Origin of the sequence: Nocardiopsis sp. LOL_012 (assembly GCF_048060475.1) — a bacterium.
Lineage (GTDB): Bacteria > Actinomycetota > Actinomycetes > Streptosporangiales > Streptosporangiaceae > Nocardiopsis.
Genome location: NZ_JBHMIV010000003.1, coordinates 113,628 through 171,298 on the forward strand (window position 1 = coordinate 113,628; position 57,671 = coordinate 171,298).

The 57,671-nt window shown below is 68.8% G+C and carries 45 protein-coding genes and 1 tRNA gene (1 of these 46 only partly in view); 17 read left to right on the forward strand and 29 right to left on the reverse strand.

Annotation, left to right across the window (positions count from 1 at the left end):
* From ACFHWE_RS03130 to ACFHWE_RS03155, 6 genes are all read left to right on the forward strand, one after another.
* Positions 1-357: the final stretch of an ABC transporter ATP-binding protein gene (locus ACFHWE_RS03130; RefSeq protein WP_416599018.1), read on the forward strand. It extends 438 nt beyond the left edge of the window; only the last 357 of its 795 coding nucleotides appear in the window; the start codon falls outside the window, past its left edge; it ends in the stop codon at positions 355-357.
* 23 nt (positions 358-380) lie between these two features.
* Positions 381-1,214, forward strand: coding sequence for an ABC transporter permease (locus tag ACFHWE_RS03135; RefSeq protein WP_416599116.1), 834 nt, complete (start codon positions 381-383; stop codon positions 1,212-1,214).
* Between the two features lie 37 nt (positions 1,215-1,251).
* The gene (locus ACFHWE_RS03140; RefSeq protein WP_416599019.1) at positions 1,252-2,400 is read left to right on the forward strand and encodes an ABC transporter substrate-binding protein; all 1,149 of its coding nucleotides are present in this window, start codon (positions 1,252-1,254) and stop codon (positions 2,398-2,400) included.
* Between the two features lie 31 nt (positions 2,401-2,431).
* Positions 2,432-3,499, forward strand: coding sequence for an LLM class flavin-dependent oxidoreductase (locus ACFHWE_RS03145; protein ID WP_416599020.1), 1,068 nt, complete (start codon positions 2,432-2,434; stop codon positions 3,497-3,499).
* A 273-nt stretch (positions 3,500-3,772) separates the two neighbouring features.
* Positions 3,773-4,888, forward strand: a complete 1,116-nt coding sequence (locus ACFHWE_RS03150; protein WP_416599022.1) for an ABC transporter substrate-binding protein — start codon at positions 3,773-3,775, stop codon at positions 4,886-4,888.
* 412 nt (positions 4,889-5,300) lie between these two features.
* A complete protein-coding gene (locus ACFHWE_RS03155) occupies positions 5,301-6,431 on the forward strand; it encodes an ABC transporter substrate-binding protein (RefSeq protein ID WP_416599024.1) in 1,131 nt (376 codons plus the stop codon).
* 106 nt (positions 6,432-6,537) lie between these two features.
* Here ACFHWE_RS03155 and ACFHWE_RS03160 read toward each other — a convergent pair whose 3' ends face one another.
* A complete protein-coding gene (locus ACFHWE_RS03160; RefSeq protein WP_416599026.1) occupies positions 6,538-7,413 on the reverse strand; it encodes an alpha/beta fold hydrolase in 876 nt (291 codons plus the stop codon).
* 556 nt (positions 7,414-7,969) lie between these two features.
* On the opposite strand from ACFHWE_RS03160, the gene nhaA reads away from it, so the two are divergent.
* Positions 7,970-9,247, forward strand: coding sequence for a Na+/H+ antiporter NhaA (gene nhaA / locus ACFHWE_RS03165; protein ID WP_416599028.1), 1,278 nt, complete (start codon positions 7,970-7,972; stop codon positions 9,245-9,247).
* 49 nt (positions 9,248-9,296) lie between these two features.
* Here nhaA and ACFHWE_RS03170 read toward each other — a convergent pair whose 3' ends face one another.
* From ACFHWE_RS03170 to ACFHWE_RS03195, 6 genes are all read right to left on the reverse strand, one after another.
* A complete protein-coding gene (locus ACFHWE_RS03170) occupies positions 9,297-9,902 on the reverse strand; it encodes a DNA-3-methyladenine glycosylase I (RefSeq protein ID WP_416599029.1) in 606 nt (201 codons plus the stop codon).
* A gap of 47 nt (positions 9,903-9,949) precedes the next feature.
* Positions 9,950-10,117 carry a hypothetical protein gene (locus ACFHWE_RS03175; protein WP_416599031.1) on the reverse strand — a complete coding sequence of 56 codons (168 nt, stop codon included), beginning with the start codon at positions 10,115-10,117 and terminating at the stop codon, positions 9,950-9,952.
* Between the two features lie 49 nt (positions 10,118-10,166).
* Entirely contained in the window at positions 10,167-11,864 is a 1,698-nt protein-coding gene (gene atzF / locus ACFHWE_RS03180; RefSeq protein WP_416599033.1) for an allophanate hydrolase, read from the reverse strand.
* Positions 11,864-15,484 (reverse strand): urea carboxylase, encoded by a 3,621-nt coding sequence (uca, locus tag ACFHWE_RS03185; protein WP_416599034.1) that lies wholly within the window; start codon positions 15,482-15,484, stop codon positions 11,864-11,866. Before uca ends, atzF begins: the two co-directional genes overlap by 1 nt.
* 50 nt (positions 15,485-15,534) lie before the next feature.
* Entirely contained in the window at positions 15,535-16,245 is a 711-nt protein-coding gene (locus tag ACFHWE_RS03190) for a GntR family transcriptional regulator (protein WP_416599035.1), read from the reverse strand.
* Positions 16,246-16,338: 93 nt separating this feature from the next.
* On the reverse strand, positions 16,339-16,719 hold the full coding sequence (locus ACFHWE_RS03195) for a CU044_2847 family protein (RefSeq protein ID WP_416599037.1): 381 nt from the start codon (positions 16,717-16,719) through the stop codon (positions 16,339-16,341).
* Positions 16,720-16,973: 254 nt separating this feature from the next.
* Here ACFHWE_RS03195 and ACFHWE_RS03200 point away from each other — a divergent pair, with 254 nt between their 5' ends.
* The gene (locus ACFHWE_RS03200) at positions 16,974-17,228 is read left to right on the forward strand and encodes a DUF397 domain-containing protein (protein WP_416599117.1); all 255 of its coding nucleotides are present in this window, start codon (positions 16,974-16,976) and stop codon (positions 17,226-17,228) included.
* Here ACFHWE_RS03200 and fxsT (ACFHWE_RS03205) read toward each other — a convergent pair.
* Positions 17,210-21,310 (reverse strand): FxSxx-COOH system tetratricopeptide repeat protein, encoded by a 4,101-nt coding sequence (gene fxsT, locus ACFHWE_RS03205; protein WP_416599038.1) that lies wholly within the window; start codon positions 21,308-21,310, stop codon positions 17,210-17,212. The genes ACFHWE_RS03200 and fxsT (ACFHWE_RS03205) overlap by 19 nt on opposite strands.
* A gap of 49 nt (positions 21,311-21,359) precedes the next feature.
* Positions 21,360-23,549: a trypsin-like serine peptidase gene (locus tag ACFHWE_RS03210; RefSeq protein ID WP_416599039.1), complete on the reverse strand. Its 2,190-nt coding sequence runs from the start codon at positions 23,547-23,549 to the stop codon at positions 21,360-21,362.
* A 575-nt stretch (positions 23,550-24,124) separates the two neighbouring features.
* Between ACFHWE_RS03210 and ACFHWE_RS03215 the strand changes: the two genes are divergently transcribed.
* The gene (locus ACFHWE_RS03215) at positions 24,125-24,328 is read left to right on the forward strand and encodes a DUF397 domain-containing protein (protein ID WP_416599040.1); all 204 of its coding nucleotides are present in this window, start codon (positions 24,125-24,127) and stop codon (positions 24,326-24,328) included.
* 33 nt (positions 24,329-24,361) lie between these two features.
* Here the strand turns inward: ACFHWE_RS03215 and fxsT (ACFHWE_RS03220) are convergent, their stop codons facing one another.
* The 6 genes from fxsT (ACFHWE_RS03220) to ACFHWE_RS03245 form a co-directional block, all read right to left on the reverse strand.
* Positions 24,362-28,963, reverse strand: coding sequence for an FxSxx-COOH system tetratricopeptide repeat protein (gene fxsT, locus ACFHWE_RS03220; RefSeq protein WP_416599042.1), 4,602 nt, complete (start codon positions 28,961-28,963; stop codon positions 24,362-24,364).
* 77 nt (positions 28,964-29,040) lie between these two features.
* A complete protein-coding gene (locus tag ACFHWE_RS03225; RefSeq protein ID WP_416599044.1) occupies positions 29,041-30,018 on the reverse strand; it encodes an AAA family ATPase in 978 nt (325 codons plus the stop codon).
* Between the two features lie 152 nt (positions 30,019-30,170).
* A complete protein-coding gene (locus tag ACFHWE_RS03230) occupies positions 30,171-31,727 on the reverse strand; it encodes a hypothetical protein (RefSeq protein ID WP_416599046.1) in 1,557 nt (518 codons plus the stop codon).
* Positions 31,724-32,677, reverse strand: a complete 954-nt coding sequence (locus tag ACFHWE_RS03235) for a trypsin-like serine peptidase (RefSeq protein WP_416599048.1) — start codon at positions 32,675-32,677, stop codon at positions 31,724-31,726. Before ACFHWE_RS03235 ends, ACFHWE_RS03230 begins: the two co-directional genes overlap by 4 nt.
* Positions 32,678-32,927: 250 nt before the next feature.
* Positions 32,928-33,341 (reverse strand): DoxX family protein, encoded by a 414-nt coding sequence (locus ACFHWE_RS03240; protein ID WP_416599049.1) that lies wholly within the window; start codon positions 33,339-33,341, stop codon positions 32,928-32,930.
* Between the two features lie 138 nt (positions 33,342-33,479).
* Positions 33,480-33,965, reverse strand: coding sequence for a MarR family winged helix-turn-helix transcriptional regulator (locus ACFHWE_RS03245; protein ID WP_416599051.1), 486 nt, complete (start codon positions 33,963-33,965; stop codon positions 33,480-33,482).
* Between the two features lie 65 nt (positions 33,966-34,030).
* Here ACFHWE_RS03245 and ACFHWE_RS03250 point away from each other — a divergent pair, with 65 nt between their 5' ends.
* The 3 genes from ACFHWE_RS03250 to ACFHWE_RS03260 all read left to right on the forward strand — a co-directional run bounded on the left by ACFHWE_RS03250 (position 34,031) and on the right by ACFHWE_RS03260 (position 35,957).
* Positions 34,031-34,810 carry a dioxygenase gene (locus ACFHWE_RS03250; RefSeq protein WP_416599053.1) on the forward strand — a complete coding sequence of 260 codons (780 nt, stop codon included), beginning with the start codon at positions 34,031-34,033 and terminating at the stop codon, positions 34,808-34,810.
* A 50-nt stretch (positions 34,811-34,860) separates the two neighbouring features.
* Positions 34,861-35,463, forward strand: coding sequence for an NADAR family protein (locus tag ACFHWE_RS03255; RefSeq protein ID WP_416599118.1), 603 nt, complete (start codon positions 34,861-34,863; stop codon positions 35,461-35,463).
* Between the two features lie 251 nt (positions 35,464-35,714).
* Positions 35,715-35,957: a hypothetical protein gene (locus tag ACFHWE_RS03260; protein WP_416599055.1), complete on the forward strand. Its 243-nt coding sequence runs from the start codon at positions 35,715-35,717 to the stop codon at positions 35,955-35,957.
* A 92-nt stretch (positions 35,958-36,049) separates the two neighbouring features.
* Here the strand turns inward: ACFHWE_RS03260 and ACFHWE_RS03265 are convergent, their stop codons facing one another.
* Together ACFHWE_RS03265 and ACFHWE_RS03270 are read right to left on the reverse strand one after the other, a co-directional pair.
* Positions 36,050-37,336: an Ig-like domain-containing protein gene (locus ACFHWE_RS03265; RefSeq protein WP_416599056.1), complete on the reverse strand. Its 1,287-nt coding sequence runs from the start codon at positions 37,334-37,336 to the stop codon at positions 36,050-36,052.
* A gap of 313 nt (positions 37,337-37,649) precedes the next feature.
* Complete coding sequence (locus tag ACFHWE_RS03270; RefSeq protein ID WP_416599058.1) at positions 37,650-38,438, reverse strand: AraC family transcriptional regulator; 789 nt, start codon at positions 38,436-38,438, stop codon at positions 37,650-37,652.
* Positions 38,439-38,547: 109 nt separating this feature from the next.
* Between ACFHWE_RS03270 and ACFHWE_RS03275 the strand changes: the two genes are divergently transcribed.
* A complete protein-coding gene (locus ACFHWE_RS03275; protein WP_416599060.1) occupies positions 38,548-39,099 on the forward strand; it encodes a TIGR03086 family metal-binding protein in 552 nt (183 codons plus the stop codon).
* 77 nt (positions 39,100-39,176) lie between these two features.
* Here the strand turns inward: ACFHWE_RS03275 and dacB are convergent, their stop codons facing one another.
* From dacB to ACFHWE_RS03300, 5 genes are all read right to left on the reverse strand, one after another.
* Positions 39,177-40,802, reverse strand: coding sequence for a D-alanyl-D-alanine carboxypeptidase/D-alanyl-D-alanine-endopeptidase (gene dacB / locus ACFHWE_RS03280; protein ID WP_416599061.1), 1,626 nt, complete (start codon positions 40,800-40,802; stop codon positions 39,177-39,179).
* A 270-nt stretch (positions 40,803-41,072) separates the two neighbouring features.
* Positions 41,073-43,178: a dipeptide ABC transporter ATP-binding protein gene (locus ACFHWE_RS03285; protein WP_416599062.1), complete on the reverse strand. Its 2,106-nt coding sequence runs from the start codon at positions 43,176-43,178 to the stop codon at positions 41,073-41,075.
* Positions 43,175-44,095: an ABC transporter permease gene (locus tag ACFHWE_RS03290; RefSeq protein WP_416599063.1), complete on the reverse strand. Its 921-nt coding sequence runs from the start codon at positions 44,093-44,095 to the stop codon at positions 43,175-43,177. The genes ACFHWE_RS03285 and ACFHWE_RS03290 overlap by 4 nt, the downstream gene beginning before the upstream one ends.
* Positions 44,088-45,098 carry an ABC transporter permease gene (locus ACFHWE_RS03295; RefSeq protein WP_416599064.1) on the reverse strand — a complete coding sequence of 337 codons (1,011 nt, stop codon included), beginning with the start codon at positions 45,096-45,098 and terminating at the stop codon, positions 44,088-44,090. Before ACFHWE_RS03295 ends, ACFHWE_RS03290 begins: the two co-directional genes overlap by 8 nt.
* Positions 45,099-45,206: 108 nt before the next feature.
* Positions 45,207-46,904, reverse strand: coding sequence for an ABC transporter family substrate-binding protein (locus tag ACFHWE_RS03300; RefSeq protein ID WP_416599066.1), 1,698 nt, complete (start codon positions 46,902-46,904; stop codon positions 45,207-45,209).
* A 622-nt stretch (positions 46,905-47,526) separates the two neighbouring features.
* On the opposite strand from ACFHWE_RS03300, the gene ACFHWE_RS03305 reads away from it, so the two are divergent.
* Together ACFHWE_RS03305 and ACFHWE_RS03310 are read left to right on the forward strand one after the other, a co-directional pair.
* Entirely contained in the window at positions 47,527-48,000 is a 474-nt protein-coding gene (locus tag ACFHWE_RS03305) for a hypothetical protein (RefSeq protein WP_416599067.1), read from the forward strand.
* A gap of 97 nt (positions 48,001-48,097) precedes the next feature.
* Positions 48,098-48,709, forward strand: a complete 612-nt coding sequence (locus ACFHWE_RS03310; protein ID WP_416599069.1) for a rhomboid family intramembrane serine protease — start codon at positions 48,098-48,100, stop codon at positions 48,707-48,709.
* Positions 48,710-48,782: 73 nt separating this feature from the next.
* Here ACFHWE_RS03310 and ACFHWE_RS03315 read toward each other — a convergent pair whose 3' ends face one another.
* The 4 genes from ACFHWE_RS03315 to dcd all read right to left on the reverse strand — a co-directional run bounded on the left by ACFHWE_RS03315 (position 48,783) and on the right by dcd (position 53,095).
* Entirely contained in the window at positions 48,783-49,793 is a 1,011-nt protein-coding gene (locus ACFHWE_RS03315) for a glycine betaine ABC transporter substrate-binding protein (protein WP_416599071.1), read from the reverse strand.
* A 46-nt stretch (positions 49,794-49,839) separates the two neighbouring features.
* Positions 49,840-51,075: an ABC transporter permease gene (locus ACFHWE_RS03320; protein ID WP_416599073.1), complete on the reverse strand. Its 1,236-nt coding sequence runs from the start codon at positions 51,073-51,075 to the stop codon at positions 49,840-49,842.
* Positions 51,072-52,073, reverse strand: coding sequence for a quaternary amine ABC transporter ATP-binding protein (locus ACFHWE_RS03325; protein ID WP_416599119.1), 1,002 nt, complete (start codon positions 52,071-52,073; stop codon positions 51,072-51,074). Before ACFHWE_RS03325 ends, ACFHWE_RS03320 begins: the two co-directional genes overlap by 4 nt.
* Positions 52,074-52,501: 428 nt before the next feature.
* Positions 52,502-53,095, reverse strand: coding sequence for a dCTP deaminase (gene dcd / locus ACFHWE_RS03330; RefSeq protein WP_416599075.1), 594 nt, complete (start codon positions 53,093-53,095; stop codon positions 52,502-52,504).
* 140 nt (positions 53,096-53,235) lie between these two features.
* Here dcd and ACFHWE_RS03335 point away from each other — a divergent pair.
* Together ACFHWE_RS03335 and ACFHWE_RS03340 are read left to right on the forward strand one after the other, a co-directional pair.
* A tRNA-Gly gene (locus ACFHWE_RS03335) sits at positions 53,236-53,306 on the forward strand.
* 327 nt (positions 53,307-53,633) lie between these two features.
* Positions 53,634-54,404 carry a hypothetical protein gene (locus ACFHWE_RS03340; protein ID WP_416599077.1) on the forward strand — a complete coding sequence of 257 codons (771 nt, stop codon included), beginning with the start codon at positions 53,634-53,636 and terminating at the stop codon, positions 54,402-54,404.
* A gap of 10 nt (positions 54,405-54,414) precedes the next feature.
* Here the strand turns inward: ACFHWE_RS03340 and ACFHWE_RS03345 are convergent, their stop codons facing one another.
* The 3 genes from ACFHWE_RS03345 to ACFHWE_RS03355 all read right to left on the reverse strand — a co-directional run bounded on the left by ACFHWE_RS03345 (position 54,415) and on the right by ACFHWE_RS03355 (position 57,617).
* Positions 54,415-55,149 (reverse strand): spermidine synthase, encoded by a 735-nt coding sequence (locus ACFHWE_RS03345; protein ID WP_416599120.1) that lies wholly within the window; start codon positions 55,147-55,149, stop codon positions 54,415-54,417.
* Between the two features lie 47 nt (positions 55,150-55,196).
* Positions 55,197-56,297, reverse strand: coding sequence for a PQQ-dependent sugar dehydrogenase (locus ACFHWE_RS03350; RefSeq protein WP_416599078.1), 1,101 nt, complete (start codon positions 56,295-56,297; stop codon positions 55,197-55,199).
* Positions 56,298-56,474: 177 nt separating this feature from the next.
* Positions 56,475-57,617, reverse strand: coding sequence for an FUSC family protein (locus ACFHWE_RS03355; protein WP_416599080.1), 1,143 nt, complete (start codon positions 57,615-57,617; stop codon positions 56,475-56,477).
* Positions 57,618-57,671: the final 54 nt, after the last annotated feature.

Below are 57,671 nucleotides of genomic sequence, written 5' to 3' on the forward strand. Positions count from 1 at the left end.
CGCGCGTTCGGTATGCGCCCGGACCTGCTGCTCATGGACGAGCCCTTCTCCGCGCTGGACGAGTTCACCCGTGAGGCCCTCCAGTGGCACCTGCTGAGCCTGTGGGAGCGCATGTCCACAACTGTGGTGTTCGTCACCCACTCGGTGCGCGAGGCGATCACCCTCTCGGACGAGATCGTGGTGATGTCGGCCCGCCCCGGGCGTGTGCACGAGGTCCTGCCCGTCGACCTCCCCCGCCCGCGCGACGGCGGCGAGGTGGCCGGGCCGCGCGCGCGTGCACTGGAGGAGCGGGTACGCGCCTCCCTCCAGGACGCCTGGCAGGCCGGCGCCGCCCCCGACGACCTGATTCCCCAGTGACGGGAGGAGAGAACGTGGCCACCATCAGTACCTCCGAGGGCGCGAACAGAGCCCCCTCGCCCACGGGTCCCGTACCCGGCAAGCGCCGCCGGCTTCGCGACTCCCCCCTCCGGCCCGGAATGTGGCTGCCCACGGTCGTCGCCGTGGCCCTGGTCGCCGCCGGGTGGACCTACATCGCCGAGACGCAGCCCTATGTCCTGCCGAGGCTGCCCGACGTGGGCGCGACACTCGCCGACGACCCCCTGGCGTTCCTGGGCAACGCCTGGTCGACGCTGAGCATCGCGCTCATGGGCGTTGCCTGGGGCGCCGGGCTGGCGTTCGGCCTGTCCCTGCTCATGTCCGAGATCCCGGTGCTGCGGCGGGCGATCATGCCGCTCGCCGTGGTCCTGAACGTCACCCCGGTGATCGCCGTCGCCCCCGCCCTGGTGGTGGCGTTCGGCTTCGGCCTGGCCCCGAAGGTGATCGTCACGGCGATCATCACGTTCTTCCCGGTCCTGATCAACGTCACGACGGGGCTACGCTCGGTCCCCGTACCGGTGATGCACGTGTTCAGCACACTGCACGCCTCCCGGATGGAGATCCTGTTCAGACTCCGCGTCCCCAGTTCCCTCCCCTACGCCATGGCCGCCCTGCGCGTGGTCCTGCCCCTGTCCATCGTGGGCGCCGTCGTCGCCGAGTTCGTCGCCGCCGGCTCCTCCCAGGGGCTGGGCACCATGATCCGCAACTCGGCGGCGATGGGCCAACTGTCCTACGTCTACGCGGCCGTCATCTGCCTGGCGGCGATGGGCGTACTGATGCTTGCGTTCACCACCCTCCTCGAACGCAGGCTGCTGTTCTGGCACGAGTCACAGCGGTAACCCCTCACTCCTCCACCATGATCGGAGCAACACCGGCATGCCCTCCTCCACCCCCACCTCCCCCCGCCGTTCCCGGTACATACGCGGCGCGGCCGGCGCGGCCGCGGCCCTCCTCCTGACCTCGGCGTGCGGCGGGGCCCAGGACGAACCGGAGGCGGCGGAGGCCGCTTCCGTCATCGACGACGAGCGCTGCGCGACCAACGAGGCCGCGGGGACCATCACCTACCTCACCGGCTTCCAGTACCAGTCCTCGGTGAGCATCCTGGAGCCCATCGCCGCGCAGGCCCTGGGCTACTTCGACGCCCTGTGCCTGGACGTGGAGATCCAGCCCGGCGACGGCAACACCATCGGCAACGCCCAGACCGTCGCCGCCGGCACCTCCCAGTTCACCTCGCTGGGCAACGAGGCCGAGATCCTCCAGGCCAACAACGCCGGCAGCGACGTCATCGGGGTGGCCACCTACGGCCACGTGCCCATCGCCACCCTGCTGACCGGCCCCGACATCGAGGACCTCACCGACCTCGAAGGCACCACCCTGGGCCACAAGGGCATGCTCCCCGCACCCGTCGAGGCCATGCTCAACGCCGCCGGGGTCGACATGAGCCAGATCGAGCAGGTGGAGGTGGGCTACGACCCCTCCGTCCTGCCCCGCGGCCAGGTGCAGTCCCTGACCGCCTTCCGCTCCAACGAGCCCTTCCAGTTGGAGGCCATGGGCGAGGACTACACCGCCTGGATGCCGGAGGACTACCAGGTGGTGGGCTCCTTCGGCGTGATGGCCACCAGCCCCGACTTCGCCGAGGCCAACCCGACGGTCGTGGAGGACTTCCTGCGCGCCATGTCGCGGGCCTTCGACTACTGCGTCGAGAACGGCCGCGAGTGCGTCGAGTACGCCGCCGAGCTCGGCGGCGCCGAGTACGACGTCGACCACAACCTCCGGGTCTGGGAGGCGGAGAGCCAGTTGGCCATCGCCTCCACGTCCGAGAACACCCCGGTCGGCTACATCGACCTGGCCCTGACCGAGGCCGAGGGCAGGACCCTCGTGGAGTACGAGCAGTTGGAGAAGCTGCCCGACCTGGAGCTGCTCTTCGAGCCCAAGTACCTGGTGTCGGTGCACACGCTGGGCACCGTGACCTGGCCCGGCGGGACCGAGATCGAGGACATGGCCGAGGAGCAGGCCCAACAGTAATGACCGAACACGGAAGCGACTGAGGAACGACATGTCAGAACCAGGTGTGCCGGAGCCGACCGAGTACGGCCTCTTCCTGCCGATCGGCAACGGAGGCTGGATCCTCTCCGAGACCGCCCCCCACCCCGAGGCGGACTACGAGGAGAACAAGAGGGCCGCCGTCACCGCGGAGAGGCACGGCTTCGACTTCGTCATGTCCATGGGCAAGTGGCGCGGCTACGACGGGTCCACGGACCACTGGGGCCGCACGCTGGAGTCCATGACCATGATGTCGGGGCTCGCCGAGGCCACGGAGCGGGTCAAGGTGTGGTCGACGGTCCACACCAACCTGTTCCATCCGGCTCTGACCGCGAAGATGTTCACCACCCTCCAGCAGATCAGCGGCGGCAGGGCCGGGATGAACATCGTCGTCGGCTCCTACGTGGACGAGTTCGCGCAGATGGGCCTGTGGCGGGAGGACATCGACCACGCCGCCCGCTACCGGTACACGGACGAGTGGACGCACGTCCTCAAGCGCCTGTGGACCGAGGACTCGGTGACCCACGACGGTGAGTTCTTCCACCTGGACGACTGCCGGTCGCGACCGCACCCCGACCCGATGCCGACGCTGATCAGCGCGGGCCGTTCCGACACCGGCCTGAACTTCCAGTCCAGGCACTGTGACGGCTCCTTCCTGACGGCGCAGACCCTGGACGGCCTGCGCGACGCCAGCCGCGACGTCCGCGGTCGGGCCCGGAAGGAGGGGCGCAGCATCAAGACCTACTCGATGCTGACCGTGGTCATGGACGAGACCGACGCCGCCGCCGAGGCGCGGCGCCAGGAGTTCGGCCGCGGTATCGACACCGACGCCGCCGTCAACATGAAGCGCTCCTGGGGCCTGCCCCTCGACAAGGCACTGTCCCTGACCGCGGAGAACCCCGCGGACGAGGTTTTCCAGGCCCCGTTCGTCACCGGCTCTCCCGACACGGTGACCAAGCGTGTCCAGGAACTCGTGGCCGCCGCCGAACTGGACGGCCTCATGCTGATCTTCCCGGACTACAAAGCCGATCTGGAGGCGTTCGGCGAACAGGTCATGCCGCGTCTGCGCCCGGACGCGTGAACCGGCCGACCCGCGACGCGGTTTCCTCCCGTGCCAGCGGAGGCCCGGTCCGCCACGTGAGCGTGCGGTGGACCGGGCCCTCTCCGCATCACGATACGGGAGGGACTTTTGTGGATTAAGGTCTCATTTTATGCGGTGATCACCGCCGATTAGATATAAGCAACTTCGAGCACGTTGATAGAACTCAACACGCTTGTGTCGAAATGTCACCGTTTGCAGCTCAACCGGCCAGCAACGGTGGCCTCTTCCCCCGAAAAAGGAGCAGCCGGAAACATGTCCACCCCCTCTCAACTCTCCCCCCGCCACCGGACGCGCCTCGCCTCCGCGGCCGCCCTGTCGGCCCTGCTGTTGGCCACGGCGTGCGGTTCGGGCGACGACGGCTCCGAAACGGACGCCGAAGGCGCGAACACGGCGGCGGTCATCGACGACGAGCGCTGCCAGGCCAACGAGGCCGCGGGGACCATCACCTACCTCACCGGCTTCCAGTACCAGTCCTCGGTGAGCATCCTGGAGCCCATCGCCGCGCAGGCCCTGGGCTACTTCGACGCCCTGTGCCTGGACGTGGAGATCCAGCCCGGCGACGGCAACACCATCGGCAACGCCCAGACCGTCGCCGCCGGCACCTCCCAGTTCACCTCGCTGGGCAACGAGGCCGAGATCCTCCAGGCCAACAACGCCGGCAGCGACGTCATCGGGGTGGCCACCTACGGCCACGTGCCCATCGCCACCCTGCTGACCGGCCCCGACATCGAGGACCTCACCGACCTCGAAGGCACCACCCTGGGCCACAAGGGCATGCTCCCCGCACCCGTCGAGGCCATGCTCAACGCCGCCGGGGTCGACATGAGCCAGATCGAGCAGGTGGAGGTGGGCTACGACCCCTCCGTCCTGCCCCGCGGCCAGGTGCAGTCCCTGACCGCCTTCCGCTCCAACGAGCCCTTCCAGTTGGAGGCCATGGGCGAGGACTACACCGCCTGGATGCCCGAGGAGTACGACGTCAAGGGCTCCTTCGGCGTGATGGCCACCAGCCCCGACTTCGCCGAGGCCAACCCCACCGCCGTCGAGGACTTCCTGCGCGCCATGTCGCGGGCCTTCGACTACTGCGTCGAGAACGGCCAGGAGTGCGTCGAGTACGCCGCCGAACTCGCCGGGGCCGAGTACGACGTCGACCACAACCTCAAGGTGTGGGAGGCCGAGAGCGCACTGGTCATGGAGTCCACCCCGGACGGCAGCCCGTACGGCTACATCGACCTGGCCCTGACCGAGGCCGAGGGCAGCACCATCGTGGAGTACGGCCAGTTGGAGGAGCTGCCGGAGCTGGAGCCCCTCTTCGCCCCCGAGTACCTGGAGGCCGTCCACTCCGACGGTGAGCTCGTCTGGGAGGAGTGAGCCCGCCCGTTCCGTGAGCCGGGTCCGTCCGCCGGACGGGAACAGGGGCACCGGGGCCCGAGGACCGCATCGCACGCGGCTTCTCGGGCCCCTTTCCCGTTTCGGCGCACCCATCCCGTTGGAAATACGTGACACAACTGATGCCAAGGTGGCACCCGGGGGCTAGGGTGCCTGCTGTGTGAGCCCACGGGCCGGCCACGGGCATCCGCGTGCGGCCTCTGGCGGCGGCATCCCCCACCGTCCTTCACGCCGCCCCGTATCCGACCGCCACCACGCCACCATATACAGTGACCGGTCGGACACTCTGAGCCACTCAGCGGCCACGCCCAAACCAGCCACAGGGCACACCAGCGCTCCGCGAACCGTCCGATTCCGCGGAGCCGTCCCTCCCCCTGCGAAGGAGCAGACCCACATGTCCACCCCCGCCCCCCGATCTCCGAGACGGCATCCGCGCACCGCCTGCGCGGCAGCCGTCTCGGCCGTCCTCCTGGCCACCGCCTGCGGTACGAACGGTGCCGCCGAGACCCCGCAGGAGCCCGAGCGAGCCACCGTGGTCGACGAGGAGCGGTGCGCCACCAACCGTGCCATCGGCACGGTCACCTACCTCACCGGCTACCAGTACCAGTCCTCGGTGAGCATCCTGGAGGCCGTCGCCGCCGACGCCCTCGGCTACTTCGACCGCGTCTGTCTCGACGTCGAGATCGTGCCGGGCAGCGGGGACACGATCGGCAACGCCCGCTCCGTGGCCGACGCCAGCGTGCAGTTCACATCCCTGGGCAACGAGGGCGAGGTCATCCAGGCCAACGAGCAGGGGATCGGCATCGTCGGCATCGCCACCTACGGCCACGTGGGCATCGCGAACCTGATGACCCCGAAGGGGGTCGAAGAGCTCACCGACCTGGAGGGCACCGTCCTCGGCCACAAGGGCATGCTGCCGCCCCCGGTGGCGGCCATGCTGGTGAGCGAGGGGGTGGACCTCGACGAGATCGAACAGGAGCTGGTCGGCTACGACCCCTCCATCCTCCCGGCGGGCGAGGTCGACTCGCTGACCGGCTACCGCTCCAACGAGCCCTTCCTGCTCGACGCCATGGACGCCCAGTTCATCGAGTGGCTGCCCGAGCAGTTCGGGGTGGCGGGCTCCTTCGGCGTGATGGCCACCAGCCCCGACTTCGCCGACGCCCACCCCACTGCCGTCGAGGACTTCCTGCGCGCCATGGCCCAGGCCTTCGAGTACTGCCAGGAGAACGGCAGGGAGTGCGTCGAGTACGCCGCCGCGCTGGACGCGGAGAACCCCGAGAGCTACGGGTACGACGTCGACCACAACCTCCGCATCTGGGACGCCGAGCAGGAACTGGTCAGCAGCTACACCATGGAGGGCAAGCCGCTCGGCTACATCGACCTGAACAAGACCGAGGAGGAGGCCGCCATCCTGGAGGAGTACGGCCAGTTGGAGGAGATCCCCAATCTGGAGCCGTTCTTCCGCCCGGCCTTCATCGAGGCCGTGCACATCGCCGGAGAGGTGAGCTGGCCCGAGGGCGGGTGAGCCCGGTCCGGGGCGGCTCGCGCAGGGCGCGGGCCGCCCCTCGCCGAGTTCCTGCCGGACCTTTGCCCGCCCCCTGAAGTACGGCGCCGCGGGCGGAGAACAGGGCTCAGTCGAGGTCCCTGAGGAGTTCGGCGACCCGCTCGGGCCGCTCGAAGAGGGACAGGTGCCCGGCCCCCTCCAGCACGTGCACGTCGGTGTCGAGGAGGCGGCGGGCCGGGCCGTGCAGCCGCGCCGGGGAGAAGAAGGTGTCGTCGGAGCCCGTGGCGACGAGGACCGGGGTGTCCGACCACGGGCGCAGGCACTCCATGGTGAGGGGGCCCGGGGCCAGGGCGGTCCGGCAGTGCTTGCCGACGAGGGTCATCCACGGCGCGAGCGGGTGTGTGCCGCCGACGGCGCCCGGACCGCTCATCACGTTGAGCAGCCGGGTGCTCTTGCTGTCACGGGGGCCGATCATCCACGGCAGGACCGCCCGCATCACCTCGGGCGCCATCCCGGCCGCGGTGAGGCCCGCGGGGGAGACCAGGACCAGGGCCCTGACCAGGGGCGAGGGCGTTGCGGAGAGGGCGATCGCCGCCCCGAGCGAGTGGCCGACCACGATCACCGGCGTGTCGGTGACCGCAGGCAGGACCTCGTCCAGCCAGGCCCCGTAGGCGGCCGACCGCGGAGCCCTGGGGCGGACCCCGCAACTGAGTCCGGGCTGGCCGGGGACGTCCACCGAGATCACCGTCCGGTCCCGTGACAGGGTCCGGATGGGTCCGACTGCGGTGGCGGTGTTGAAGTTGGTGCCGTTGAGCAGGACGACCGGGGTACCCGTTCCCCCCTCCGCACGGAACGCCCGCGTGCCGCCGAGCCCCGTAGGGATCTCGGGCAGCGACACGGGCCCGGGGGATCGGGCGATCTGGGCCTCACACCAGGAGCGCACACTCTGCGCTCCGGATTCGGTTCGGTAGACGTGCGCCCCGCGCACGTGGGAATCGAGCATCAGACGCCTGGTTTCCGATAGGAGTGTTCAACGCCGACCAGTCTTTCCGGCACTCCTCTTCGGACTGTACGCGGGTGAGGTGTGTCACGCCATACCCGCTCGCGGGTGGCCGCGCGGCAAGGAAAGGGACACCCCTGCGACCCGAGTCACATTTCACTCAGGGAGAACAGGAACATCAAGCACCCACTTCTCGGGTAGGAGTCTCCTGCCGTCGGCCGTTCCACCCCACACACCGGGGGAAGGCACTCGCCGGTGGGCCACATCACGCGAACCGTGCTGGACAGTAGGCCCGATTCGTTAGCATATGATGGCCTTTGCCTGTTATCACAGGGCCGGATGTTCGCTGCCCGAATGCCAGATTCGGTTAGGGTTCGGCGAAGAACCAACCAACCCGTTGGTTCTCATCTCCGGAGCGCGGTCCACCCGACCGTCTCCGGAAGACCGACGGACATCCGCGAAAGACCTGTGAACGTGGCGGGGCGAGGAGCGCCCCGAGAGGTGAGCCGGGAAGACTGGTCGGCGTGTCCCTGACGAGTCACGCCTTGGAGAACCGCACATGAGCATCGACCCGGACGTAAGCCCCACCCCAGAGACCTCGCCGCTCGCCCGTTTCGCCAACGTACTGCGCAGCGACAGCGTCGGGGGCTTCATCCTCATCGGCGCGGCGCTCCTGGCCCTCATCTGGATCAACTCTCCCTTCGGGGAGGTCTACGAGCACCTGCGCGAGATCACGATCGGCCCCCACGCCCTCCACCTCGACCTGAGCCTGGAGACCTGGGCCGCTGACGGACTGCTCGCGGTGTTCTTCTTCGTCGTCGGCAACGAACTCAAGGAGGAGTTCGTCCACGGCGAACTGCGCAACCCGCGGCGCGCCATGCTGCCGATCGTCGCCGCCGTCTGCGGCATGGTCATCCCCGCCGGCATCTACGTGGCGATCAACCTCTCCTCCCCGGAGACCATCGGCGGCTGGGGCATCCCGATGGCCACCGACATCGCCTTCGCCGTGGCGATCCTCGCCGTCGTCGGCCGCAACCTGCCGACCCCGCTGCGCACCTTCCTGCTGACCCTGGCGATCGTGGACGACCTCGGCGCCGTCATCGTCATCGCCGTCTTCTACACCAGCGGCATCAACTTCGTCGCCCTCGGCGCGTCCGCCGTCCTCCTCGCCGTCTTCGCCTACCTCCAGCGCGGCAAGGGGCTGGCCGCCAAGCTCAACGCGTCCGCGCTGCCCAACTGGATCGTCTACGTCCCGCTGGCCGCCGTCATCTGGTTCCTCGTCCACGAGAGCGGTGTCCACGCCACCATCGCCGGTGTGGCCATGGGTCTGCTCATGCGCACCACGACCCTGCCCGGAGAGATCCAGGACCCCAGCCACCGCGTCGAGCACATGCTGCGCCCCTGGTCCGCTGGCCTGGCACTGCCGATCTTCGCCTTCTTCTCCGCGGGCGTGGTCTTCGACAGCATGGGCGCGGTGTTCACCGACCCGGCCGGGCTCGGCATCATTCTCGGCCTGGTGGTCGGCAAGGTTCTCGGGATCGTCGGCGGAGCCTGGGTGACCACCAAGGTGACCGCGGCCGAACTCAACCCCAGCCTGAAGTGGGTCGACCTCGTCGGGATGTCGCTGCTCGCGGGGATCGGCTTCACCGTCTCCCTGCTCATCGCCGAACTCTCCTTCGCCGGGTCGGCCGAGCACCTCACCCACGCCAAGTCGGGTGTGCTGATCGCGTCGCTGATCGCCACCGTGCTGGGCGCGGCCATCCTGAGCATCCGCAACCGGCACTACCGCAAGGTCCCGGCCCCCGCCCCGGCGGGAGGGTCCGGCACCCAGGGCTGACACCGTGCGACGCGGCCCCGCCCACCGGCGCGTGTGGGCGGGGCCGCCGTCACGTCGGCGGTGTGAACCCCTTGCGGGCCTCCGCCACGGCGGGACGCAGGGCGCATCCGGCGGCGTGGTCGTTTACCAGCCCCATTGCCTGCATGAACGCGAACGCGGTCGTCGGCCCGACGAACCTCCAGCCGCGCTTCTTCAGGTCCTTGGACAGCGCCACCGACGCCGGGGAGAGGGTCGCGCTCTGCGGCGGGTCCACCTCGTCGGCCGGGGGCTCGTGGCGCCAGAAGAACGCCGCCAGCGACCCCGCCTCTCTCTGGAGGTCCACCGCCCCGCCGGCGTTGGCGATCACGGCCGCGATCTTGCCCCGGTGCCGGACGATCCCGGCGTCGCCGAGCAGGCGCTCGACGTCCGCCTCATCGAAGCGCGCCACGGCGTGGAAGTCGAACCCGGCGAAGGCCCGGCGGAAGTTCTCCCGCTTGTCCAGGATGGTGCGCCAGCTCAGCCCGGACTGGAAGCCCTCCAGGCTGACCTTCTCGAAGAGCCTCCGGTCGTCGGTGACCGGGAAGCCCCACTCGGTGTCGTGGTAGGCGAGCATCTCCGGCGTGGAGCCGGCCCAGGCGCAGCGGGGACGGCCGTCCGGGGCGGTGAAGAGGTCCATGGTCTCCTCGGTCCTCCAGGCGGAGAGGAAGGCGAGCCGCGAGCCGGTCAGGCTCGGGGCGGATCGGCGTCCTCCTCGGCCTCGCCCTCCGCCATCTGACGAATCACGGCATTGACGAAATAGGAGGACACGTCCATCCCGGCACGGTCCGCGTGCGACCTCACGCGGTCGGCCAGGTCCGGGTCGACACTGATACGGATACGCGCCCTCGCCATACCCACGACGTTATACGTGCGTGAGGACATGTCCGGCGGTCACCCGCACTCACCCCTCCTGGGAGGCCAGGTAGGCGAGCCACCCGCCGTGGCCGGTGATGTCCTCGGCCCCGGCCACGGCGGCGGCCTCGCACCCGAAGCCCACCACCGAACTGCCGTCGGCCAGGGTGACCGAGCCCAGCGCCATCGGCGCGGGCAGCGCGGCCAGGAACGCGCCCAGACCCGCCGGGGAGATCCGCCAGACCTCGCAGCGGATCGCCGCCCCGCCCTCGTCCGCCCGCTGCAAACCGGGTTTGGGCGGTGTGGTGGCCAGCGCGTACATCCGATAGTCCGCGCTGGTCTCCGTCTCCCGTACGAACCGCGCCCCCAGGTCGGTGAGCTGGTGGTTGAGCGACTGCCCGCGCAGGTGCGCCCCGAACACGGCCAGCTCCACGCCCGGTTCCGGGTACACCTCCCCCGCAGTGAGGCCCGTCAGGGCGGCGGCCAGGTCCAGGGCCACCTGGTCCTCGAAGGCCCGGCCGATGAGGGTCACCCCGAAATCGTGCCCGTCCGCCTCCCCCGCGGGAACCGCCACCGCCGACAGGTCCAGCAGGTTCACGAAGTTGGTGTAGGTGCCCATCCGCGAGTTCACCCCCACCGGGTCGGCCGCCACCTCCTCCAGGGTGGGATGGCCGACGGTGGTGGGCAGCATCAGCGCGTCGAACCCGGCCAGCAGTTCGCGCGCGGCCGACCGGTAGGCGGCCAGCCGCTGTTGGTCGGCGGCGAGCGCGGGCGCGGACAGGTCCGCCGCGGCCAGGATGATCCCCGACACCGTGGGGTCGGCCGAATCGGGCTTGCCCTCCAGGAACCCACCCACGGCGGCGTAGCGCTCGGCGACCAGCGCTCCGTCGTAGAGCAGCCGGGCCGCCTCCAGCAGCGGCGCCACGTCCACCTCCTCGATCTCCGCCCCGGTCTCCCGCAGGCGGTCGGCGGCGGCGCGGAAGGACGCGCGTTCGGCGTCGCTGAGCACCGCCAGCCCGTCACCGGTCGGGACGGCCACCCTTCCGGCGCCGCGCGGGGCCAGCCTGGTGTCGGCGGGCCAGGTGCGGCTGTAGGGGTCCTCGGGGTCGGGGCCGGTCATCACCTTGAGCACGGCCGTCGCCGACGCCAGGTCGCGGCCGAACACGGTGACGCAGTCGTAGGGCCTGGCCGCCGGGACCACCCCGGTGGCGGGGACGAGCCCCACCGAGGGCTTGAGCCCCACGATCCCGTGCAGCGCGGCGGGCACCCGGCCCGACCCGGCCGTGTCGGTGCCCAGGGCCGCGTCGGCGATGCCCAGGGCGACGGCGACCGCCGACCCCGAACTGGAGCCGCCGGAGATCCGCTCGGGGCGGTGCGCGTGGCGGACCGCCCCGTAGGGGCTGCGCGTGCCGACCAGACCGGTGGCGAACTGGTCCAGGTTGGTCTTGCCGAGCACCAGGGCTCCGGCCGCCGCCAGCCGCCGCACCGCCGTGGCGCTGCGCACGGGTGTGTAGGCGTACTCCTCGCACGCCGCCGTGGTGGGCAGACCGGCCACGTCGATGTTGTCCTTGACGGCGACGAGCACGCCCGCCAGCGGCAGGTCCTCCCCCGCCGCGAGGCGCTCCTCCACCGCCTCGGCCTCCAGGACCACGTCCGCCTCGGGACGCAGGGTGACCCAGACCTCGGGGCGGTCGGCCGCCGCGATCCTGCGGTAGGCCTCGTGGACGCGGTCGGTCGGGGTGGGCATCAGGCGTCTCCTCCTCGCGTAATGACGGCCATGGCACGCCCGGGATCGAGGTGCTGGCCCGGTGCGACCAGGATGTCGGAGACCGTTCCCGCGCAGGGGGCCCGGACCACCACTTCCAGTTTCATGGCCTCCAGGACGACGACGGGCTGCCCCTCCTCGACGGTGTCGCCGGGGCGGACGTCCACCTTCCACACCGAGGCGGACAGGGGCGACTCCACCAGGCCCGCGCCGGGCGGCAGGTCCAGTGCCCCGGTGTCCGCCACGGGTTCGGGCTCGGGGCGGTCCTCGAACTCGCCCGCCGCCTCCCACCGCTGCCGCTCGGCCTCGAAGGCGGCGTCCTGGCGCTGGCGGAAGGCCCGGATGGAGTCGGCGTTCTCGGCGAGGAAGCGCTCGTGGTCGGCGAGGACGAACTCGCCGTCGCTGATCTCCAGCTCGTGGCGTCCGGCAAGGAGGTCGGCGCGGATGTCCAACAGCTCCTCCTTCTCCACCGGATACCAGGTGAGCCGGTCGAAGAACCGCAGCAGCCAGGGGGTTCCCGGTTCGAAGGGCCCGTACTGGCGCAGGCCCGACCAGATGGGCACGGTGCGGCCGATGAGCTGGTAGCCGCCGGGGCTCTCCATGCCGTACACGCACAGGTAGGCGCCGCCGATCCCCACCCCGGCCTCCGGCGTCCAGGTGCGCGCCGGGCTGTACTTGGTGGTCACCAGCCGGTGGCGCGGGTCGAGCGGGGTGGCGGCGGGCGCGCCCAGGTACACGTCGCCCAGGCCCAGCACCAGGTAGGAGGCGTCAAAGACGGTGTCGCGCACCTGCTCCACCGTGTCGAGGCCGTTGATGCGGCGGATGAACTCGATGTTGTCGGGGTTCCAGGGGGCGTCGTCGCGCACGCTCGTCTCGTAGCGGCTGATCGCCTCGTGGATGGACGGGTCGTCGAAGGACAGCGGCAGGTGCAGGGTGCGGCTGGGCACCCGCAGGCGGGAGGTGGGCGGCAGTCCCTCCTCGATCTCCTGGAGGAGGCCGAGCAGCGAGCGCAGCGGCAGCACCTCGGGGTCGGTGTGCAAGTGCAGGGAGCGCACACCCGGGGTGACGTCGACGATGCCCTTCGGGGCGGCCTCGGCCAGCGCGGCCATGAGCGCGTGGACGCGCATGCGCATCCCCAGGTCCAGCACCATGGGTCCGTACTCGACGAGCAGGTTGTCGTGGCCGCTGCGGCGGTAGGTGACCTCGGGGGTGCCCTCGCCGGGCAGGGTCCGCGCGAGGACCCCGTCGTCGCCGTCGGCGCCGCTGGAGCGCAGCAGCGGCGCGGCCGTCGGGGTGGTGTGCAGCTTCTCCGCGGCGGCCTCGGTCACCGGGTGGAACCGGACGGTGTCGCCGGGGCGCAGTTGGCCGACCTTCCACCGGGATCCGGTGACCACGGTGACGGGGCAGACGAACCCGCCGAGGCTGGGGCCGTCGGGGCCCATGAGGACCGGGGTGTCACCGGACAGGTTGACCGCGCCGACGGAGTAGGCGTTGTCGTGAATGTTGGAGGGGTGCAGCCCGGCCTGGCCGCCGTCGGGACGGGCCCAGCTCTGCTTGGGGCCGGAGAGGCGGACGCCGTTGCGGGCGGACTGGGGGTGCACCTTCCAGGAGGCGGCGTAGAAGTCGGCCAGGCCCTGGCGGGTGAGGAACTCGGGGGCGGCGTGCGGGCCCTCGGAGACCTCGACGTCCCAGTGCGCGCCGGTGCCCTCCCCCGCCTCGACGGGGGCAGGGAAGTCGGGGCGGTCGGCTTCGGGGACCGGGCGCGGGTCCGGAGCTCCGGTGCCGGGGGCGGCGGGGCGGAGCACGTCGCCGAGCCGGAGGGCACGCCCGCTGTGGCCGCCGTACTCACCGGCGGTGAACGTGGCGGCGCTGCCGAGGTAGGCGGGCACGTCCAGGCCGCCGCGGACGAGCACGTAGGTGCGCATGCCGGGGCCGTCGGCAAACCCGACGTCGAGCACACCGCCGCCCGGTACCTCCACCGGCTCCCACTGCGGCACCGGCTCCCCGTTGAGGGTGACGCGGGCGGGCGCGCCGGTGACGCACACCGTCGTCGGTGCGCTGAACCGCAGTGCGGGCCCTTCGACGGTGCACTCCAGGCCAGGGGCGCCCTCGGGGTTGCCCAGCGCGCTGTTGCCCAGCCGGAAGGACAGGTCGTCCATGGGCCCCGACGGTGGGATGCCCACCTGCCAGTAGCCGGTGCGGGCGGGCCAGTCCTGCACGGTGGTGAGGGTTCCGGCGCGCTCGGCCTCGATCCGCGGCTCCGGATCGCCGACACCGGAACAGGTGGCGGTGGTGTGGGCGGCCGCTCGGACCTCCGGATGCGCGGTCAGGGCACGCAGCAGGCCCAGGTTGGTCTGGACGCCGTCGATCCGCGTCTCGGCCAGGGCCGCGCCGAGCCGGTCCAGGGCCTGGGCCCGGTCCGCTCCAGTGGCGATGACCTTGGCGAGCATGGGGTCGTAGTCGCTGGTGACGCGCTGGCCGGTCTCCACCCAGCCGTCGACGCGCACCCCGGCGGGCGCCTCCACCCGGGTGAGCAGGCCGGAGCTGGGCCGGAAGTCGTGTGCGGGGTCCTCGGCGTACACGCGGGCCTCGACGGCGTGGCCGGTCGGCGCCGGCCCCTCCGGGGGGACGCCGTCGAGGACGTCCTCACCGCGCGCCAGCCGCAGCATCCACGCGACCAGGTCGACCCCGGTCACCTCCTCGGTCACCGGGTGCTCCACCTGGAGCCGGGTGTTGACCTCCAGGAAGGACGCCTCACCGCGGTCGACGTCGTAGACGAACTCCACCGTTCCGGCGCTGCGGTAGGCGGCCTCGGCGCACAGCGCGCGGGCGGTGCGGTGGAGTTCGGCGCGCAGGTCCCCGGGCAGGTCGGGGGCGGGCGCCTCCTCCACCACCTTCTGGTTGCGGCGCTGGAGGGAGCAGTCGCGGTCCCCGAGGGTGACGACGCGGCCGGCACCGTCGCCGAAGACCTGCACCTCGACGTGGCGGGCGCGGGGGACGAAGCGTTCGAGGAACACGCCGCCCCCGCCGAAGTGGGTCTTCGCCAGTCGGCTCACCCGGTCGAAGGCGGAGCGCAGCGCGGCCTCGTCGTCGCAGGGCAGCAGGCCGATCCCGCCGCCCCCGGCGGTCGATTTGAGGATGACCGGATATCCGATGTCCTCCGCCGCGGCGACGGCGGCACCGGCGTCGGAGAGGATTCCGCTGCCCGCCACCATGGGCAGCCCGGCAGCGGCGGCAGCCGCGCGGGCGGTGTGCTTGTCGCCGAACTCCTCTAGGTGGCGGGGCTGGGGGCCGACGAACACCAGGCCCGCAGCCTCGACCGCGCGGGCGAAGGCGGCGTTCTCGGACAGGAAGCCGTAGCCGGGGTGGACGGCGCCGGCCCCGGTGGCGGCGGCCGCGCCGAGCACGCGCGCGGTGTTCAGGTAGCTCTCGGCGGCCGGTGCGGGGCCGAGTCGGACGGCCTCGTCGGCGAGCCGGGTGTGCGGCGCGCCCGCGTCGGCGTCGGAGTAGACGGCGACGGTGCGCAGGCCCAGGTCCCGGGCGGAGCGGATGACGCGGCAGGCGATCTCACCGCGGTTGGCGACGAGCACGGAGTCGAACATGGTGGCTCTCCTTACCCCCCGGTTCCGGGGTGCCGGGAAGCGGGCTGGTGTCACAGGGTGTCGGCGTGGAGCGCCATCTGGGTCAGGGCGCGTTGGGCGCGTTCGAGGACCACCTCCATGGAGGCGCCCACGTGTTCGTGCAGGGCGCGGTAGGCGGCGTCGAGCGCACCGTCGAGGAGGAGTTCGACGATGTCGATGTGCTCGGTGATGGTGGAGGTGATCCGGTCCTCGGTCAGGAAGTCGTACATGCGCACGCGGCGGATGCGGTGGTTGACGGAGACGAGGGACTCGGTGAGGGCGCGGTTGCCGGAGGCGCGGGAGAGGGCGGCGTGGAACTCCTCGTCCAGGAGGACGAACGAGGGGTCGGGGACGGGAGGGTCGGCACGCAGTTTCTCCCAGCGTTCGAGCTCGGCGGTGAGGACGGCGCGGTCGTGGGTGAGGCCAGGGTCCTCGATGACGCGGGCGATGCCCCGCAGTTCGAGGGTGACCCGGAGTTCGTAGAGGTCGCGGAGCTCGGGGAGGTTGGGGACGGTGACGTAGAAGCCGTTCTCGCGGCGCTCGACGAGGCCGTCGGAATGCAGGCGGGCGAGGGCCTCGCGCACGGGGGTGCGGGAGACGCCGAAGTGCTCGGCCAGGCGGACCTCGCCCAGGCGGGTGCGGGGGGTGACCCGCCCGCTCAGGACCTCCTCGCGCAACTGCACATAGACCCGGTCACGGCGCGAGGCCGCGGGTTCCAGGCGTGTATACAGCGGTGTGTCCATGGGTTCGACGGTAGAAAGAGCGTGTTTCGGTGGTTCTGTCCGCGCGTGAACCCTGTGTTTCGCGTGACCGCGAGTGGCGGCCAAGCCCTCCGGTCAGGTGTCTGTGGCCTCCTGACCGTTCTGCCCGTCGTCGTTGTCGTCGTCCCCGTCATCCCGGACGGCCCGGTCCCGGTCCGCCCCCGGCCGCCATTCCATCTCCACCTGGAAGTTGCCCTCGACGGCGGACTTGGCGATCACCGCGCCGGTCTCGGCCTTGAGTTTCACCCCGACGGTCACCTTGACGGTCTCCGGTTTCAGGGTTCTCCCCAGTTCTTCCAGGGTCACGGAGATCGCCTTGCTCACCGAGGAGAGTTTCTCCGTCAGGGCCTCGGCCGCCTCACCGATCCGGTCACCGCCGCCGACCGGTATGGACCCCTCACCGTCGTCGACCTCGACGAGGACGGTGTCCTCTCCGTCGACCTTGAAACGAACCAAACGCGACACTTTACGGTTCCTTGCTATCGGGTATGTGTGTACGTGGAGTAGGTCCCAAGTATCAGCGCCGATCTCGTGGGGGGCCACCGGAACTCGGACTCAGCGACTGCCGTCATGTCCGAGAGACATGATCGACACGGAAGACCGCGCTTCCGTGGCCAAAGTGAAGAGGAGCGGCCAGTGTGGGGACCGAAAGAGTCGAAACCGCCCCTGAAATTCGAGGATCAGGCGGGGCTCTTCTCGGGAGAGTTCCGGTGAGGGGACTGGGGAGAAATCTAGGGCAGTGGAGAAAGTCAAGTTACAGCCCAACGGCCAGTCAGTGCATCGAAGCGATTCTAGATGCGACCAGCCGTGTCGGAATTCGTGATTCGATGTACCCCCAAGGTACCGAATTCATGCTCACCCCCCTGGCCTGGGTTGCCTTCATACACGAGGTCCGTGTGAGCGGATCTCGTCTCCCCCCGTCAGGAGAGACAGAACCTCGCATTGCTCACAGGGCACCGATGTAGATGTCGGAGTCACCCCTGGCGAGATCACGAATGGTGCGGGTGACCGGATGGTCCGTACCCATGATCTCCTGGTAGTCGGTCTCCAGCGCATCGATCTCGGCCGGGTCCACACTCCCCATCGCGTTCCTCCCCATCACGAGGTTGCGGCGGGCCAGCAGAGTGAGCGGGTGCTTCTCGCCGAGTGCTTCACGACAGGCCTCGACGGCGCTCTCGTCGCGTTCCAGCGCACCGGCCGTGTCCCCCAACCGGAACAGGTCGTTGCCGAGATTGATCGAGCAGGACAGTGTGCTGGGGTGGTCGGCGCCCAGACGGTCCATGAACAGTGCCATCGCCCGTTCGTCCAGTGCACGGGCCTCCTGTAGGCGGTCCAGCCGACGCAGCATGATCGCTTGGTTGACCCAGGCTGCGGCAACGTGCGTGTGCTCCCCGCCCCAGAGCTTCTCCAGCCCTGCCGCCGCGCTCTCCGCCAGTTCCAGTGCCTCCCCAAACCGCTGTACCCCATACAGGGCCAGGGAGTGGCGCAGGGCGGCGTGGATGGTGTCGTCGATGTCCTCGCCCCGCCGGTCCCGGAGCTGCCGCAGGACCTGCTCGGACAGTTCGTAGGCCTCCTGGCGCCACCCGGACCGCCGCAGCATGGTGGACAGCGTGCTCTGCAAGCTCAGAATGGCGACGTCGTCCGGGCCGAAGATGTCCAGGGCTCGGTCGACCAGGTCCCTCTGGAGGTTGGCGGCGTCCCGGTAGCGTCCGGACTCCATCAGAGCGTCGGTGTAGCCGTCCACGCTCATGATCGTCACGCTGTCGTCCGGCCCCAGCACCGCCTCTTTGCGTTCCCAGGTGTCGGCGTAGCGTTCCAGGGCCTCCGTTACCCGGCCGACGAGCATGAGGTCGAAGGCGAGGAAGTGAGCTGCGTTCAGGGTCTCCGGGTCCTCCTGGCCAAAGAGCCGGACCCTGCGTTCATAGTTCTCCGACGTGAAGTCGAGGGCCTCCTGGAAACGCCCGGCCTGGCGGAGGTTGCGGGCGTGCTGAAGGTCCGCCTCCATGTACTCCGCCGAATTCTCCCCAGAGACGGAGCCAATCGTGTGCATGGTGGACTCGCACAGCTCCCTTGCCCGTTCCAGCTCTCCCACTCCGCGGTGTGCCTGGGAGATCCGCAGCGCCATCCGGAGGGTGTCGCGGTTCTCCGCGCCGAACCGCTCGGCCCACGCCTCGTGAGCCGTGGTTCCGAGGGCACGAACTTCGTCGTACTCCCTCCGGCGGATAGCGACGTCACACAGTTTGACGACGAGTTCGCGCGACCACGGGTCCCGGCAGTCCCATGCCTGGGCCTCCCACACGTGCGGAAGCAGCACCGTGTACTGACGGAGCGCCTCCGGAGTGGTGCCCTGCGGATCGTTGCGGGAGAGCAACTGGTGCGCGCAGTGCCGGAACGTGCGCTGCTCCTCCTCGGGCAGCGAGGCCCGGACGGCGAGGCGCACCAGGCGGTGCAGGGAGAGGGTGTTGCGCTGGTGGTCGAGCTGGGCCAGGCTGTAGCGGCCCACGTCCCGGATCGCCATACCCGTCCGCACCGGGTCGGACAGGGCCCGGCGAAGTTCCTCGGGGCCCTCCATGTCCCTCGCGAACCGGAAGAGCGTCCGGGGAATGGGGGCAGTGGACATGAACGCGCACATCTGGAGCAGTTGCAGTGCCGCCGGGTTGTCCTCCGCGAGCTGGTCGAGGGAGACGTTCCAGGCGGCGGCGACCGGAATGGGATAGTCCGGGTCCACCGGCTGGAGCAGCCGGATCATCTCCGGGGTCTTCTCCGAGAGCCGGTCGAGGTAGTCGGAGACGTCCATGCCGACCTCGGTGAGCCACACCGCGGCCTGGTTCAGTGCCAACGGCAGGTCGCCGAGTTCGTCGGCCAACCGGTCCGCCTCGGGCTCGGTCAGGCTCTTGGGCCCCCTGAGCTTGAGGAGCTCGACGCTCTCCTGCCGAGTGAACACCTCCACTTGGAGGAAGGTGTCGCTGCCTCCGCGCTCCCAACTGCTATCACGCGAGGTGATGATCACGTGCCCGCCCCCCGCGCGGGGCAGGAACTGATTGAGTTCTTCCCGGTCCCCCGCATTATCGAATACCAGCAGCCAGCGACCGAACTGTCTGCCCTGGCGCAACGCCTCCAGGACACCACGGACGACATGGTCGCTACCAGCACCGACATAGCCCAGGCCGAGTTCTTCGGCGAGAACCGCGAAGGACCTTCTGAGCAGGTTGTCCTGGTGGGACGGGATCCAACAGATCAGATCGTATTCTTCCGCGTAGCGGTAGACGTACTCTTTCGCCAGTTCCGTCTTGCCGACACCAGACGTTCCGTTGAGTGCGGTGATGACCTGCTGGCTCCCGCTCAGAACCTTCTCCCGCAGAGTGGAGAGGATCCTCCGCCTGCCCACGAAGGAGGGGTTGCGCCGGGGAACCTGGATCCATACGGCACTCGGAGGACGGCCCTGTGTGTGGGCCCCTCCGTGAACACCGGACTTCTCCACCGTCGACCTGTCGTCGAACCGGGCCATCGAGACTCCACCCTCAGAAGTGTTGAAAACGTCAATGATCTCGGGGGTCGGCTGTGTTCCGGGCACAGTACGGGAAAATTCTATATCAGAAAGAGGAGCTCCGGGAGATACGTCCGTTCCCTCTTCCGCACCCAAAATCTGAAACAGGTCCGAATCTTCTCGGATGATCGACGCCGCTTCCAAAGCCGCCCTCATCGGCGCCATCCACATAGCGGATCCCGTGCCCCGACCGGGCTCGGGCTCCGCACCGTCGAGCATCATCCGAAGGGTCGGGAACCACGGGTCGGCATCGTCGAGCAGGTCCGCCGCCAGCCGCAGCAGCGACCTGATCCGGGAGACCCGACCGCCGAGGGACAGCAACTCTCTCCTGGTCCCCGGGAGGAAGTCCCATTTCGGCCCGCCCTCGACCGCGTCCGTGATCGGCCGGACCAGGCCGCCGAACACGACCTCCGTGAGTTCGGCGGTACCGGGCCGTCCCAGCACGTGCCGGGCCACGGCGCTCATCAGCCCCGCGTGCAGCGGCACCACGGCCAGCCCGACGGCGAGCCGGAACGCGGAAGGGGACGCCTCGCGGACGAAGCGGCGCACCAGCCTCTCCGGGGTCTCCTCGGATCCGTCAGCGGAACTTCCCTGGATCTGCTCCTCACCGATCCCGTCCGGTACCTTCCCGGGCACCGGAAGCACCCGTGACCTCAGCGTCCCGCCGCCCCGGCCCATGGCGAACATCGCCCACGCGTGGATGCGTTCGGTACTCAACGACAGAACCGGCACACAGGTGCCGAGGTCCGGATCCGGCCCGTCCTCGTCCCCCGGAAAGAACTCCGGGTGGGGTGCGTCCGCCCGGCGCACGGCGCTGTAACGGCTGTTCTCGCACACGGGGAACGGCGGCCGGAGAAGGGCGAGCTCGGCCGGAACCGTGTGGATCCCGGTCCGGCGCCACTGCTCCGGTGCCAGCAGGTGCATGATCGCGACCGCGCTCCGCTCCGCGAGGTCGGCCAGCCAGCCGCGGAATCCGTGGTCCCGCCATGCCTGTCCCACCCCGTCGGTGAGCAGAAGGGCCACCCGGCTCCCGTACACGGGCTGTTGTGAAGGCGCCCGCTGCGTGCCACGGGAAGCCCTGAACACGGGTGCGCCCACGAGCCCGGAATCGAAGTACAGCTCTTCCACGTCCCGGAAGATCCCCGCCTCGCGTGTCAGCCGCACGAGGGAATCGGCGACCTCCCGCTGGAAGAGCATCGACGCACCGGTGTCGACGAGGAAGGTGAGACTGACGGAACGGCGGCTCCGGGAGGGCGCTCCCGAATGGGCGTACTCCTCCGGCCGGAGGCGGCTGTCCAGAAGCACGTTCCCATGGTCGTGAACGGCCTCCTCCGTGCCCGTCTCGTCCTCCGGGCCCCAGCGCTCACGAAGGCAGAAGGGGCGGAGCGCGGTCGCCAGGCCGCTGGCAGACACGGAAGCGGCGGCCCATCGAGGAACGGCCCCCTCGGGAGGGTCCGCCGAACGGCCGCCGTCCCCCGCAGCGGGGTCACCGGGACTCATCCGGTCGGCCTTCCCCCGGGAACCGTCTGTCCGGAAACCGTGGAAGCGGTCACACCGACCCTCCCTGGGGTTCGTGCGGCCCCTCGTGGTCCGCGAGCGGCGTCGAGCCCGGCCACAGGGGATGGGGGAGCAGATCGTGGTAGATGAGGTTGATGTTCATGCTGTCCGGAATGGGAACTCGACCCGCGAGACCTTCCCTAGACCGTCCTGACCTGGAATGATAAAGGAGTTTCGGCAGGCCCTCGATCTCCTCCCGGTCCACTCGACCTTCATTGCCCACGAGGACGTCCCTCAATGTCTCCTTTGACGGGTTTTGTCGAGCCCTGCTCGCTATGACCGGAACACCGAGCAGTGCCGCGTCCCTGAACCGTTTGGGCAGAACTCCCTCTTCATAGTATCCCCCGGAGAGGAAGATAATCCCTTCGTAGGAGATGTGCTCCGGAAAACGGAGCCCGTCAGGAACCGGGTCCCGCTCGATGTCGAAGGTGTCGCCCTTGCCCTCCCTGTGGAGCCGCATCCAGCGTTTGTGAGTACTGGAACGGGCGATCTTGTGCTGATGCCTCTGGCCGAGGAAGAACTCCTCCACCTGGTAGACGATCGCCGTCTGGGTGCCCAGCCTGGGGGCCATCCCCAGGTCGGATTCGGAAGGGTGGCATTCCCAGTGCGGGGCGTCGAGTTCAGCGAGCATCTCGAAGGAGAGAACCAGGTCGATCCTGGTCCAGTCAAGGAGCTGCACCTCCGAACTCGTGCTGAAATTCAGGAAGATCTTGTACACCTCATGCCCGAAATCCCGACGCTTGATCTGCCCGGAACTCGACAGGAATCGGGTGGGCTCCCCGCCGTTCCTGGTAGCGAGAACCGTCCACGTGTCGATCCGGTATCCGTCGCCCTCACCGTGGTAGAGCCACACCACGAGCCTGGCGGGTGGGGCGGGCCCCGTGGAGGGAGGGGGCAGCGACGACACCGCGCCGAGGCCGGCGAGTTCACACCAGTACCGCAGCAGGCCTGCCGTCTCCGCCTGGCCGGCCTGCGCCAGGATCTCGGTGAAGATCGCCAGGGGCGGGCCCCACTCCGTTCTGGCCGCGTCCGCGAGGTCCCGGAAGGCCTCCCAGAGGTTGACGGGCCGCGGCCCGTCCTGGAGGAAGACCAGGCTGCCCCTCAAGGAGCGGACGTAGGCATCCGCCCACGGCTCGTACGGGCTCGCGGAGAGATCCCTGTACAAAGCGTCGAGGAGCTGTTCCGCCCGGAACCTGTCACGTGGCCGGACACCCGCAAGGAGGCCCTCCCTGTCCTCCTCCCACACCCACGGGGCGAACCGTTCCCCGGCACCGCGCACCAACGACGACCCGTCGTCCTCAACGTGGCGCAGGATCCGCAGGAGTTCGGAGACACGTGCGTCCTCGACCGCCGCCGAGGCGACACGTCTGGCACAGGCCTCGCCCGGCTCGTCGTCATCCCAACGCACCGGCCATTCGCGCAGGAAATTGCGCAGAGACCCGCGCCTGACGTCCTCGTGGAAGGCCGACATCCCGCGTATCGCGTCGAAGAGCATGCTCTCCAGCCGCTCCGGTGGCAGAGGGGCAGGGTCCGTGCCCGGACCGCCGTGCGCGGCCTCCTCTTGAGGCCACACCTTCGGGATCGTGTCCATCGGGACCATCCAGCCCAGACGACCGTCCTCGGTCGCCTCGCACATGATCCCGACGACGGTGTCCTCCCGCTCGCTGCGGACACCGCTCCCGCTGAAACCCGGCATGATCCCGCTCCCGGCGGGCGAGACGGCGTCGATCTGGACGTAGTCCGGGTATCTGCCGCCGCTGCCGATGACCCGCCCGGTCACCCAGCGGCCCGCCGGGGTATCGCTGAAGGGCAGGCCGACGACGCGGACGTGGCCCCTGAAGGGCGGCACTTCCGCGATCCGCACCGGCACCGCCGGGCAGGAGCGGTCCAGGCGCAGGACCGCGATGTCCCAGGGGTACCTGTCGCCGTGCCACCAGCCGTCCTCGACGACCGTGGCGATGGCCGCCCATGTGCCACCACCGCGCGGGTCGTCCACTCTGACCTGAGCGCCGGGCCCTGTCTCCCCGCCAGTGGCGTCCTCGACGACATGGGCGCAGGTGACCACGTGATCGGAGGTGACGAGCACCGCCGCCCCGTACTGGGCGTTTCCGTCCCGGTCGGTGATCCGCAGTTGCCAGTCACGGGGATCGGGCGGAACCGTTTCTGTGACCTGTTCGGGCACGGTACTCCGATTCGACGGAGGGGGTCGGCGCCCGAGGGGACGGAGCCGGAGTACGCGGACCCCACAGTCTGTATGGATTCGTGTTCATATTAGCTTTTCCCTCGAAAACACGGCAATAGCCGTCAGCCCGAACTGGAAGCACAGACATCCCATCACCACACTATTTGAAACATGAATGTGGATAGAGTAAAGAATTGCCCGTTTCGATGACAACAGATCGACAACAGAAGCCCCAGAGGTCAAATCCGACCACCGTTGTCTATTGTCACCACGCCTTACACGGGGACAGTGTCCCCATCGTTGACCCCGAAGCGCACCGAACGTGACTCTTTACGACTCGCGGTTACCGGGTATACGTGTACACGTAGTGAGTCCCACGTATCAACGCAGATGCCGTGCCGGACTGACAGAATTCGGCCAGATCGACACCGACCGCATGTCCGAGAGACATAGGCATAGCCGGACGCGTTTCCACGAACCGGTGAAGACGAGGAGCAGCCAGCGATGGGACCACGGGATTCGGTACCACCCCTGAGACACGAGGTGCAGAAGAGGATCTTTTCGGAGACCTTCCAGTGAAGGGACTGGGGGTCAACAGAGGCCGGTGGAGAAAATCGAGCTACAGTGGTTCACATACCAATGATTGCTTAGAGTCCATCTGGAAGGAAGACGGACTCATCCTGGCAAGAGATTCATCGAGCACCGCGGAGATCGAACTCGCGATACCCAGAAAAACCTGGATAGAATTCGTTCATTCCGTTTGTTCATATAAACGATGATGCCACCCTTCGAGCAGGGTGGCATCATTATGGCTACAGAGCGCTAATGTAAATGTCGGATTCCCCTCGGACAAGGCCACCGATACTGAGAGTGGCCGGGTGGTTTTCACCCATGATCTCTTCATAGTCCGACTTCAATTTCTGAATATCATCCGCTTCCACACCTTGGAGGGAATTCCGACCGATCAGAAGGTTACGGCGTGCCAGCAAGGTGATCGGGTGCTTCACGCCCAGAATATCACCACATGATTCGAAGGATTTTTCATCGCTCTCAACCGCCCCAGAGGTGTCACCGGACCAGAACAGGTCATTGCCGATACTGATAGCACAGGACAACGTCATGGGGTGGCGATCGCCCAACCGCTGTAGAAATAGCGCCATCGCCCACTCGTCCTGCTCTTTGGCCTCAGCGAACCGTTCCAGCCGCCGCAGTGTGATCGCCTGGTTCACCCGGGCGGCCGCCACATGCGCATGGTCTTCCCCCCAGATCTTTGAAAGCCATTTAACGGCGGTCTCAGACAGCTCCAGTGACTTCTCGATTTCCCCGGTCTCCAGGAGATCCAGAGAATGACGCAAAGAAGCGTAGATGACATCGATATCACCTTCACCGCGCTTGTCCCGGAACATACGCAGAACATGACCGGAAAGATCACAAGCTCCCTGAAGGTCACCAGAGCGGCGCAGCATAGTGGTCAAGGTACTCTGCAAACTCAACACCGATACGTCATCAGGGTCACTGAGACCCAAGAGATGATCTACCAGTTCCTTCTGTATATGCGCCGCTTCCCGATAATTCCCACTCTCCATCAGGACATCACTGTAACCGTCGGCGGTCGCACGGGTACTTGCGTCGTCCGGCCCCAGAACTTCTTGCTTGAGATTCCAGGTATCACGGTAAAGTTTCAGTGATTCTTTCGTGCGGCCGACGAGCTTGAGGTCAAAGGCGAGGAAGTGAGCTGCTTTCAGGGCATCGGGATGGTTCCTGGAGAAGTAATCGACCCGCCGGTCGTAGTTCTTCTGGGAAAAGTCAAGTGCCTCCGCGAACCTACCGGACATCCGCAGGTTACGGGCATGCTGAATGTCGGCGTCCATGTACTCAGCCGAATTCTTCCCACTCACCTCGCCGATCGTGCGCATCGTGGTTTCACACAACTCCCGCGCCCGGGTCAATTCGCCCTTTCCACGGAGAGCCTCGGAGAGGCGAATCTGTATGCGGAGTGTGTCACGGTCCGTGGGTCCGAGGCGGTCCGACCACAGATCTCTCGCTCGGCCACCGAGTTCCAAGACCTCTGCGTACTCTCTTTTCAGAAGAGTAGCCTGGCACAATCTGATGACAAGGTCACGCGACCACGGGCTCTCACAGTCCCATACCTCACAGGCCCACGCGTGTGGGAGCAGTTCTGCGTATTCTCGCAGTGCCTCGGAAGTCGTATCCTGCGGATCGTTGCTGGCGAGCACTTGATGGGCACAGTGCCGACGGTTCTCCCGTTCCTCCGGAGTCATCAGCTTCTGAATCGAATCCCGCGCCAACTGGTGCAGAGTGATGGTGCCCTTCCGGTGGTCGGTTTGAATCAGACTGTAGCGGTCGATGTCCATGATCGCTGCCGCCAACCGATGCGGATCGCTTAGGGCGGCACGCAACTCATCAGGAGCGTCGATCGATCGGGCTTTCCTGAAGAGCTTTCGAGAGATCGGCGTGGGAGACATGTACGCGCACACCTGGAGCAGTTGCAGCGCCGCTGGGCTCTCCTGGGACAGCCGCTTTAGAGAGAAGTTCCAAGCGGCCACAAGCGGGACGGGGTAGTTCGGATCATCCGGTTCCAACAACCCGATCACCTCTAGGCGCTCCGTCTCCAACAGGGTGAGATACTCGGACACCCCCATACCGGATCTGCGCAACCACACCGCGACCTGATTCAACCCCAGGGGCAAGTCGTCGAACTCCTCCGCAAGGCGATCCGCCTCGTCATCGCTCAGGCCCTCCGGACCTCTGATCTTGAGAAGCTCAATGCTCTTCTCACGGGGGAGTTTATCCACCTCAAGGAAAGTGTCATCACCCCCGTACCTCCAACTGGAGTCGCGAGAGGTGATGATCACGTGTCCCTCCCCCGCGACAGGAAGAAACCGCTCAATTTTCTCCTGCCCTTCTGCATTGTCGAATACTAGCAACCACTTTGGAAATTTTCGCCCCTGACGTAATGCCTCCAAGACACCACGAACGACATGGTCATTAGCGGCATCGACGTATCCGAGGTTGAGCTTTTCCGCGATTTCCGCAAACGACTCCCTGATCAGATTTTCCTGATGAGACGGTATCCAGCAGACCAGATCGTATTCTTTAGAGTGGAGATAGATGTATTGCTTGGCGATCTCCGTCTTTCCGACACCTGCAGTCCCCCTGAGGGCAGTGATGGCCTGCCGGTGCCCTATCCGAAGTTTCGATGCGAGATCGGCAAGAATCTGTTCCCTTCCCACAAAGGAGGGGCCACGCCTGGGCACCCGAACCCAGACAGCTTCGGGGTGAGGACCCCAAGAAGCCCTTCCCTCTTGACCCGCAACGTCTTGCTTGCTTGCCTTTTCATCGAAACGAGCCATCGATACTCCACCTTCAGGATTATCGGACGCCATGTGAGGGCCGAGCATATCCGCACCCCCACCAGTAGAACCCGAGGGGTTCGACTGTATCGCAGAATCACTGACCGGCCCCAACAAGGACTCATTCCCCGCTGACCCTTTATGGGAATATTGAGAAATAAGATCACCCATGAGCCGAGTGTCGGAGTACTGGGACGTCAGCGCCGTGGCTTTCAACGCTTCCCACGTGTGATCCACCCACACATTCGACCCGAAGTCCCAGTCCTGCCGCAGTTCCCGACCGTCGAGCATGGCCCTCAGAGTCGCGAACCACGGGTCGGTTCTGTCGAGGGCCTTCTCCGCGCCATCGACGACCAGCCTCAGAACGGACCGGATGCGTGAGACACGCCCGCCGCGGGCCAACAGCTCCTGCCTGACCCCTGGGAGGAAGTCCCAGGCCGGCCCCTCGCCACGGGGACGGCCGTCCTCTTCCGTGATCGGCCGGACTAGCCCACTGAACAGGATCTCGGTGAGCTCTGCCCTGCTCAACCGGCCCAACACGTGATCCGCCACAGGGTCCATGAACCGTACGTGCAGCGGTACCGCCGCCAAGGCGACAGCGATCCGGAATGCACTCGGAGAGGCTTGGGAGGCGAAGTTCCGTACCAGTCTCTTCGCCTCTCGCTGAGGTGGCTCCGGCCCCGCGTCGCGGGGCCACTCGTCAGCAGGAGCGTCTGGGGAGCGCCCCGGCACCGGGAGGACTTGTGCACGGAAGACGGCATCTTTATCGCGTCCCGTGGCGAACATCGCCCACGCGTAGATCCGCTCCGTGTTCAACGAGAGGACGGGAACACAGGTGCGAAGGTCCGGCCCGGACGCCTCCCCGGCTCCGGAGAGCCCCCACTGGGACGCGTCCGGACTCAGGGCAGCCCGGTACAGACCATTCGCGAGTGCGGGCAAGGACGAACGTGGTGCGGTGAGCTCAGCCGGGACCGTGTTGATACCGCTGATGGGCCACTGACGCGGGTTCAGCAGATGCACGATCGCGATCGTGTTCCGCTTCGCGGTATCGGCCAGCCATCGACGGAATCCACCGTCCCGCCAGGCCCGTCCCACACCGTTGGTCAACACGAGGATGACGTCGGTACCAGCGTGGCCCTGTCCTCGGGAACCCATGGGAACGCTCAGGTCGGGGGCACCGGTCATCTCGGAGTCGAAGTGGACTTCACGTACGTCCCGGAAGATGCCTGATCGGCGCGCCGCCTCCACGGCCGCACCCGCGAGAGGATGCTGGAAGAGCATCGACACACCGTTGTCGACGAGACAGGTGAGCGTGATCGCCAGTCGGCGGCGCGCACTCATGACAGGCATCACCGGTACCGGCACTCCGCCGCGCTCCCCTGCCGGACGGAGAGCGTTCTCCAGCAGAGCGGTGGCGTAGTCGTGTGCGGTCCGTTCCCGATCCAAGACTGTTTTCGCCCCATCGGGGATGTGTATGTGGAAGGGCCGGAGCGACGCGGCCCACCCCTGCACCTGGCTGAGCTCCGAGGGCGCGGCCACCAGTTCCCGGGCCTGGGTCCGCAGTGTGAGAGCCCACCTCTCAGGCATTTTGCCAGGGATGTACCCCGTTTCGGGAACGGTGTGGACCGGGGCCGCCGGCCCGGCGGCGGCTTCCCGTCCCCGGCCCGGTGGCACTGCTTCGAAGGGCGGATCTTTGTATCCGCCGGCCGCCGGAGGAGGCGGGGGAGGCACCTCCCGCCTCTCGGTAAAGGTACGAGGATCACCGGAAAACGTGTCCTCTGCCTTCCCGGAATCCTCAGGGGAGCGGGTCTCAGGAGAAGAGCTGTGCGTCCCCTTCTGCTCTTCCTGCTGCTCCTGTTCCGGCTCTTCCTCCCTGTTTCCTCCGCCTGGTGGTGCCCCTGTGTCCGGTTCAGGGGTATGTGGAGATCGTTCTTCCCCAGCGGGATCCGGCGGGACCACGGGTTCGGCCATGGGCTCGTCGCGAGGTTCCGCGGGGGCCTCGTAGCGGGTACGTAGCGCGGCCAGGTGGACGGCGTCCATCAGGTCCGCCTTGGTCAGGCCCGACCCTGGGGACGGCGAACGCTCCCCGCCGACGCTCTCTCCGAGTCCGTCCCGGCTCATCCGGTCGGCCCCGTGAGCTTGTGCCACAGAAGGTCGGCGATGTGGACGATCTGTTCGTCGCTCAGCCGGTCGGCGTCCGGCGAAGCGGTCGCGATGAGCTGCACGGCGTTCAACAACTGGTCGATCGACCGTCCTCCCTCACGGGAACGTTCGAGGAACGCCGTGACCAGTTGAGGTGTGGACTCCGGTGGACTGCCCCGGAAATGCCGGGCCACCATGTCCACGAGTTCTTCTTCTGACGGCATCTCCACCCTGATGGGGATGCAGCGCCGCATGAAGGCCGGTGAGAACTGGCGTTCGGAATTGCAGGTGATGACCACGATGGGGAAGGCCGAACACGCCACTTCACCCCGGATGATCGGCGCGGTCACACCGGGGTCGTCGGTGCCCACATAAATCGGTTCATCTCCGACCAGAGGAGAGAGGCGCTCCAGTTCGGGGATGGCGTACGTACCGCTCTCGAAGAGGTTGAGCAGGTCACCCGCCAGGTCGAAGTCGCCGAGGTCGAAGTCGTCGATGAGCAGGACTCGTGGAAGCCGGTAGGGGAGGAAGGCGGTTCCCAGCGGGCCCAGGGTGAGGTAGCGGCCGATACTGCGGGCCCTGTCCTCAGGCCCTCCGCTTCCCACGGTGTCCACGGTGTCGGTCCCATGGAGGCCCCGCAGGGTGTTCTCCACATTGAGTTCGTGGATCTGGCTCACGGGATCGTATTCGTACTGGGCCGAACGCACTGACGAGGTGCTATTGATGCTCCACTTCAGGAGCCGTCCCAGACCGAGTTCCCGGGCCAACTGGTAGGCCAAGGTGGTTTTACCGATACCGGGAGGCCCAGAGAGGATGATGGGCCGCCTCAGGTGCAGGGCCGCGTTCACCTTGTCCAGGAACTCCGGGCGCTGTCGGCCCATGGACCCCACGTCCACAGATGCAGTCACGTGCCCCAGCAGCCGGTCATCGTGGTAGCCAGGGGGTTCGGGCATGTGCGGGCCACCGTTGTAGATCCGCCATGAGGGGACTGTGGTCAGGCGCTCCGCGAGATCGGAGTGGGGACCGGGTACCCCGGTACCGTGGAAGACCCACCAGTCACGCGGATCATCGCCGGAAGGCGTCTTCCCTGCAACCGTTGACATGGTCACGCTTCGCCCCCTTCTGGCTGTCCAGACCCAGCGCCAGGAGCGAGTGGACGCCACGGGCGCTCCAGGGGATGGTGTTCCTGGTCGTGATAAATGAGACCCATGTCCATTCCGTCCGAAATTCCCCTATTTCCTGGATAAGGATGACCTGACCTGGAAAGATGGAGTAGTTTCGGCAAAGATCGAACGGATGCCAGTTCCACGTCCCTTGCGTCCCCTGCAAGAATACGTCTCAATCCATGCCCACGAGCGTGCTTCGCCAAACGCCAAGCGATGACGGGGACTCCCACGAGCGCGGTCTCACGAACACGTCGAGCCAACACCTGTCCACGCTCATGCACATGGGAGAAGAGGATCAGCCCGTCATGCGATGCGTACTCGGAGAGGTGAACGCCTGGCGGGATCGTTTCACATTGTTCATCGAACATGATCGAAGTACCCGATTCATTGATGTTTCTCCAGCGATTCAAAAAACTTTTGTAACCGGTCTCGTGATCGCTATCCTGACCCTTGAGAAACTCCTCAAGATGACCTATGATCTCGGTCTTGGCACCCAGGCGGACGGGGTCGTCCAGGACCGTCTTACGAGGCTTCCACCAAGGTGCTGCGAGATCCACGTGCAGACCAGCGGACATCGTGAGTTCGAGTCGTTTGTGCTCGCATGCCTCGACTTCCGGCATGCCCTCGAAGCGCTCGAAAAGGTCGTACACCTCGTGCCCTATGGCATCCCAGCGAACCCCCTTCTGTTCCTGTCCCTCATCGCCCGTCGGTATCTGGTCCACGTCCGGTTCTCCGTCACTGCTGCTGCCGAGAATCTTCCAGGCGTCGATGAGGTATCTGCTGTCTTCGCCACACCGAACCCACACTAAAAGCCTCGCCAGTGAACGTGGATTCCTTGCCGTCCCACTAATCTCACCAGGCACAGGAGTACCCGTCCCTGAACTTGTTTCCCCCGTTCCCAGGTTGTTGAGGTCGCACCAATCCTGCAGCATTCTCGCCACCCTTGGATGGGAATCCGCAAGCTCCCGTGCGAGGAGTAGCACGGGAGATTCCACCCCGACACTGACGGTGTCTGAAATGTCCTTAAAGACCTCCCATAGACTGACCGGGTTCGGGAGTATCTGAATCTCATATGGCGCTTGCTCCAGAACACGTCGGTAGACATTAGCGCCGGACGCGAAAGGAAGGGCGGACAGCATATCGCGCAAAACTATGATAATCTGCTCAGCCCTGGATCTGTTTCTTTCCCTGACACGATCGAGCAGAAAATTATTCTCTTCCTTCTTTATATGGCATTCGAATCTTTGCGCCAGGCGACATGCCGAAGACGAGCTGAATTCCCGATAGACGATGATTCGCACGAGCTCGCCGACACGACGCTCGTTGAACGCTTTGTTGGTCACATCCTCAGCAAAGGACGAAATGGGTTCGGATCGGAAGTCGGCCACAGGCCACCCCGCAGAATACAAGAAGGCACGCAGTCCTCTCACATAACCGGAGTCACTGAAGCTCAATGTCCTGAGGAGTTCTCTCCGGAACTCCTCCCGGTGGCTCACGGACACCGTTTCAGCAGGGGCTTGGCGGCCCGCCAAACTTTTTGCATCTTGACGCTGCCCTGCTCACGTGCATCGAGTTGTTTCAGTACCTTGCAGAGAACGTCGTACTCACCATGGGCAAGGGTGACCAGTTGTCGCGTGAAAGAGGGCAGGTCTTGGTCAGCCCGCAACCAGTTGCGAACCCTTTTGTCGAGGTGTTCGAAGAAGTCCTGACGGCTGTCGGGGGTCAACAGGGTCCGCAGGTCGGTCATCGCCTGCGCGGTCTCCTCGATGGCCCGGGGGCTGTCCGGGACCTCGGTGATCGGCTCCGCCTGCGCGGGCCGCACCTGCGGGACCACATCCATCGGGATCGCCTGTATCGGTACCATCCAGCCAAGGCGCCCGTCCTTAGTCGCCTCACACATGATCCCGACGACCGTGTCGTCTTCTACTCCGCGGACACCGCTTCCGCTGAAGCCCGGCAGGATCCTGGTTCCCGCAGGCGAGTCGGCGTCGATCTGTACGTACTCCGGGTATTTTCCGCCGCTGCCGGCGACCACCCCTGTCACCCAGCGGCCCGCGGTGGTATCGCTGAAGGGGAGACCCACGACGCGCACTCGCTCGCCGAAGGCGGGCGGAGCGGCGCTACGGGCCGGAACCGCTTCGGAAGGACGACTCAGCCGCAGAAGTGCGATGTCCCAGGGGGCCTTGTCCCGGTACCACCAGCCGCCCTTGATGACGGTGCCGGTGGCCCTCCACGCCCGGTCTCCGCGTGGGGCGTCCACCCCGACCTGCGTACCGGGTCCTGTCGCCCCACCGGTGGCGTCCTCGACGACATGGGCGCAGGTGACCGCGTAGCCTGGGGCGACCAGTACAGCGGCCCCGTACGAAGCTTTGCCGTCCTGGTCGGTGATCCTCAGTTGCCAGTCAGGGGAGCCGGTGGGAATGGTGTCTGTGACCTGTTCGGGCACGGTACTCCGATTCGACGGAGGGGGTCGGTGCCCGGGGGGACGGACCCAGAGTACGTGGACCCCACAGTCTGCATGGATTCGTTTTCATAGTAGCTTTTCCTCAGAAAATACGGCAATACCGAGCAAGCCCCATTCGAGCGCAAGGCATCCCATCACCACGGCACCGGAGATATGAATGTGAATAAAGTAAAGACCTGACCGTTTTGCACGAAAAAGTGAAAAAGAAGGCCCAGAGACCGAAAACAGCCCCCTACTCCTCCTCGGAGCGGCGGCCCCACGGCATGAGGCGGTCGAGGGCGATCCTGCCGCCCGAGAAGCCCAGTGCCAGCACCGACGTCCCCAGGACCAGCACCAGCTCCCACTCCTCGAAGGGCTGGCCGAGGTGGGCGAAGACGTAGGCGGCGGCCATCTGGAGGAAGAGCAGGGCCCCGACCACGGGCAGCGCGAAACCGACCATCAGCATGAGTCCGCCGACGACCTCCACCACTCCCCCGTAGACCGCGGCGATCTGTGGGAACGGGATCCCCAGCATCCCGAAGAACTCGGACGTGCCCGACGGGTTCAGCAGCTTGGGCAGGCCGTGGTAGACGAACACGGTCCCGACCGCCAGCCTCGCGAGGAGGCTCGCGATGTCACCGAGCGGTCCGATCGTCTGCTTGCCCATGGGTTCCCTCCCGCGAACGGCGTCCCGGGGCTCGGATCGCACCGCCCCCGGAAGACATGACGACTCATCGCAACTATTCGAACACGGAAAGCCACGAATCGGCTGTCATACCGAACCGGTGTCTTCGGGCGGGACGGCCTAACGCACCTGGTAGCGGGGCTCATCGCCCCCCGGATCGAGGGCGCCCAGCATCGCCTCGGAGATCTCCCGAAGCCGATCGACCTGTTCCCGGTCCAGCACGTCGAACAGGACGCGGCGCACTTCGCTCACATGGCCGGGCGCGGCCCGCTCCAACCGCTCCATGCCCGTGTCGGTGAGGGTGACGACGGTGGTGCGCCGGTCGCCCTCCCTCTTCCGTCTGCGCACGAGCCCGTCCGCCTCCATTCGGGCCACCGCGTGGGACAGGCGGCTCGGCGAGGAGCGCAGGAGCCCGGCCAGCCGGGTCATGGTCAGTGACCGCTCCGGGGCCTCCGACAGCATCGCGAGCGCCTGGTAGTAGGCGTGGGGCAGCCCTGAATCTCGTCTGAGCTGGCGGTCCAGGCCGGTTTCCAGGAGGTGGACGGCGGCCAGGAAGGAGCGCCAGGTCCTCTGCTCGTCATCGTCGAGCCACCGCACGTCGACCACCGCATCCGAAATACTTGAGAGTTCAACTTTGTTCTGGGCAATGTCCGCTACCCCGGGAGAAGCCCATGACCACACGCATGCCGACCCTGTACCTGAGCCATGGCGCGCCACCGCTGGCCGACGATGTCCGGTGGAAGCACCAACTCGCCGACTGGGCCGGCGGTCTGGCCCGCCCGACGGCCGTGCTCGTGGTGTCCGCGCACTGGGAGGACGCCCCGCTCACCGTCGGCGCCACGGCCGACGGTGTTGCGCTCACCTACGACTTCTGGGGCTTCCCGCAACGCTACTACGACGTGGTCTACCCGGCCCCGGGCGCTCCCGGGCTGGACCGACGGGTCCGCGACCTCGCCTCCGGCCCGGGTGTCCCCCTGCGCCAGGACCCTCTCCGGGGACTCGACCACGGGGCCTACGTCCCGCTCAAGGAGATGTACCCCGACGCCGACGTCCCGGTGCTGCAGATCTCCATGCCCACCCTCGATCCGGCCGAACTCCTGGAACTGGGCCGCCGTCTGGCCCCGCTGCGCGAGGAGGGCGTCCTCATCGTGGGCAGCGGCTTCACCACGCACAACCTGCGGGGGATGTCCCGCGCCCCGGACGGCGCGCCGCCGCACTGGTCAGCGGAGTTCGACGACTGGGTGGACCGGGCGGTCGCGGACCACGACGTCGACTCACTCGTGGACTTCGAGCGCAAGGCCCCGGCGGCGGCGATCGCCCATCCGCGCAGCGACCACTTCGCACCGCTGTTCGTCGCGATGGGGGCCGCACTGGACGGCCACGAGAGTTCGACCGCGACGGTCGACGGTTTCTGGTACGGGCTGGCCAAGCGGTCCTTCCAGTTCGAGTGAGCGCGAAAACCGGTACCGAACCGTCGGAGGTGCCTGCGACGATGTCGGACATGGTGGAGACGCGCAGACCGGTGGACGCACGTTCGGTGGCGGAACTCGTGGCGGCGGGCGGGCCCGTGAAGTTCCTGCACTTCTGGGGCCACCGGCCGCACCCGTCGGGTGAGGTGTCGGCGAGCTGCCTGTCGCAGTGGTGGCCGGCCGCCTTCACCGTCGACGGGACCGCCTACCCCACCGCCGAGCACTACATGATGGCGGGCAAAGCGCGGCTGTTCGGGGACCGGGAGGCCCTCTGCCGGATCATCGCCGCCGGCCACCCCAGGGACGCCAAGGTGATCGGCCGCCAGGTGCACGGCTTCGACCAGGCGGCCTGGGAGGCGGCGCGCTTCGGTATCGTCGTGCGGGGCAGCGTCGCCAAGTTCGGCCAGAACCCCGAGCTGGGAGGGTTCCTCCTCGGCACGCGCAACCGGGTCCTGGTCGAGGCCAGTCCTCGGGACCGGGTGTGGGGGATCGGGTTGTCGGCGGGACACGACGCCGCCGGGGATCCCGCGCGCTGGCGCGGCCTCAACCTGCTGGGGTTCGCCCTCATGGAGGCACGGGCGCTCCTGGCCGCAGACGGGACCAACGGATCAGCAGTGGAACAATCTCATTCTTAACCCCACTCGGCATGGAAAGTGACATTTCGCTTTCATCTGCCATGTCCGGCACCTCGGAGGGAGAATTCTCCCGGGGGAAACCTGTTGTTTGGCTCCGGGCGGTGTCCGGCCCCAGTAGAGTCCGAGAACGCGAGCAGTACCGTGCCCGGGACAGCCGTCCGCGCAGGCACACACGGCGCGACGCCTTCACCGTCGGAGAGCGCCGATCTTCTTTCTTTTCGCGGGACGATCACGAGAATCCGGGGAAACCCATGGCCTATTTCCGTGTCCAGCTCAGGAACGGCTCCTCCCACACCTTTCAGGCGGTGAACATGCGTGCCGACGCGCACAGCCTCTACCTGGAGGAACGTGCGGCGGGGACCTGGCGCCCGGTGTTCACCTCGCCTCTGACCGAGGTGGAGCGCGTCCAGCGCCGCTTCACCGAGAACGACGGCACCTGGACCTGGCTCAACGAACAGTTGCCGGCACCCATCGGCGGTGTGCGCGCCTGGTGAGACCGGCCCACGCGGCCGCGGGGAGAGCGGGAGGGGCGCCGGGAACCGTGGGGTTCCCGGCGCCCCTCATCCGTGCTCGGGCCGAGCGGGTGCTACAGGCCCTCGCCGTGGACGGAGCCGGGGGTGCCGGAGCCGTCGGTGTTCTGGGGCTCGCCGGTGGCGCTGTTGCCCAGCCACTCGTCCCAGGTCATCTGCCAGTAGCCCCAGCCGTTGTTCCACTGGAACTCGCGGGAGGTTCCGGTGGTGTCGAGGACGTCGCCCATGAGCGTGTTCTCGTAGAACCACTGCGCGTCCGAGAGCCCCACGTTGGTGCACCCGTGCGAGGTGTTGGCGGAGCCGATGGAGGGGTTGTAGGAGGCTTCGTGGACGAACTCGCCGCTGTTGGAGGTGCGGACCGCGTACTGCACGTCCACGGTGTAGCCGCCCGGCTCGTCAGCGGGGATGCCGACGGTGGTGGAGTCCATGGTCAGGTGCCGGTAGCGCTCCATGAGCACGTGGACGCCGGAGGAGGTGGTGTCGAAGTGGCGGGTGGCCTGGCCGTTGCTCACCGGGATGACGCGGTCCTGCTCGCCGTCGATGGTGATGACCATCTCGTGGTCGGGCACGTGCATCGTGGCGATGAGCTCGCGGCCGATCTCGAAGTCGATCTGGTGGTCGCTGACGCCGTACACGCCCTCGGAGGCCTCGACGCCCGCCAAGTGGAGGTCGACGGTGACGCTCTGGTAGGGCTCCCAGTACTCCTCGGGCCGGAAGACGGCCATCTTGTCCGACACCCAGTTCCAGGCACCGGAGATCTCCTGGTCGGCGATGACCTCCATCGAGTTCTCCACCTGCGCCTTGTTGGTGACGGGCAGGTCGAAGTTGATCACGATGGGCATGCCGACGCCGACGGTGTCACCGCTGGTGGGGAAGTTCGAGGCCAGTTCCAGCCGTCGGCCGGGGGTGGCGTCGAGGGTGGAGAACTCGTGGACGAACTCGGTCGTCTCACCGGCCTCGTTCTCGGCGGTGGCCGTGACCACGACATCCGCACCGGGGTCCAGGTTCCAGTCGCTGACCCACTCGGTCCCCTCCGCGTTGAGGGTCCCGGTCATGTCGAAGAGTCCGCGGTTGTGCTCCTGCTCCGTCGCGGAGGCCTGCTCCACCCGGACGTCGGTGATGGTGCCGCTCTCGGCGGTCACCCTGACCGGGGAGTTGGGGGCGATGTCGGTGCCACCGTCCGCGGGGGTGATGGTCAGTTCCGCGGGGTCGGCGTCGACCACCGGTTCTTCCGTGCTCTGTGTCTCCGCGCCGCCGGACGTACAGGCGGTGGCCGCGAGCGCGAACGCCGCCAGTCCGATGCCGAGCCGGCGCAGCGCCGCCTGGTGGGTCTTGCCCGTCACGTCTGGACCTCCATCTTGAACGCCGGGTGCGTCGTGTGCGCTCTTGCCTCTGCCCTGTTTGACGCGCATCCAGGGAAAAGGTTCTGAAGTTCCACGGATCGCTACCGAGCGGTTATCCGCGACGCTCTGGGGGCAGATACGCCGGAGCCGACGAGGATACACCTAGGGGGTGGCGTGGCTCTCCACCGACCCAAGGCCGCACTTGCCGCAAAAACGTAGAACACGGTCATCCTCTCCACCAGGGAATGCCCGAAACAACACGGTGGTTCCGGGTTCCTCACGGAACGTGAACCAAAAGGTCACGGACGGACAGTCACGATCGGCTCCGCGCCGCGTAGCGCGCCGGGGGTGCGCCCACCACGGCCGTGAAGTCGCGGATCAGGTGCGACTGGTCGCTGTACCCCAGGTCGGCGGCGAGGGCCGACCAGTCGGGAGCGGGCCCGGCCCGGGCCCGCTCGGCCACCTCGTAGAAGCGGTAGCGGCGGACCACGGCCTTGGGCGAGAGCCCCACGTGGTCGGCGAACCGGCGCTGGAGCGAGCGGACCGTCGTCCCCTCGCGCTCGGCCAGTGCCTCCACCCCGATGCCCGCAGGATCGGCCGCGATCCCCTCCACGAGGTCGGCCGTGTCCTCGGCGGGGTGCCGGTTCCCGGGCAGCCGCGCGGCCAGGAACCGGTCCACCGCGGCGATCAGGGCCCGCGGGTCGTCGTCGCGGGGCGCGTCCGCCCCGAGGACCTCCGGCCACGGCAGTGCGGCGTCCACGATCGTGCGCATCGGACGCCCGAGGAGGGGGCGGAACCCGGCCGGTCGGAACATCACCCCCAGCGCCCACCCTGTGCCCTCCAGGCTCTGTGTGCGGACACCGGTGGCGGGGCCGTGCGCCGTGGCGGTGCCGGCGGTGAGGACCACGTTGACCACCGGGTGCGGGAACACGCGCTGAGCGTGCGGTTCGCCGTCGGCCAGGTCCCACGAGGAGAGCCAGTAGCGGTCCACGAAGCGGGCGACGGGGTCGGAGGGCGCGTAACGGTCGAGCCGGAACCGGGTCAGCCCGGTCACCGGGTCGAGGATGCCGCGTGCGTCCTGGTCGACGGGGAGGGGGTGCACACCCCCATCGTAGGGCTTTCGAACACGCGTCCTGTCGCGTTTGTCCAAGACACCCGAGGAGGGCCGCACGAGAATCGGAGCCCGACACCGACCTGGGAGGGACACCGCCATGGGCGACAGCGCCGAACACTACGACCGGCTGGCCACCGGATTCGCTGACGTGATCGCCGCGGTATCCGACGACCGCTGGTCCAGCCCCTCGCCCTGCGAGGGGTGGACCGCCCTGGACGTCGTCGGGCACGTGGTGCAGACCCAGGGCATGTTCCTGGGCCTGGTCGGCCGCCCCTTCGACGGAATCCCCCCGGTGGCATCGGGACCCGGGGCCGCCTGGGACGCCGCCCGGGCGACGGTCCTGGCCGACCTGAACGACCCCGGGCGCGCCGGTACGGAGTTCGACGGCTTCTTCGGCCGAACGACCTTCGCCGCGGCGGTCGAGCGGTTCCTCTGCTTCGACCTGGTGGTCCACCGCTGGGACCTGTGCCGCGCCACGGGCCAGGACGAGCGCCTCGACCCCGGGGACGTCCGGTGGACGCGCACGACCGCCGACGGGTTCGGGGAGCACATGCGCGGCGGGAAGGGCTTCGGGCCCGCGCTGGACGCCCCGGAGGGCGCTGACGAGCAGACCCGCCTGCTCGCCTTCCTCGGCCGCCGCGCCTGGTAGGAGGCCGCCTCCTGTCCACAGCCTGTAGACAGGAGGCGGTGGGCGGGACACGGCCCGCCCCTTCCCGCGTCAGCCTGTCAGCAGGTCAGCTCCCAGGAGCACTCCAGCTCCCCGCCGCCCCTCGGCCCCGGCGCTCTCTCGGAGCGCAGCGCGACGACGGCCTCGTGGCCCAGGTACTCGGCGAGCCGGACGGCGATCGCGTCCTGCACCGCCCAGGGTGCCCGGCCGGTGTGGCCGTTGTTGACGATGGCGAACACGAGCCGCTCCCCGTCGGGGCCGGTGACGTAGCCCGACAGGACGCTGATCCCGGTCATCGTGCCGGTCTTGGCCCGGACCGCGCCGTCCGCGGCCGTGCCGCCCATCCGGCCGGCGAGGGTGCCGCCCACCCACGGGTCGGGGTCACCCGCCAGCGGGAGCGCCTCCGACCAGGTGCCGTACCAGGAGGCCTCGCGGCTGTGGTCGAGCAGCTCGGTGATCGAGACCGCAGTGATCCGGTCGGTGCGCGAGAGCCCCGAACCGTCGTGGAAGACCAGGCCGGAGGTGTCCACGCCGAGCCCGGACACCGCCCGCTCCACGGCCGCCCCGCCGGCCGGCCACGAGCCCTCGCCGGAGGTCTCCCGGCCGAGGGTCTTGACCAGCATCTCCGCGTGCCCGTTGTTGCTGAACTTCAGCAGCGCGGGCAGCAGTTCGCCCAGCTCCTCGGACTCGTGGTCGGCGAGCACGTCGGCCCCCCGGTGGTGCTCGGGCACCCGCCCCAGGGAGACGTCGCCGCGAACCGTGACGCCGTGCCGCTCCAGCGCCCGGCGGAACAGGTGCGCGGTGAACACGGCGGGCTCGTCGACGGTGCGCAGGCGCACCACCGGGGCGGCGCCCTCCGGCAGGGTGCCGGTGACCGTGATGGTGTTGGTACCGGTGGGGCGGTCGACGGCGACGGAGCCGCTGCCGTCCGCCGCCACGGTGACGGCGCTGTTGTCCAGTTCCATGTAGCCCTCGGCCGCGCCCAGGTCCACCCCGACCGGGTCGCCCTCGGCGGCGGGGGTGACCACCACCTCGGTCACGCCGGTGTCGAGGCGCTCGCCGTGGGCGACGGTCAGGGCGGAGATCTGCGCGGAGTAGGCGTAGGGCTCATCCGAGGGCCACCAGTCGTCGACCAGCCGCTCGCCGTCGAACCAGGTGTCGTCGGCGACCACGTCCCCGCGCACCCAGCGCACGCCCGAGGCGGCCACCTCGGCGGCCATGGCGTTCAGGTCTTCGGCGGTCAGGGCCGGGTCGCCGCCGCCGACCAGGTACACGTCGCCCACCGAGCGGCTCCGGCCCCGCCGGTCGGCCACGACCTCGGTGGTGAACGTGTGGCCGGTACCCAGCAGCTCCAGGGCCGCCGCCGTGGTGAAGAGCTTCATGTTGGAGGCCGGGACCAGGGGCTCGTCGCCGTCGCGCTCGTAGAGCCGCTCTCCGGTCCCGGGGTCGGCGACGACCACCCCGGAGACCGCGCCCTCCAGGGACGGGTCCGCCAGGAGGGCGTCGATGTCGGTGCTCAGGCCGGCCAGGGGCTGGCGCCCGTCGAGCGGGTCGGCGAACGCGGAGGGGGCCGGTGCCAGGACGGTCAGGGGCAGCACGGCCAGTGCGGCCGCGGCGAGGCGGGTCCGGAGGGCGGGGGCGCGCCCCGGTCCGGGACGCGGGCCGCGGGGGACTGCGGTGGTCATGGATCTCCCTCGTGAGATCGTCGGTCGGCGAAGGCGCCGGACGGGCTCCGGCGCCACGAACGTAACGGAAGGCGACGCTCTCCGTACGCGAACGCGCCCGGGTGTCCCCGGCCCCCACCGGGCGGGGCCGGGGCCCCGCACCCTTCCATCCCGCTGCCGCCCTTGGGGTTCACGGCGGACCGCACCCGCCCCCGGACACTCGTCGGGCCGGTGGCGCGGGGCGCGTCGCCGCACCGCACGCCACCGGCCCGACACCGGCGAGGCCCGGGTTCAGAGGAGTTCGACGGCCTCCGAGTAGTGGCACGCGTCGCGGTGCCCCGATCCCCGGTCCAGCAGCTCCGGCGGCTCCTCGACGCAGCGCGTCCGCTCGCCTTCGGAGAGCCGGTGCGCGAACTTCGGGCACCGGGTCCGGAACCGGCAGCCCGACGGCGGGTCGGCCGGGCTGGGCACGTCACCGGTCACGAGGATCCGCTCGCGCTCGCGCTCCCGCACCGGGTCGGGCAGGGGGATGGCCGAGACCAGCGCCTGGGTGTAGGGGTGCGTCGGCTCGCGGAACAGCCGCTCGGCCGGGCCTGTCTCCACGATGCGGCCCAGGTACATCACGGCCACCCGGTCCGCGATGTGCCGGACCACCGACAGGTCGTGCGAGACGAACAGGTAGGACAGCCCCAGTTCCTCCTGGAGGTCCTCCAGGAGGTTGATGACCCCCGCCTGGACGGACACGTCCAGGGCCGACACGGGCTCGTCCAGGACGAGCACCCTCGGCTGGAGCGCCAGGGCGCGGGCGATCCCGATCCGCTGCCTCTGGCCGCCGGAGAACTCGTGCGGGTAGCGGGAGCCGTGCGCGGGGTCGAGGCCGACCAGGTCCAGCAGGTCACCGGCCCGCTCCCGTGCCCGTCCGGCGCGCTCGCCGTGGATGCGCAGCGGTTCGCCCACGAGGTCGGCGACGGTCATGCGCGGATCGAGGGAGGCGAAGGGGTCCTGGAACACGATCTGGAGTTCGCGGCGGAGCGGGCGCATCCGTCGGGGGGACAGATCGTGCAGGGGCCGCCCCCGGTACACGATCTCCCCGGAGGTCCGTTCGATGAGCCGCAGCAGCATCCGCGCGGTGGTGGACTTACCGCACCCGGACTCGCCCACCAGCGCGAGCGTCTCCCGCTCCCGCAGCTCCAGGGAGACCCCCGAGACCGCCTGCACCTCGCCGATCCTGCGCCGGAGCAGCCCCTTGGAGCGGATCGGGAAGTTCTTCACCAGGTCGGTGACGGTCAGGACCGGTGCGCCCGAGGCCCGGGTGCGCCCCCTCCCGGCCGCCGCCGCGCCGTCGCCGAACAGGTCGGCGGGGCCGACACCGTCCAGTTCGCCGCTGTAGTGGCAGGCCGCGGTGTGGCCGGGGGCGTCCGTGGCGGACAGGGCCGGCTCCTCTTCGCGGCACCGGTCCCGGGCCATGGGGCAGCGCGGGGCGAACGCGCACCCGGCGGGCATCGCGTTCAGGGCGGGCGGGGTGCCCCGGATCGGGGTGAGGCGTGTGGCGCGATCGGAGTCCAGCCTCGGCAGGGAGCCGAGCAGCCCCAGGGTGTAGGGCATGCGGGGGCGGTGGAACACCTCCTGGACCGGCCCCGACTCCACCACGCGGCCGCCGTACATCACGGCGACCCGGTCGACGTGCCCGGCCACCACGCCCAGGTCGTGGGTGATGAGCACCAGCGCGGCCCCGGTCTCGCGGCGGGCCGCGTTCAGCGCCTCCAGGACCTGCGCCTGGACGGTGACGTCCAGGGCGGTGGTGGGCTCGTCGGCGACGATGACGTCGGGGTCGTTGGCCATCGCGATCGCGATCACCACGCGCTGGCGCATGCCGCCCGACAGTTCGTGCGGGTACTGCTTGACGCGCTGTTCGGGGTGGGGGATGCCCACCAGCCTCAGCAGTTCCAGAGCCCGCTCGTGGGCCCGTGCCCGGCCCACCCTGCGGTGCGCGAGCACGGCCTCGGCGATCTGGTACCCGACGGTGTAGACGGGGTTGAGCGAGGTCAGCGGGTCCTGGAAGATCATGGCGATCCGCTCGCCCCGCACCTTGCTGATCTCGGAGTCGGGCAGTCCCAGGACCTCCTGGCCCAGGACCCTCGCCGATCCGGACACGCGCGCGTTCTTGGGCAATAGGCCCATGACCGCCATCGAGGCCACGGACTTGCCCGACCCGGACTCGCCGACGATCCCCAGCGCCTCGCCCCTGCGCAGCGTGTAGGAGACGCCGCGGACCGCCCGGAGCGGCCCGTCCTCGGAGGTGAAGTCCACGCTGAGGTCGGTGACCTCCAGGACCGCCTCGTCGTCCGGCCGCGCGGGGTCGGCCCCCGCTGCGCCTGCACTGGTCGTCACGGTCATCGGCGCTCCATGGTCTGTCGCGGGTCCAGGGCGTCCCTGAGGCCGTCGCCGATGAAGTTGACGGTGAGGCAGATGACCACCAGGAGGACGCCCGGCGGGTAGAAAAGCCAGGGCCGGGTGGTGGCCGCCGTCCGGGCGTCGTCGATCATCCGGCCCAGGGAGATGTCGGGGAGTTGGATGCCGAAGCCGAGGAAGGACATCCCCGCCTCCAGCAGGATGGCCACCGCGATGAGGAGGGTCGCGGCGACGATGATGGGTCCGGCGGCGTTGGGCAGCAGGTGCCGGACGATGATCCACCACGGTGAGGCGCCCGCGGCCCGGGCCGCCTCCACGAACTCCTGTTCCCGCAGCGAGAGCACGACGCCGCGGACCACGCGGGCGATCTGTGCCCAGGAGAACACCGCGATGATGAGGGCCACCGCCCACCAGGTGGTGCCGCCGCGCACGGTGCCCGAGATCGCGGCGACCATGACCAGCAGCGGGACGATCATGAACACGTCCACCACGCGCATCATCAGCGCGTCGGTCCGGCCCCCGTAGTACCCGGCGGCCGCGCCCCATAGGGAGCCGACGACGGTGCTGAGGACCGACACGGTGAGGGCCACCTTCAGCGTCTGCTGGGCACCCCGCATGAGCTGGCCCAGGACGTCGTGCCCGGCCCTGGTGGTGCCCAGCGGATGGTCCGCGTCGGGCGGGACGCTCGGCGGGATCTCGCCGTGGACCCTGTGGTCCCAGGCCCAGAGGTGAGGGCCGAGGAAGGCGAAGGCGGTGATCACCGCCAGGACGGCCAGGCTGACCATGGCGGGCCGGTGGCGGAGGAACCGGCGGACGATCATCTGCATCTGGGTGCGCTCGGGGCCGCCCACCGCCTCTGCCCGGGCGCGCGGCCCCGTCTCCGGCACCGTCTTCTCACTCATAGCGGATCCTCGGGTCGAGCACGCCGTACAGCAGGTCGGCGATGAGGTTGGCGACGATGACGGTGGTGCCGCTGAGCATCAGCCAGGCCATCAGCGCGTAGGAGTCGTTGCTGTCGACCGCGGCGATGAAGAACTCGCCGAGGCCGCGCCACTGGAAGACGCGTTCGGTCAGGACGGTGCCGTCGATGATCGCGGCCATGCCCACGGCGGTCACCGTGGTCAGCGGGATCAGGGCGGTGCGCAGGGCGTGGCGGCGGATCACCACGCGTTCGGGCAGCCCCTTGGCGCGGGCCAGGCGCACGTAGTCGCTGTTGAGCACCTCCAGCATGGAGGTGCGCTGGTAGCGGCTCCACGAGGCGAAGGTGGTCAGCATGAGCACGATCGTGGGCAGGGTCATGTAGGCGAAGGCGTTGGTGATCCTGCCCCACAGGTCCTGGCCCTGGGCCTGGTAGGTGCCGTCGCCGATCGTGGCGAAGACCTGGGTGCCGACGAGTTCGTTGAAGCCCACCCCGGCGCTCTGCATGATCCCGGCGAACCAGAAGGTGGGCATGGCCAGGGCGAGGAAGCCGACGAACGTCAGCGTGTAGTCGACCTTGGAGTACTGGCGCATGGCGCTGACGACCCCGGTCAGGACGGCCAGGCCGAAGGCGAGGACCATGGCCGCGCCCACCAGGCGGAGCGTGACGCCCAGGCGTTCGGCGATGTTCGCGCCGATGTCGTAGGTGGTGCTCTGCGTGGAGGGGCCGAACTGGCCCTGGAGCAGGCCGATGTCGCCGTTGCCGCCGATGCCGGTGACCCAGAGCCAGTACCGCTCGGCCATGGAGCGGTCGAGGTAGAGCCGCTCCTCTTGGAGCTGGATGACGGAGGGGTCCGGCGGCGGCTGTTGCAGGCGCAGGTCGGCGAGCGGGTCACCGGAGACGTCGATCAGGACGAAGGTGAGGATCGACGCGAGGACGAGGACGGGCACCGCGCCCAGGAGGCGCCGCACCGTGTAAACGAGCATGGGTGTTCCTTCGGGAACGGGCCGAGGCGGACCCGGGCCGGGGTTCGGCCGCGCCTGGACGCGGCCGTCGCGGGCGCCCCGGCCCGGGCCTTCAGTGCCTCTCCCGGGTCACTCGGCGAGGGCCCACTCGCCGATGTTGTAGGTGGCACGGAAGCTGGAGAACAGGTTGTCCTCGATGCCCGCGACCCGGTCGCTGGCGAAGAAGTAGTTCGGGTCGGCCAGGATGGGCAGGACGTAGGCCTCCTGGACGACGAGTTCGACGGCCTCGTTGGAGTACTCGGCCGCCTCGTCGAGGGTGGGGGCGGAGCCGGCGGCCTCTGCGGCGGCGTCGATGTCCTCGTTGGAGAGGCTGCCGAAGTTGCTGGTGCTCTCGCTGTGCCAGAACTGCTCGGCGGCGCTCACGAAGTACGGCGAGCCGCTCCAGCCGAACTGGAAGATGTCGTAGTCGGCCTCCGAGAGGCTGCCGCCGAGGTCGTCGGTCATCTCGATGTTGGCCTCGATGCCGATCTCGGCCAGGTGGGACTGGACGAGCTGCACGGAGGTGCTGCGGACGTCGGTGTCGGTGGTGCGCAGACGGAACGGGCCGACCTGCTCGCCGTCGAGGGTGAGGGTGTCTCCGTCGAGCTCGTACCCGGCCTCCTCCAGGATGTCGAGGGCCGCCTCGGCGTCACCGGTGCCCTGCGTGGTCTCGCCGAGGTAGTCCGTGTAGTACTCGCTGTCGCTGTTGAAGATGTGGTTGTTCTTCAGCTCGTAGTCGGGGTAGCCGGTGCCGTAGAGGCGTTCGGCGATGTCGGCGCGGTCGATCGCGGTGAAGATGGCACGGCGCAGTTCGACGTCGGCGAGCCACTCGTTCTCGGTGTTGAGGTCGATGTGCTCCCAGGTGGAGCCCTCGGCGACGGTCACGGTGGCGCCCGGCAGGTCCTGGAGTCCGAGGATGACGTCCTCGGAGTACTGGGCGGGGTTGGCGCCGTCGATCTCACCGTTGGCGAAGGCGGTGACGAAGGTGCCCTCCTCGGTGTTGAAGGGGTGGATGATCCGGTCGACCTGCGGCTCGGCGCCCCACCACTGGGGGTTGGGCTCCTTGACGACCTGGTTGGACAGGTCGCCGTCGACGATCATGAAGGGGCCGCCGGACCACTCGGGGCGGGTGTCGTGCAGCCAGGTGTAGAACTCGCCGAGCTGGTCGGGGTCGTCGACGTCCCAGCCGTTCTCCTCGGCCAGATGGGAGGGGTAGAAGCCGGCGCCCGCGCTGGCGAAGTCGAACAGGGCCCGCCACTCGGCGTCGGCCAGCCCCTCCTTGAGGGTGACGGTGAGGGTCTTGCCGTCGGCCTCCATCGTGTCGATCATGTCGGCCTGCGTGGTGCCCCGGGAGTCGCAGGTGGTGCAGTAGCCCTCGTCGGGGGAGGCGGCCATCATCGCGGTGACCCGCAGGTCCTCGGCGGTCATCGGCGTGCCGTCGCTCCAGACGGCGTCCTCGTGGAGGGTGAAGCTGTACTGGAACGGGCCCTCGTCGAGGTCGCCGTTGACGAGGACGGGCTCCTCGGCGAGGACGTCCAGGTTGAACTCGTACTCGCCGTTGGGCAGGTAGGTGCCGGTGTTGGGGACCACACCGGAGAGCATCTGGACGGTGTAGACGCTGCCGCCCGCCGCGCTGGTGCTGGCCCACTGGGACGGGAGACTGTTGATCACCCAGGTGATCTGCCGGACGTCCTCGGCGGGGGCCGCCCCGCCGGAGCAAGCCGTCAAAGCCATCATCACGGAGGTGCCCGCCGCGGCGAGCGCGAGCGTCTTCCTACTTCTGTGCATCGGTTCCACCCTTGGTCACTGATACGAGCCGAACGTCTATCGTTTCAATGCTTCGCGCATACCCCGCCGAAGTTAGGCGATTAGTCAGCCAGAAGACCATTAAGCGAAATGTCTGTATAGCCCTGATACCGAATTCGTGACCGATCCGCAATCGCCGCGCACTCCCCGCTCGACCCGGCGGAACCGCCTTCGTGACGCCTGGGAAACACCGCCGTAAGGGAGTATGTTCGCGCAGTTCAGCGCGGATCTCCATACAATCTTTACGATCCCTTGATTCGGACGCAACATAATTAATTTACAGACCCCGTTCAAGGCTTTCCGACTACTGGGAGTAAACCGAGGGCATGAACGGTCAGTATTCCGCACCGCCCCGCCGGAGAAAGCGGCCGCCCCCGTGCATCCTCCGCAGCACCCGCCCCGAGCAGCCGAAACACCGACATACGACGCGACTATGGCACACATGCACATCATCGTCACAATCAGTAACAAAAAGGTATGCGACATCGGTGAGCGTACGGCATACTGGATGTCCGAAACCCCCGAGCGCAGGACCTGCGAGCCGATAGGGTTTCGACCGGTGCCCACCACCCCCATGCAGCACTTCAGCGAAAGAGGCCCCGCCGTGTCCGAAACCGTCCGCATGGTCTGCCCCGTGGGTCGCAAGCACGTGGAGCTGTGGAGCGGTTGCCTGCTGGTGGCGGCGGCCGCCGCCATCGCGATCGCCGCCGGAGGCCACTGGGCCGCCGTCGCCCCGGCCGTCGTCCTCGCCGCCGTCGGCGTCGCCCTGGCCGTCCACGGACGCCTCATCAAGGCCCCCGTGCTGGAGGTCGCCGACGGCGAGTTCCACTACACGCGCGGCCGCTACACCGTCAGCGTCCCCTTCCACTCCATCGGCTCCTACCACGTGCTCCCCGGCCGCATCCGGTCCCTGGCCCTGTACGACACCGCCGGACGGCCCAAGCGCTTCCCGTCGCTACAGAAGCGCCGCACGGCCCGCACCCACCTGCCGCTGACCGGGATCACCAGGCCCGCCAGGGTTGAGGCGTTCATGGCCGCCGCCGGCATCCCGCCCCGCGAGCGTGCGCTGCCGTCCTGACCGCGGGCCTGCGCCCCACCGGCCGCATCCGGTCTTCGGCACACCAGGGACCACGCCGACATACCGGGACCAGGGCACATCATCTACCCTCGGTGGGGTGAAGCAGTCCAGAATCACCGCCATCCTGACCGTAGCGGGGATGCTCGCGGCCATGTGGGTCTTCGAGATCCTCGACAGCGTCCTGTTCATGGAGAGCCTCGACAGGCGGTTCGGGCTGCGCGCCTGGACCCTCGACGACCTCTGGACCGTACTGACCGCACCGTTCATGCACGGCAACCTCCCCCACCTCATCGGGAACTCGCTGCCGTTCCTGGTCCTGGGCTCCCTGGTGGCCTTCAGCGGGCTCAGCCGGTTCCTGCTGACCACGCTGATCGTGACCCTGGTCAGCGGGGTGGGGATCTGGCTGTTCAGCGTCCCCGGCACACTCACCGTCGGCGCCAGCGGCCTGGTCTTCGGCTACTTCGGCTACACCGTCCTGCGCGGCATCATCGAGCGCAAGACCGTCGACATCGTGATCATGATCTGCGTGATCATCTTCTACGGCACCATGATCTGGGGGGTCCTGCCCCAGTACCCCGGCGTCTCGTGGCAGGCACACCTGTTCGGGTTCATCGGCGGACTCGCCTCCGCCTACGTCCTACCCAAACGGGAGAACCCCCGGGACGACCGGTGGAACCCCGGCGCACAGGGCGGCTACTACGCCCCCTGACCCGCACTCGGCCGGGCCGCCTTCCCGAGGGGGAGGCGGCCCGGCCTTCGCTTCAGGCTCGGAGAGGCACAGCCTAGAACTCCAGGCCCTCGGCGTCCTCGCCCAGCGTGCGCTCCAGGAACTCGGGGTTGTCCGCGAGCCAGGTGCGGGCGCCCTCCAGCGGGTCCTCCACGTCCTCGGCGGCGGTCAGGGCCTCCAGCTCGCCCAGCTCCTCGTCGTTGAGCTCGAAACCGCTCAGCCAGGAGGCGGCGTTCGGGTAGTCCTCGGCGAAACCGGTGCGGCCGATCGAGTGGATCGTCTCCGCGCCGCCCATCATGCCCTCGGGGTCCTCCAGGTCCTTCAGGTCGTACTGGGCGTAGGCCAGGTGCGGACGCCACAGGGTGACGACGATCGGCTCCTCGGCCTGGTAGGCGGAGTCCAGCTCGGCGAGCATCGCGCCGGTGGAGGACTCCAGCAGCTCGAAGTCGTCCTCCAGGCAGTAGCCCGGCATGGCGTGTTCCTTGGTGGTGCGCACCAGGCCGGAGCCGGACTCGATACCGACGATCTCGCCGCCCAGCGCGTCGGCGTTCTCGCGCAGGTCCGCGATGGTGTTGACGTCCTCCATGTAGGCGGGGACCGTCAGCGTCAGGACCGCGTTGTCGTACCAGGCGCCCAGGTTCTCCAGGTCGGAGCCGTAGTCCGCCCAGTAGTCCGAGTGGGTCTGGGGCAGCCAGGTGTCCAGGAAGAGGTCGATGTCGCCCTGGGCGGTGCCCTGGTACATGGGGGCGACGTCGAGCTCGGTGATGGTGACGTCGTAGCCCTTCTCCTCCAGGATCGCCTGCCACAGGTTGGTGGCGGCGATGCCCTCCTCCCACGGAATCAGGGCGATGTTGATCTCCTCGGCGTCCTCACCGGACTCGGGGATGTCCACCACGGGGATGTCGGCGCTCTCGACCACCGGCGCCTCGGCGCCGGGCACGCACTCGTCCGCGGCCTGGTCGCCGCCCTCCTCCCCGGTCAGGTCCTGGTCGCCGCCGCCACAGGCGGTCAGCAGGAGGCCTCCACTCAGGCCCAGGGCCGTGAGCGCTGCGAGACGCGCGTTCATAGACTCTTCCTTCCCTCGGAATCTCGGTTCTTCGGAATCTGGGTCCTCACGAGCGCGCACTCGCGGCGCGCGCCTGCGGGGTCTTGTCGGTGACGGCCGCCGTCAGCCTGTCGAGGAAGATCGCCAGGATGACCACGGCGATGCCGGCCTCGAACCCGAGAGCGCCGTCGTTGCGGGCGATGCCCTGGTAGACCTGGTTGCCCAGGCCGCCGGCACCGACCATGCCCGCGATGACGACCATCGAGAGGCTCAGCATGATGACCTGGTTGATACCGGCCATGATCGTGGGGAGGGCCAGCGGGAACTGGATCCCGGTGAGGATCTTGCGGTTGGGCGCCCCGAAGGCCTCCCCGGCCTCCACCAGCTCCTTGTCGACCTGGCGGATGCCGAGCTCGGTCAGGCGCACGCCGGGCGGCATCGCGAACACGATGGTGGCGACCACGCCCGGCACGGACCCGATCGAGAAGAAGAAGATCGCCGGGATGAGGTAGACGAAGGCCGGCATGGTCTGCATCAGGTCCAGGACCGGCTTGACCGTCTTGCTGACCGTGCCGTTGTAGGCGGCCAGGACCCCGATCGGCACCGCGACGGCCACGGCGATGACACTGGCCACGAGCACCAGGCCAAGGGTGTCCATGGCGTTGGTCCACTGCTCCACGGACGCCACGAGCGCCAGAGCCACCAGCGCGAACAGGCCCATGCGCCATCCGGCCACCAGCCAGGCGAGCAGGCTCAGCAGCAGGAGCATGAGCAGCGCCTCGGGTTCGGTCACCAGGAGGGGCAGCACGAACCAGCCGAGCAGGACGGCCGCCAGCCACCCGCCCGCGACGACACCGGTGCGGACCCGGGTCGACCGCTCCAGGGCCCCGAGCACCGTGACGGCGAGCAGGGACAGGAACGCGACGATGAAGAACCCGTCGGCGTACTCGCCGGTCACGTCGATGAGCCAGAGGATCGGCGCGGGCGGCAGGAGGTTGTTGATGATCCAGTCCCCCGCCCCGGCGAACACCTGGAGGAGGAGCAGCAGCGCGCTCGCGGCCGCGATCACCAGGACCGGCACGGTCCGGGTCCGCAGTAGCGGCAGCGCGACGGCCACCGCGGCGATGAGCGCGAGCTGACCGGCGGCGGGGTCGGTGAAGAACCCGGAGAGGAGGTCCACGGACCAGCTGATGAACGCGCCGAGGGCGTCGAAGAACCACCCGAAGGTGGACTTGAGCCATCTGTTGAGCGCCTCGAACCCGGCACCGATCGGGATGCTCGGCGGAAAGTCGACGGGTGTCACCGGTGCTCCTCCCCGTCGTCGGCACCGGAGAGCGCGGCGAGCACGGACTCGCGCGTCACCGTCCCGACCGTCCGGCCCTCGTCGACCACGCGCATGCGGTCGGCGGCGCTCACGTCGGGGTACAGGTCGGCGATCGGGGTGTCGGCGTCGACCTTGGGCAGGGAGTCGTCGGCGTCGGCGGTGGAGTCGAGCGCCGACGCGGCGGTGAGCACGCGCGTGCGGTCGACGTCCTCGGTGAAGCGCGCGACGTAGTCGTTGGCCGGCCTGCTGAGGATCTCCTGGGCGGTGCCGATCTGGGCAACGCGGCCGTCGCGAAGCACGCAGATCCGGTCGCCCAGGCGCATGGCCTCGTTGAGGTCATGCGTGATGAAGACGATGGTCTTGCCCAGCGACTTCTGGAGTTCGAGGAGCTGGGACTGCATGTCGCGGCGGATCAGCGGGTCCAGGGCGCTGAACGCCTCGTCCATGAGGATGATGTCGGTGTCCGCGGCCAGGGCGCGGGCCAGGCCCACGCGCTGCTGCATACCGCCGGAGAGCTGGTGGGGCAGCCGGTCCTCCCAGCCGCCGAGCCCCACGAGTTCGAGGGTCTCGTCGGCCTTGCGGTCGCGCTCGGCGCGCGGCACGCCGCGCAGCTCCAGCCCGTAGGCGGCGTTCTCCCGGACGGTGCGGTGCGGCAGGAGGGCGAAGTGCTGGAAGACCATGCTGATCTTCTCGCCGCGGAGCGCGAGGAGGCTCTTCTTGTCGAGGGCGGAGATGTCGACGCCGTCAACCGACACGCTGCCCGCGGTGGGCTCCAGGAGGCCGTTGAGCATGCGGATCAGGGTCGACTTGCCCGAACCGGACAGGCCCATCACCACGAAGATCTCTCCAGGCCGCACCTCGAACGAGACGTCGATGACGGCAGCGGTGACGTCGAGGTCGGTGATGGTGTCCCGGTGGCTGCCGTCGGAGAGCCGCTCGACGGCGGCCCTCGTCCGTTTCCCGAACACCTTGTACAGGTGGTCTGCGCGTACTGCTGGCACGGTCTCCTCTAGGGGGCTGTCACGCCGCGAAGCCTGCCCAGGCACAGTGTGGTGTCCCTTCGTCGTTCGCGGTTCCCTCAGGCGACGGGCCGGCGCGGAGCCCCCGTCCGCGCCCCCGGAGACGGGGTGGAGCCGTCACCTGATCACGTCAGCTCGTCACGCTACCGGCGAAGTACACCGACGGTTTAACTCGACGATAAACACCCGATAACGGGTTTAACCTGGGTAAAAACTGACCACCAGCCCACATCAGGAGATGCGGGCACGCCAAAGCGCCCGGTTGTGATCTGCGCCACCGGGAGAGAAAGTGTGACTCCGGTCACTCATTCGATGTGACCACTTCAACGAAACTGCGCCCCTCGCGCCCCTGGGTCAGGGCGGCGTCACGCACGGCACCGGAGTGCTCAGCACTCCTCCGGGGCGGGGATCGGCGTGCGGGTGAAGTTCATGTGCGCGCGCGAGGGCGTGGGGCCCCGCTGCCCCTGGTACCGGGAACCGTACCGGGCGGAGCCGTAGGGGTACTCGGCCGACGAGGAGAGCCGGAACAGGCACAACTGACCGATCTTCATACCCGGGTAGAGCTTGATCGGCAGAGTCGCCACGTTGGACAGCTCCAGGGTGACGTGCCCGGAGAACCCGGGGTCGATGAACCCGGCCGTGGAGTGGGTGAGCAGCCCCAGGCGCCCCAGGGAGCTCTTGCCCTCCAGGCGGCTCGCGAGGTCGTCCGGGAGGCTGACCACCTCGTAGGTGGAGGCCAGCACGAACTCGCCGGGGTGCAGCACGAAGGCGTCGTCACCGCGGGGCTCCACCAGCCGGGTCAGGCCCGACTGCTCCACCGAGGGGTCGATGTGGGGGTACCTGTGGTTCTCGAACACCCGGAAATAGCGGTCCAGCCGGACGTCGATGCTGGAGGGCTGGACGAGGTCCGGATCGAAGGGGTCGATACCGACCCGGCCGGCGTCGATTTCGGACCTGATATCGCGATCGGAGAGGAGCACGGTCCGAACCTACCGCCTGCTGAGACACCGCGTCCGAGGTGGTGGCCCGGTGGCACGGGCCGGGAATCCGGTTACCCGTCGGCAGCGGAGTTGGGCTAAGATGGGTCTTGTTGCCGACCGGTGAACCATCGGTGGACGACGCGGATGTAGTTCAATGGCAGAACTTCAGCTTCCCAAGCTGATAGCGCGGGTTCGATTCCCGTCATCCGCTCCGCTCGAAAGACGGCCCCTGACGTACGAGGATTCTTCGTACACCAGGGGCCGTCTTCGCGTTGGGGGTGCACCAGCGGGTGCACGGGGCCGGGATCGGGCCTGCGGGTGTGCTTCGACCAACCCCTCTTCCGTGGATCGAGGTTCTCCGTGAGGCGAACCTCGGGGCCCGATTTCGTCATAGGGCGAACCTCGGCATGGGTCGAGCCGGGGCGGCGGCCGCCGCGCCCGGTGAGCGCTCTAGGCGGCGTGTCCGAGTTGTACGATCATCGCGGCACCCCCACCCGGCACCGGGTGGGACCCATGGCGAGCGCGGAAACGGACGGGTATGGACGCTGAGGCAACCCAGGTGATGACCAGGACCGGTGAGTTCACGACCTCCACCGTTAGCTGGGAGGTCCCCGTACGCAGCAGGATCGCCGCGGCGATCGACCGCCTCTCCGGCCCGCTCGACGAACTCGTGGAGCGCGAGGCCAACGAGGGCGACACCCGCATGCTCGTCGCCGACTTCCTCAGCGTGGGCATGAACTACAGCAAGTACCAGGACCTCACCACGCAGTTCCGCACCGGCTCGGAGTCAGTGGACTACGCGATCGTGCGCGAGGGCGAGCTGTTCGCCCCCGTCGAGGTCAAGGGCATCGCCCAGGACCTGGACGTGCGCAACATCCAGACCGCCCGCAAGGTCGCCGCCGAGCACGGCGCCGAGTGGATCGTCCTCACCAACGGCCGGCACTGGAAGGCCTACCACCTGCGCCCCGACGAGGACGGCGAGGGCCACCGCGCGGTGCCGGTCGTGGAGGTGGACCTGCTGGACGCCGACGCCTACGACCGCAACCTCGACGCGCTCTTCCACCTCACCCACGAGGCGGTCGAGCACGGCCGCCTGGACGCGCTGCGCCGGTGGAACGAGGCGCTGGAGGCGGCACCGCTCGCCGAGATCGTGCGGTCGGAGGCCGTGGTGGAGGCGATCCGCGCGGGGCTGCGGGAGACCACCGGGCACCCCGGCCACACCGGCGACACCGAGCAGGTGCTACGCGCGCTGACCGGGCAGGTCATCGCGGGCGGCCTGCTCCGAGACGACGAGGCCGACGAGGAGTAGCGGGCCGCCGTCAGAGGCGCGGGCGCGTGCCCAGGTAGACGGTGTTGGTCGCCGGGCGGTCCTGGTACGGGTTGTGGAAGGAGACGACCTCGGCCCGTACCCGCTCCATGGCCGCGCCGAGCACCGCCGTGTAGTCCTCGTCCGGCGGGTCGTTGGACCACAGCGCGAACACCCCGCCCGGACGCAGGTGCTCGGCCAGGCGCCGGGTCCCCTCCGGGGTGTAGAAAGCCGCGTGCGAGGGGTCGAGCACGTGGCGCGGCGAGTGGTCGATGTCCACCACCAGGGCGTCGAACACGCGCTCGGGGGCGTCGGGCAGAAGTCCGCCGGGGGAGGCGACCGCCGCGAAGAAGTCAGCGCGCTCCAGCCTGCACCGGGGGTCGGCTGCCAGGGTGCGCCCGGCGGGGATCAGGCCGCTCTCGTGCCAGTCCACCACCTCGGCGAGGGCCTCGACCACGGTCAGGGAGCGCACGCCCGGGTCGGCCAGGAGGGTGAGCGCCGTGTAGCCGAGCCCGAGGCCGCCCACGGCCACGTCGAACCCGCCGCTCCGGCCGCCCGCACGCAGGTCGGCGAGGGCGAGCCGGGACATCTCCTCCTCGGCCTCGGTGAACAGGCTGGACATGAGGAACTCGTCGTCGAGCTTGATCTCGTGGACGTCGGCCCCGGCCACGGGGTCCCACCGGCGGCGCAGACTGATCTCGCCCATGGGTGTGGGGCGCCAGCCCAGCTCCTCGATCCGCGGTCGCACCACGGGCACTCCTGTCCACCTGGAGGGAAACACCTGTCCCGGCGACCCTACGGCAGGACGGGCACGCGCAGGACGCGGTCGTCGCCCTCCGCCGGGGTTCCGCGCCCGTCGCGCTCGCTGGTGGCGACCCACAGGTCCTCGCCGTCGGCGGTCGCCGTGACCGTGCGCAGCCGCCCGTACTCGCCCACCAGGTGGGCCCGCGGTGTGCCCGTGCCGCCGTCGCCGTCGAGGGGGACTCGCCAGAGCCGCTCCCCGCGCAGTGCCGCCACCCACAGGGCGCCGCCCGCGACCGCCGCGCCGCTGGGCGAGGCCTCCTCGGGCGTCCAGGTGAGCAGGGGGTCGGTGAAGGCGTCGCCGCCGCCGGGCCCCTCGGTCTCGGGCCAGCCGTAGTTGTTCCCGGGTTCGATGAGGTTGATCTCGTCCAGAGTGTTCTGTCCGAACTCGGTGGCGTACAGGCGGCCGTCGCCGTCCCAGGCCAGCCCCTGGACGTTGCGGTGCCCGTAGCTGTACACCTCGTCGCCGAACGGGTTGCCCTCGGCCGGCGCGCCGTCGTCGGTGATCCGCAGGATCTTGCCCGCCAGCGAACCGGTGTCCTGGGCCAGCGCCCCCTGTCCGGCGTCGCCGGTGGCCACGTACAGGAGGCCGTCGGGGCCGAACGCGATCCGGCCGCCGTTGTGGTTGCCCGCCTTCGGGATGCCGTCGAGGATCACCTCGGCCGCGCCCAGGCTCCCGGTAGCGGCGTCGTAGCCGATCCTGGCGACGCGGTTGTCGGATTCGGCCGTGTAGTAGACGTACACGAACGCGTCGGCGGGGTAGTGGGGGTCGACGGCCAGGCCCATCAGGCCGCCCTCGCCGCCGGGGACGACCCCCTCGACTGCGCCGGCCCCGGTGGTGGTGCCGTCGGAGGCCACGCGCACCACCTCGGCGGTGTCGCGCTGGGTGACGAGCGCGGAGCCGTCGGGGAGGAAGTCCACCCCCCAGGGGACGTCGAGGCCGGTGGCGACGGCCTCCGGGGTGCCAGGCCCCTCCTCGGCGGGGTCCGCGGCGTCCGTCGCCACGGGAGAGCACGAGCACAGGGAGAGGGACAGGGCCGTGAGCGCGGCGGCGCGCGCCCGTCTGCGGCCCCGGCGCGGGCGGGAGGTGTCCATGCCCTGTCCCTGCCCGCGCGCGGCCGCCGCTACGCCCGGCACACCAGGACGAGGACGAGGACGCCGCAGGACCAGTCGAGCAGCGGCAGCCGTGCCCAGCCCTCGCCGCGGCCACGGGGATTCCACAGGCTGTGGACAGGCTCTCGCGGCGGACAGCCCCGGTGGCACGACGGGGGGTCAGGCGCTCTGGCGCGGCTCCCCCGCGCACAGTTCGTCGTAGAGGCGCTCCACGTCGGTGAGCAGCGAGGTGTACAGGGGTACGCGCCGGGGCTCGCGCTCGCCCTCGATCCAGCGCCGGGCCTCGTCGAGCCGGCGGCGGCCCTCGTCGACACGGGCCGCCAGATCCGCGGAGACCGACTCGCGTTCGGGCTCCTCGGCGTCGTGGACGGCCTGGAAGGCGTCGGCCGCCGAGTCCAGGACCCCCGCGAGCTCGCCCAGGAACCCCTCCTCTGGGCGGGAGCGCGCCTGACCGTCCGCGGCGTTGCGCAGCGTACGGGTCAGGGACTGCACGTGCCGGGCGGAGCGCTCCAGGGCGTTGATCCACGACCGGTAGCGGCGCAGGTCCACGGCGTGCGCCGGTCCGGCCACGAGTCGGCGCGGGTTGAGGCGTACCCGTTCCTCCTGCCGTGCGACGGCGGTCCTGGCGTTGCGCGCGGTCTCGTCGAAACCGGTGGCCCGCCGCTCCCACCGGGCCGCGTCCACACCCTCCTCCCCCTCGCGGCACCCTCGGGCCATGTCCCGGCTGAGGTCCCGTAGCCCGTCGGAGAAGTCGAGCACGGCCATCTCCGCGTCGCGGAAGCGGATGGCGGGGGCCAGGAGGAGGTTGACGGCCAGGGCGCAGGCCGAACCCACGCACACCATGGCGAGCAGTTCTCCGAGCATCGCCGCGCTGGAGGCGGTGCCCCCGGCCAGGGCGAAGGCGGTCACCACGGGGATCTGCTGGCCCTGTTCGCCGAACCAGGGCACGTAGCCCACGGAGAGCGCCGCGAGGAGGATGAGGGGGAAGGCCCACAGCTGCGCGCCGACGGTCAGGCCGATCAGCCCCGCCAGCAGCGCGCCCAGGACGACGGCGGCCACGTAGCGGCCGGATTGCAGGACGGACCCGTAGACGCTCGGCCGGACGACCAGGAGCGCGGAGAAGGGGGCGAAGCCCAACTGGGAGGAGCTCACCAGTTGGGACCCCACGGCCCAGGCGAGCGTGGCAGCGAGGGCGCACTTGACGATGACGACGAGGACCTCGCGCTCGTAGCCGCGCCGACCCAGGGCACGGCGCAGCGCCCGGCGGACACGGTCGAGGACCGGAACGCCGTCGTCGGACATCCGGCCCCACCCCCGCCACACATCGCGTCACCCTGTGCACTCATGATGCTACGA

What these genes read in the sequence shown, in the direction of transcription:
- ACFHWE_RS03295 (WP_416599064.1), bottom strand. Translation starts at nt 45,098, where the DNA reads ATGCTCGTTTACACGGTGCGGCGCCTCCTGGGCGCGGTGCCCGTCCTC.
- ACFHWE_RS03190 (WP_416599035.1), bottom strand. Translation starts at nt 16,245, where the DNA reads ATGGACACACCGCTGTATACACGCCTGGAACCCGCGGCCTCGCGCCGT.
- ACFHWE_RS03275 (WP_416599060.1), top strand. Translation starts at nt 38,548, where the DNA reads ATGGGCGACAGCGCCGAACACTACGACCGGCTGGCCACCGGATTCGCT.
- ACFHWE_RS03175 (WP_416599031.1), bottom strand. Translation starts at nt 10,117, where the DNA reads ATGGCGAGGGCGCGTATCCGTATCAGTGTCGACCCGGACCTGGCCGAC.
- ACFHWE_RS03170 (WP_416599029.1), bottom strand. Translation starts at nt 9,902, where the DNA reads ATGGACCTCTTCACCGCCCCGGACGGCCGTCCCCGCTGCGCCTGGGCC.
- ACFHWE_RS03240 (WP_416599049.1), bottom strand. Translation starts at nt 33,341, where the DNA reads ATGGGCAAGCAGACGATCGGACCGCTCGGTGACATCGCGAGCCTCCTC.
- ACFHWE_RS03260 (WP_416599055.1), top strand. Translation starts at nt 35,715, where the DNA reads ATGGCCTATTTCCGTGTCCAGCTCAGGAACGGCTCCTCCCACACCTTT.
- ACFHWE_RS03250 (WP_416599053.1), top strand. Translation starts at nt 34,031, where the DNA reads ATGACCACACGCATGCCGACCCTGTACCTGAGCCATGGCGCGCCACCG.
- ACFHWE_RS03255 (WP_416599118.1), top strand. Translation starts at nt 34,861, where the DNA reads ATGGTGGAGACGCGCAGACCGGTGGACGCACGTTCGGTGGCGGAACTC.
- atzF (WP_416599033.1), bottom strand. Translation starts at nt 11,864, where the DNA reads ATGCCCACCCCGACCGACCGCGTCCACGAGGCCTACCGCAGGATCGCG.
- ACFHWE_RS03350 (WP_416599078.1), bottom strand. Translation starts at nt 56,297, where the DNA reads ATGGACACCTCCCGCCCGCGCCGGGGCCGCAGACGGGCGCGCGCCGCC.
- dacB (WP_416599061.1), bottom strand. Translation starts at nt 40,802, where the DNA reads ATGACCACCGCAGTCCCCCGCGGCCCGCGTCCCGGACCGGGGCGCGCC.
- ACFHWE_RS03300 (WP_416599066.1), bottom strand. Translation starts at nt 46,904, where the DNA reads ATGCACAGAAGTAGGAAGACGCTCGCGCTCGCCGCGGCGGGCACCTCC.
- ACFHWE_RS03315 (WP_416599071.1), bottom strand. Translation starts at nt 49,793, where the DNA reads ATGAACGCGCGTCTCGCAGCGCTCACGGCCCTGGGCCTGAGTGGAGGC.
- ACFHWE_RS03225 (WP_416599044.1), bottom strand. Translation starts at nt 30,018, where the DNA reads ATGCCCGAACCCCCTGGCTACCACGATGACCGGCTGCTGGGGCACGTG.
- ACFHWE_RS03145 (WP_416599020.1), top strand. Translation starts at nt 2,432, where the DNA reads ATGTCAGAACCAGGTGTGCCGGAGCCGACCGAGTACGGCCTCTTCCTG.
- ACFHWE_RS03140 (WP_416599019.1), top strand. Translation starts at nt 1,252, where the DNA reads ATGCCCTCCTCCACCCCCACCTCCCCCCGCCGTTCCCGGTACATACGC.
- ACFHWE_RS03155 (WP_416599024.1), top strand. Translation starts at nt 5,301, where the DNA reads ATGTCCACCCCCGCCCCCCGATCTCCGAGACGGCATCCGCGCACCGCC.
- ACFHWE_RS03150 (WP_416599022.1), top strand. Translation starts at nt 3,773, where the DNA reads ATGTCCACCCCCTCTCAACTCTCCCCCCGCCACCGGACGCGCCTCGCC.
- nhaA (WP_416599028.1), top strand. Translation starts at nt 7,970, where the DNA reads ATGAGCATCGACCCGGACGTAAGCCCCACCCCAGAGACCTCGCCGCTC.
- uca (WP_416599034.1), bottom strand. Translation starts at nt 15,484, where the DNA reads ATGTTCGACTCCGTGCTCGTCGCCAACCGCGGTGAGATCGCCTGCCGC.
- ACFHWE_RS03285 (WP_416599062.1), bottom strand. Translation starts at nt 43,178, where the DNA reads ATGACCGTGACGACCAGTGCAGGCGCAGCGGGGGCCGACCCCGCGCGG.
- ACFHWE_RS03160 (WP_416599026.1), bottom strand. Translation starts at nt 7,413, where the DNA reads ATGCTCGATTCCCACGTGCGCGGGGCGCACGTCTACCGAACCGAATCC.
- fxsT (WP_416599038.1), bottom strand. Translation starts at nt 21,310, where the DNA reads ATGAGTCCCGGTGACCCCGCTGCGGGGGACGGCGGCCGTTCGGCGGAC.
- ACFHWE_RS03290 (WP_416599063.1), bottom strand. Translation starts at nt 44,095, where the DNA reads ATGAGTGAGAAGACGGTGCCGGAGACGGGGCCGCGCGCCCGGGCAGAG.
- ACFHWE_RS03340 (WP_416599077.1), top strand. Translation starts at nt 53,634, where the DNA reads ATGGACGCTGAGGCAACCCAGGTGATGACCAGGACCGGTGAGTTCACG.
- ACFHWE_RS03355 (WP_416599080.1), bottom strand. Translation starts at nt 57,617, where the DNA reads ATGTCCGACGACGGCGTTCCGGTCCTCGACCGTGTCCGCCGGGCGCTG.
- fxsT (WP_416599042.1), bottom strand. Translation starts at nt 28,963, where the DNA reads ATGGACGCCGTCCACCTGGCCGCGCTACGTACCCGCTACGAGGCCCCC.